At 70.8% G+C, this 54,895-nt stretch carries 57 protein-coding genes (2 of these 57 cut by a window edge); 21 read left to right on the top strand and 36 right to left on the bottom strand.

The features are described from left to right. The 3 genes in view from DJ010_RS06740 to DJ010_RS06730 are tightly spaced (at most 38 nt apart) and all read right to left on the bottom strand, a layout consistent with a single transcriptional unit that may run on beyond the window. Window positions 1-767: the 5' portion of a hypothetical protein gene (locus DJ010_RS06740; RefSeq protein WP_146207273.1), read on the bottom strand. 367 nt of this gene lie to the left of the window's left edge; 767 of the gene's 1,134 nt are visible here — the first part of the coding sequence; the start codon lies at window positions 765-767; its stop codon lies beyond the left edge, outside the window. A 38-nt stretch (window positions 768-805) separates the two neighbouring features. After that, the gene (locus DJ010_RS06735; protein ID WP_109692853.1) at window positions 806-1,687 is read right to left on the bottom strand and encodes an SDR family oxidoreductase; all 882 of its coding nucleotides are present in this window, start codon (window positions 1,685-1,687) and stop codon (window positions 806-808) included. Beyond that, window positions 1,684-2,448 carry an SDR family oxidoreductase gene (locus DJ010_RS06730; RefSeq protein ID WP_109692852.1) on the bottom strand — a complete coding sequence of 255 codons (765 nt, stop codon included), beginning with the start codon at window positions 2,446-2,448 and terminating at the stop codon, window positions 1,684-1,686. Before DJ010_RS06730 ends, DJ010_RS06735 begins: the two co-directional genes overlap by 4 nt. Window positions 2,449-2,488: 40 nt before the next feature. On the opposite strand from DJ010_RS06730, the gene DJ010_RS06725 reads away from it, so the two are divergent. The 4 genes from DJ010_RS06725 to DJ010_RS06710 are packed head-to-tail and all read left to right on the top strand — an operon-like array spanning window position 2,489 to window position 6,007. Beyond that, on the top strand, window positions 2,489-3,250 hold the full coding sequence (locus DJ010_RS06725) for an enoyl-CoA hydratase family protein (protein WP_109692851.1): 762 nt from the start codon (window positions 2,489-2,491) through the stop codon (window positions 3,248-3,250). Further along, entirely contained in the window at window positions 3,247-4,128 is an 882-nt protein-coding gene (locus DJ010_RS06720; protein ID WP_245927296.1) for a CoA transferase subunit A, read from the top strand. The genes DJ010_RS06725 and DJ010_RS06720 overlap by 4 nt, the downstream gene beginning before the upstream one ends. Continuing rightward, window positions 4,125-4,937: a CoA-transferase subunit beta gene (locus DJ010_RS06715; RefSeq protein WP_109692850.1), complete on the top strand. Its 813-nt coding sequence runs from the start codon at window positions 4,125-4,127 to the stop codon at window positions 4,935-4,937. The genes DJ010_RS06720 and DJ010_RS06715 overlap by 4 nt, the downstream gene beginning before the upstream one ends. Beyond that, complete coding sequence (locus DJ010_RS06710) at window positions 4,934-6,007, top strand: NAD(P)H-dependent flavin oxidoreductase (RefSeq protein ID WP_109692849.1); 1,074 nt, start codon at window positions 4,934-4,936, stop codon at window positions 6,005-6,007. Before DJ010_RS06715 ends, DJ010_RS06710 begins: the two co-directional genes overlap by 4 nt. Here the strand turns inward: DJ010_RS06710 and DJ010_RS06705 are convergent. From DJ010_RS06705 to DJ010_RS06695, 3 genes are all read right to left on the bottom strand, one after another. Further along, window positions 6,001-6,378: a DsrE family protein gene (locus DJ010_RS06705; protein WP_109692848.1), complete on the bottom strand. Its 378-nt coding sequence runs from the start codon at window positions 6,376-6,378 to the stop codon at window positions 6,001-6,003. The two genes, DJ010_RS06710 and DJ010_RS06705, sit on opposite strands and share 7 nt — an antisense overlap. A gap of 128 nt (window positions 6,379-6,506) precedes the next feature. Then, a complete protein-coding gene (locus DJ010_RS06700) occupies window positions 6,507-7,559 on the bottom strand; it encodes an alpha/beta fold hydrolase (protein WP_211318678.1) in 1,053 nt (350 codons plus the stop codon). Between the two features lie 40 nt (window positions 7,560-7,599). Next, window positions 7,600-8,586, bottom strand: coding sequence for a GNAT family N-acetyltransferase (locus DJ010_RS06695; protein ID WP_158282956.1), 987 nt, complete (start codon window positions 8,584-8,586; stop codon window positions 7,600-7,602). A gap of 78 nt (window positions 8,587-8,664) precedes the next feature. Between DJ010_RS06695 and DJ010_RS06690 the strand changes: the two genes are divergently transcribed. Then, window positions 8,665-9,018, top strand: coding sequence for a hypothetical protein (locus tag DJ010_RS06690; protein ID WP_146207272.1), 354 nt, complete (start codon window positions 8,665-8,667; stop codon window positions 9,016-9,018). On the opposite strand, the gene DJ010_RS06685 is transcribed toward DJ010_RS06690, so the two are convergent. Then, the gene (locus tag DJ010_RS06685; RefSeq protein ID WP_109692845.1) at window positions 9,005-9,814 is read right to left on the bottom strand and encodes a hypothetical protein; all 810 of its coding nucleotides are present in this window, start codon (window positions 9,812-9,814) and stop codon (window positions 9,005-9,007) included. The genes DJ010_RS06690 and DJ010_RS06685 overlap by 14 nt on opposite strands. 31 nt (window positions 9,815-9,845) lie before the next feature. Continuing rightward, window positions 9,846-10,580, bottom strand: coding sequence for a DUF2278 family protein (locus DJ010_RS06680; RefSeq protein WP_109692844.1), 735 nt, complete (start codon window positions 10,578-10,580; stop codon window positions 9,846-9,848). Between the two features lie 206 nt (window positions 10,581-10,786). Here DJ010_RS06680 and DJ010_RS06675 point away from each other — a divergent pair, with 206 nt between their 5' ends. Beyond that, window positions 10,787-11,248, top strand: a complete 462-nt coding sequence (locus DJ010_RS06675; RefSeq protein WP_109692843.1) for a hypothetical protein — start codon at window positions 10,787-10,789, stop codon at window positions 11,246-11,248. 118 nt (window positions 11,249-11,366) lie between these two features. Next, complete coding sequence (locus tag DJ010_RS06670; RefSeq protein WP_109692842.1) at window positions 11,367-12,404, top strand: DUF6615 family protein; 1,038 nt, start codon at window positions 11,367-11,369, stop codon at window positions 12,402-12,404. A 194-nt stretch (window positions 12,405-12,598) separates the two neighbouring features. On the opposite strand, the gene DJ010_RS06665 is transcribed toward DJ010_RS06670, so the two are convergent. The 5 genes from DJ010_RS06665 to DJ010_RS06645 all read right to left on the bottom strand — a co-directional run bounded on the left by DJ010_RS06665 (window position 12,599) and on the right by DJ010_RS06645 (window position 18,195). Continuing rightward, entirely contained in the window at window positions 12,599-14,056 is a 1,458-nt protein-coding gene (locus DJ010_RS06665; RefSeq protein ID WP_146207270.1) for a P-loop ATPase, Sll1717 family, read from the bottom strand. A gap of 296 nt (window positions 14,057-14,352) precedes the next feature. Next, on the bottom strand, window positions 14,353-15,519 hold the full coding sequence (locus DJ010_RS06660) for an acetyl-CoA C-acetyltransferase (RefSeq protein WP_109692840.1): 1,167 nt from the start codon (window positions 15,517-15,519) through the stop codon (window positions 14,353-14,355). Between the two features lie 51 nt (window positions 15,520-15,570). Then, window positions 15,571-16,200, bottom strand: a complete 630-nt coding sequence (locus tag DJ010_RS06655; RefSeq protein ID WP_109692839.1) for a TetR/AcrR family transcriptional regulator — start codon at window positions 16,198-16,200, stop codon at window positions 15,571-15,573. Continuing rightward, window positions 16,178-16,981 carry an SDR family oxidoreductase gene (locus DJ010_RS06650; RefSeq protein WP_109692838.1) on the bottom strand — a complete coding sequence of 268 codons (804 nt, stop codon included), beginning with the start codon at window positions 16,979-16,981 and terminating at the stop codon, window positions 16,178-16,180. The genes DJ010_RS06655 and DJ010_RS06650 overlap by 23 nt, the downstream gene beginning before the upstream one ends. Next, window positions 16,978-18,195, bottom strand: a complete 1,218-nt coding sequence (locus DJ010_RS06645; protein ID WP_109692837.1) for an acyl-CoA dehydrogenase family protein — start codon at window positions 18,193-18,195, stop codon at window positions 16,978-16,980. Before DJ010_RS06645 ends, DJ010_RS06650 begins: the two co-directional genes overlap by 4 nt. 46 nt (window positions 18,196-18,241) lie before the next feature. Here DJ010_RS06645 and DJ010_RS06640 point away from each other — a divergent pair, with 46 nt between their 5' ends. From DJ010_RS06640 to DJ010_RS06625, 4 genes are read left to right on the top strand one after another with little or no spacing between them, the layout of a single operon-like run. Then, window positions 18,242-19,795, top strand: coding sequence for a FadD3 family acyl-CoA ligase (locus DJ010_RS06640; RefSeq protein WP_109693142.1), 1,554 nt, complete (start codon window positions 18,242-18,244; stop codon window positions 19,793-19,795). 38 nt (window positions 19,796-19,833) lie between these two features. Beyond that, window positions 19,834-21,036 carry an acyl-CoA dehydrogenase family protein gene (locus DJ010_RS06635; protein WP_109692836.1) on the top strand — a complete coding sequence of 401 codons (1,203 nt, stop codon included), beginning with the start codon at window positions 19,834-19,836 and terminating at the stop codon, window positions 21,034-21,036. Continuing rightward, window positions 21,033-21,959 carry an acyl-CoA dehydrogenase family protein gene (locus tag DJ010_RS06630; protein ID WP_109692835.1) on the top strand — a complete coding sequence of 309 codons (927 nt, stop codon included), beginning with the start codon at window positions 21,033-21,035 and terminating at the stop codon, window positions 21,957-21,959. The genes DJ010_RS06635 and DJ010_RS06630 overlap by 4 nt, the downstream gene beginning before the upstream one ends. Continuing rightward, window positions 21,959-22,900, top strand: coding sequence for an acyl-CoA dehydrogenase family protein (locus DJ010_RS06625; protein ID WP_109692834.1), 942 nt, complete (start codon window positions 21,959-21,961; stop codon window positions 22,898-22,900). Before DJ010_RS06630 ends, DJ010_RS06625 begins: the two co-directional genes overlap by 1 nt. A 184-nt stretch (window positions 22,901-23,084) precedes the next feature. Here DJ010_RS06625 and DJ010_RS06620 read toward each other — a convergent pair whose 3' ends face one another. From DJ010_RS06620 to hsaA, 8 genes are all read right to left on the bottom strand, one after another. Further along, window positions 23,085-24,344: an RNA polymerase sigma factor gene (locus DJ010_RS06620; protein WP_109692833.1), complete on the bottom strand. Its 1,260-nt coding sequence runs from the start codon at window positions 24,342-24,344 to the stop codon at window positions 23,085-23,087. Further along, window positions 24,341-24,700 (bottom strand): YciI family protein, encoded by a 360-nt coding sequence (locus DJ010_RS06615; protein ID WP_158282955.1) that lies wholly within the window; start codon window positions 24,698-24,700, stop codon window positions 24,341-24,343. The genes DJ010_RS06620 and DJ010_RS06615 overlap by 4 nt, the downstream gene beginning before the upstream one ends. Before the next feature lie 119 nt (window positions 24,701-24,819). Then, a complete protein-coding gene (locus DJ010_RS06610) occupies window positions 24,820-25,197 on the bottom strand; it encodes a QcrA and Rieske domain-containing protein (RefSeq protein WP_109692831.1) in 378 nt (125 codons plus the stop codon). Window positions 25,198-25,269: 72 nt separating this feature from the next. Further along, complete coding sequence (locus DJ010_RS06605; protein WP_146207269.1) at window positions 25,270-26,262, bottom strand: trypsin-like serine peptidase; 993 nt, start codon at window positions 26,260-26,262, stop codon at window positions 25,270-25,272. Between the two features lie 48 nt (window positions 26,263-26,310). Beyond that, window positions 26,311-26,976: a flavin reductase family protein gene (locus tag DJ010_RS06600; RefSeq protein ID WP_245927294.1), complete on the bottom strand. Its 666-nt coding sequence runs from the start codon at window positions 26,974-26,976 to the stop codon at window positions 26,311-26,313. Window positions 26,977-26,995: 19 nt separating this feature from the next. Next, a complete protein-coding gene (hsaC, locus tag DJ010_RS06595) occupies window positions 26,996-27,892 on the bottom strand; it encodes an iron-dependent extradiol dioxygenase HsaC (protein WP_109692829.1) in 897 nt (298 codons plus the stop codon). Then, window positions 27,889-28,821 carry a 4,5:9,10-diseco-3-hydroxy-5,9,17-trioxoandrosta-1(10),2-diene-4-oate hydrolase gene (gene hsaD / locus DJ010_RS06590; protein WP_211318676.1) on the bottom strand — a complete coding sequence of 311 codons (933 nt, stop codon included), beginning with the start codon at window positions 28,819-28,821 and terminating at the stop codon, window positions 27,889-27,891. The genes hsaC and hsaD overlap by 4 nt, the downstream gene beginning before the upstream one ends. Beyond that, window positions 28,822-30,003: a 3-hydroxy-9,10-secoandrosta-1,3,5(10)-triene-9,17-dione monooxygenase oxygenase subunit gene (gene hsaA / locus DJ010_RS06585; protein WP_109692828.1), complete on the bottom strand. Its 1,182-nt coding sequence runs from the start codon at window positions 30,001-30,003 to the stop codon at window positions 28,822-28,824. A gap of 269 nt (window positions 30,004-30,272) precedes the next feature. Here hsaA and DJ010_RS06580 point away from each other — a divergent pair, with 269 nt between their 5' ends. Then, window positions 30,273-30,923: an SPFH domain-containing protein gene (locus DJ010_RS06580; RefSeq protein WP_109692827.1), complete on the top strand. Its 651-nt coding sequence runs from the start codon at window positions 30,273-30,275 to the stop codon at window positions 30,921-30,923. A 51-nt stretch (window positions 30,924-30,974) separates the two neighbouring features. On the opposite strand, the gene dmpG is transcribed toward DJ010_RS06580, so the two are convergent. The 3 genes from dmpG to DJ010_RS06565 are packed head-to-tail and all read right to left on the bottom strand — an operon-like array spanning window position 30,975 to window position 33,821. Then, entirely contained in the window at window positions 30,975-32,102 is a 1,128-nt protein-coding gene (dmpG, locus tag DJ010_RS06575) for a 4-hydroxy-2-oxovalerate aldolase (RefSeq protein WP_245927292.1), read from the bottom strand. Next, window positions 32,099-33,004, bottom strand: coding sequence for an acetaldehyde dehydrogenase (acetylating) (locus DJ010_RS06570; protein WP_109692826.1), 906 nt, complete (start codon window positions 33,002-33,004; stop codon window positions 32,099-32,101). The genes dmpG and DJ010_RS06570 overlap by 4 nt, the downstream gene beginning before the upstream one ends. Before the next feature lie 10 nt (window positions 33,005-33,014). After that, window positions 33,015-33,821, bottom strand: a complete 807-nt coding sequence (locus tag DJ010_RS06565; RefSeq protein ID WP_109692825.1) for a 2-keto-4-pentenoate hydratase — start codon at window positions 33,819-33,821, stop codon at window positions 33,015-33,017. A 35-nt stretch (window positions 33,822-33,856) separates the two neighbouring features. On the opposite strand from DJ010_RS06565, the gene kstD reads away from it, so the two are divergent. From kstD to DJ010_RS06545, 4 genes are all read left to right on the top strand, one after another. Then, entirely contained in the window at window positions 33,857-35,581 is a 1,725-nt protein-coding gene (gene kstD / locus DJ010_RS06560; RefSeq protein WP_109692824.1) for a 3-oxosteroid 1-dehydrogenase, read from the top strand. Window positions 35,582-35,634: 53 nt separating this feature from the next. Beyond that, window positions 35,635-36,513 (top strand): enoyl-CoA hydratase ChsH3, encoded by an 879-nt coding sequence (chsH3, locus tag DJ010_RS06555; protein WP_109692823.1) that lies wholly within the window; start codon window positions 35,635-35,637, stop codon window positions 36,511-36,513. A 62-nt stretch (window positions 36,514-36,575) separates the two neighbouring features. Beyond that, window positions 36,576-37,286 carry a phosphatase PAP2 family protein gene (locus DJ010_RS06550; protein WP_109692822.1) on the top strand — a complete coding sequence of 237 codons (711 nt, stop codon included), beginning with the start codon at window positions 36,576-36,578 and terminating at the stop codon, window positions 37,284-37,286. A gap of 9 nt (window positions 37,287-37,295) precedes the next feature. Further along, entirely contained in the window at window positions 37,296-38,492 is a 1,197-nt protein-coding gene (locus tag DJ010_RS06545) for a DUF480 domain-containing protein (protein ID WP_109692821.1), read from the top strand. On the opposite strand, the gene DJ010_RS06540 is transcribed toward DJ010_RS06545, so the two are convergent. Then, a complete protein-coding gene (locus DJ010_RS06540; protein ID WP_211318675.1) occupies window positions 38,465-38,917 on the bottom strand; it encodes an MOSC domain-containing protein in 453 nt (150 codons plus the stop codon). The two genes, DJ010_RS06545 and DJ010_RS06540, sit on opposite strands and share 28 nt — an antisense overlap. Continuing rightward, window positions 38,914-39,402, bottom strand: a complete 489-nt coding sequence (locus DJ010_RS06535) for a DinB family protein (RefSeq protein ID WP_109692820.1) — start codon at window positions 39,400-39,402, stop codon at window positions 38,914-38,916. The genes DJ010_RS06540 and DJ010_RS06535 overlap by 4 nt, the downstream gene beginning before the upstream one ends. A gap of 48 nt (window positions 39,403-39,450) precedes the next feature. On the opposite strand from DJ010_RS06535, the gene DJ010_RS06530 reads away from it, so the two are divergent. Beyond that, complete coding sequence (locus DJ010_RS06530; RefSeq protein ID WP_109692819.1) at window positions 39,451-39,948, top strand: cupin domain-containing protein; 498 nt, start codon at window positions 39,451-39,453, stop codon at window positions 39,946-39,948. 11 nt (window positions 39,949-39,959) lie between these two features. Here the strand turns inward: DJ010_RS06530 and DJ010_RS06525 are convergent, their stop codons facing one another. Genes DJ010_RS06525 through DJ010_RS06510 form a run of 5 tightly spaced genes read right to left on the bottom strand, consistent with a single transcriptional unit; the run spans window position 39,960 to window position 44,629 of the window. Next, window positions 39,960-41,126, bottom strand: a complete 1,167-nt coding sequence (locus DJ010_RS06525; protein WP_109692818.1) for a lipid-transfer protein — start codon at window positions 41,124-41,126, stop codon at window positions 39,960-39,962. After that, window positions 41,123-41,521: a MaoC family dehydratase gene (locus tag DJ010_RS06520; RefSeq protein ID WP_109692817.1), complete on the bottom strand. Its 399-nt coding sequence runs from the start codon at window positions 41,519-41,521 to the stop codon at window positions 41,123-41,125. The genes DJ010_RS06525 and DJ010_RS06520 overlap by 4 nt, the downstream gene beginning before the upstream one ends. Beyond that, window positions 41,518-41,907 carry a Zn-ribbon domain-containing OB-fold protein gene (locus tag DJ010_RS22395; protein WP_245927290.1) on the bottom strand — a complete coding sequence of 130 codons (390 nt, stop codon included), beginning with the start codon at window positions 41,905-41,907 and terminating at the stop codon, window positions 41,518-41,520. Before DJ010_RS22395 ends, DJ010_RS06520 begins: the two co-directional genes overlap by 4 nt. Then, on the bottom strand, window positions 41,907-42,431 hold the full coding sequence (locus tag DJ010_RS22390) for an FAS1-like dehydratase domain-containing protein (protein WP_211318674.1): 525 nt from the start codon (window positions 42,429-42,431) through the stop codon (window positions 41,907-41,909). Before DJ010_RS22390 ends, DJ010_RS22395 begins: the two co-directional genes overlap by 1 nt. Next, window positions 42,428-44,629 carry an acyl-CoA dehydrogenase family protein gene (locus DJ010_RS06510; RefSeq protein WP_109693137.1) on the bottom strand — a complete coding sequence of 734 codons (2,202 nt, stop codon included), beginning with the start codon at window positions 44,627-44,629 and terminating at the stop codon, window positions 42,428-42,430. The genes DJ010_RS22390 and DJ010_RS06510 overlap by 4 nt, the downstream gene beginning before the upstream one ends. Before the next feature lie 60 nt (window positions 44,630-44,689). On the opposite strand from DJ010_RS06510, the gene DJ010_RS06505 reads away from it, so the two are divergent. Further along, on the top strand, window positions 44,690-45,562 hold the full coding sequence (locus DJ010_RS06505; protein ID WP_109692816.1) for a GTP-binding protein LepA: 873 nt from the start codon (window positions 44,690-44,692) through the stop codon (window positions 45,560-45,562). Here the strand turns inward: DJ010_RS06505 and DJ010_RS06500 are convergent, their stop codons facing one another. Continuing rightward, window positions 45,563-46,987, bottom strand: coding sequence for a WS/DGAT/MGAT family O-acyltransferase (locus tag DJ010_RS06500; RefSeq protein WP_109692815.1), 1,425 nt, complete (start codon window positions 46,985-46,987; stop codon window positions 45,563-45,565). Between the two features lie 73 nt (window positions 46,988-47,060). Here DJ010_RS06500 and DJ010_RS06495 point away from each other — a divergent pair, with 73 nt between their 5' ends. Further along, window positions 47,061-48,323 carry an alpha/beta hydrolase gene (locus DJ010_RS06495; protein ID WP_109692814.1) on the top strand — a complete coding sequence of 421 codons (1,263 nt, stop codon included), beginning with the start codon at window positions 47,061-47,063 and terminating at the stop codon, window positions 48,321-48,323. Window positions 48,324-48,408: 85 nt separating this feature from the next. On the opposite strand, the gene DJ010_RS06490 is transcribed toward DJ010_RS06495, so the two are convergent. After that, on the bottom strand, window positions 48,409-50,391 hold the full coding sequence (locus DJ010_RS06490) for an acyl-CoA dehydrogenase family protein (RefSeq protein WP_109692813.1): 1,983 nt from the start codon (window positions 50,389-50,391) through the stop codon (window positions 48,409-48,411). A gap of 51 nt (window positions 50,392-50,442) precedes the next feature. On the opposite strand from DJ010_RS06490, the gene DJ010_RS06485 reads away from it, so the two are divergent. Continuing rightward, entirely contained in the window at window positions 50,443-51,105 is a 663-nt protein-coding gene (locus tag DJ010_RS06485) for a class I SAM-dependent methyltransferase (RefSeq protein ID WP_245927288.1), read from the top strand. Here the strand turns inward: DJ010_RS06485 and DJ010_RS06480 are convergent. From DJ010_RS06480 to DJ010_RS06470, 3 genes are read right to left on the bottom strand one after another with little or no spacing between them, the layout of a single operon-like run. Continuing rightward, complete coding sequence (locus tag DJ010_RS06480) at window positions 51,073-52,233, bottom strand: prenyltransferase/squalene oxidase repeat-containing protein (protein WP_109692812.1); 1,161 nt, start codon at window positions 52,231-52,233, stop codon at window positions 51,073-51,075. The two genes, DJ010_RS06485 and DJ010_RS06480, sit on opposite strands and share 33 nt — an antisense overlap. Then, entirely contained in the window at window positions 52,226-52,999 is a 774-nt protein-coding gene (locus DJ010_RS06475; RefSeq protein ID WP_109693135.1) for a class I SAM-dependent methyltransferase, read from the bottom strand. Before DJ010_RS06475 ends, DJ010_RS06480 begins: the two co-directional genes overlap by 8 nt. Further along, window positions 52,986-54,272 carry a glycosyltransferase family 4 protein gene (locus tag DJ010_RS06470; protein WP_109692811.1) on the bottom strand — a complete coding sequence of 429 codons (1,287 nt, stop codon included), beginning with the start codon at window positions 54,270-54,272 and terminating at the stop codon, window positions 52,986-52,988. Before DJ010_RS06470 ends, DJ010_RS06475 begins: the two co-directional genes overlap by 14 nt. Window positions 54,273-54,495: 223 nt before the next feature. Between DJ010_RS06470 and DJ010_RS06465 the strand changes: the two genes are divergently transcribed. After that, on the top strand, window positions 54,496-54,895 hold the 5' portion of the coding sequence (locus DJ010_RS06465) for a TetR family transcriptional regulator (RefSeq protein ID WP_109692810.1). 227 nt of this gene lie beyond the right edge of the window; only the first 400 of its 627 coding nucleotides appear in the window; the start codon lies at window positions 54,496-54,498; the stop codon falls past the right edge of the window.

The following is a 54,895-nucleotide window of genomic DNA, read 5'->3' as shown; positions in this document are numbered from 1 at the left end:
CCGCTCGACAGGTCGCGGACGTGCACCTTGTCGTCGTACCGGTCGTCGGTCCACGCCAGCAGGTCGCCGTGGACGGCGAAGTCGACGGCAGCCAGCTCGCGACGTGGACGCTCGTCGCCGGGTGCGTACGACCACAACACCGCATCCCGCGGCGAGAAGCACTCGCCGTCGCCGCAGGTCTGCTTGCCCGTCTGGAACCAGAGCCGCCCGTCCGCGTCCGGCTGCGGGTAGGAGAGGACCTTGGCCCGGGCCGACAGCGGAGGCGCCGGCATGTCGAACTCCTCGTGGTCTCCGGTGGCGAGGTCGAGGACCATGCTTCGCCTGGTCGAGGCCCCCTGCTCCCGCACGTCCCAGCTGACGAGGAGCCGGGCGTCCTCGAGGACCGTCACCAACGGGTAGGCCTCCGGTTCGTCACGCCACGGTGCGGGCAGCTGCTCCCGATCGCCGGATGCCGCATCAACGAGCTCGAGCACGAAGACGGCGCCGTCGTAGGAGTCGTGGTCCTCGCTGGCGAGCGCGACCAACCGACCATCGGGGAGCACGGCCACGGTGCTCTGGCCTTCCGACGGCGTGAGCTCGTGGACGAGGTCGTAGTCCTCCCCCTCGACGGCATCGACCGCGTCCCGCGGACGGACCACGCCGTACGGCGGCGGCGACGCCGAGCCCCGGTCGGCATCGCTGCTCGGGTCGTCCCCGCCGCAGGCGACCAGCATCGGACCGACCCCGGCGACCAGGACGCCCATCAGGGCGACGGCTCCCCTGCGCACATCTCGATCATGAACGACGACCGGTGGCGCGCCGAGCCTCACGCGCCGTAGACCGGCTCCGGGGTCGGCGCGTCGGCCAGCAGCTTGCGCAGCGACGGGCCGACCTCGGCCGCATCCCAGCGCCCGTCCGCGCTCACGGAGGGGCCGTGGGCCCAGCCGTTCTCGACGGTCAGCTTGGAGCCGTCGATCTCGATGACCCGGCCGGTGACGTCGCCGGACTCCTCGGAGGCGAGCCAGGCGACGATCGGCGAGTTGTCCTCGGGGAGCGCCATGGCGCTGGTGTCGAAGGCGCCTTCGGTCATCCGGGTCTTGGCGACCGGGGCGATCGCGTTGACGGTGACGCCGTAGCGGCCCATCTCCTGCGCCGCCACCAGCGTCAGCCCGGCGATGCCGGCCTTGGCGGCGGAGTACGTCGCCTGGCCGACCGAGCCCTGCAGGCCGGCGCCGGACGAGGTGTTGATGACGCGGGCGACCCGCTGGCGGCCCTCCTTGGACTCGGCCCGCCAGTAGGCGCCGGCGTGGCGCAGCGGGGCGAAGTGACCCTTGAGGTGCACCCGGATGACGGCGTCCCATTCCTCCTCGGAGGTGTTGACGAGCATCCGGTCACGCACGAAGCCCGCGTTGTTGACGAGGATGTCGAGGCCGCCGAAGGTGTCGATCGCCTGGCGCACCATCGCCTCGGCCGCCGCGAAGTCGGCGACGTCGGCGCCGTTGACCACGGCCTCCCCACCCATCGCCTCGATCTCCGCGACGACCTCGTGCGCGGGCGAGTCGCCGGTGTCCTCGCCGGCCAGCGAGACGCCGTAGTCGTTGACGACCACCTTGGCGCCGTGCCGGGCCAGCTCCAGGGCGTGCGCGCGGCCGATGCCGCGTCCGGCGCCGGTCACGATGGCGACCCGACCCTCCAACAGCTTGCTCACTTGCTCTCCTTCTGGGCGATGTAGAGGAAGACCGGCTGCTCGCCGCCACCGTGGCAGGCGACGGTCGCGCCGGAGACGTACGACGCCAGGTCGCTGGCCAGGAACGCCACCACCCGGCCGATCTCGGGCAGGTCGGCCATCCGGCCGAGCGGGATGGTGCGCTCGATCTCGGCGACGGTGTCGTCGCCGCCGTAGTGGTCGGCGCTGTCGGGCGTGCGCACCAGGCCCACGTCGACGGCGTTCACCCGCACCCGCGGACCCCACTCCTGCGCCAGGGAGGTGGTCAGCGCGTCGACACCGGCCTTCGCGGCGCCGTAGGCCGCGGTCCCGGGCGAGGGCCGGTCGGCCGACACCGAGGAGATGTTGACGATCGCGCCGCCGCCGTCCTGGGCCTGCATCACCCGGTTGGCGGCCTGGCTGACCACGAGCGGTGCCATCAGGTTGAGGCCGACGACCTTGTCGTGGAAGCGCGGCGAGGCCGTCGCCGCCTCGGCGTACGGCGCCCCGCCGGCGTTGTTGACGACCAGGTCGAGCCGGCCGTGCTCGGCCACGATCGCGTCAACCAGCGCCGCCACCGACTCGGGCTCGCGCACGTCGCAGAGCCGGTGCGTCGCACCCGCCGGCGGCTCGGCCTCGGACCGACCGCAGGTGACGACGGTGGCACCCGCCTCGAGCAGCACCTCGGTGATGCCACGGCCGATGCCGCGGGCGCCACCGGTGACCAGCGCGACCCGGCCGCCGAGGTCGATCGAGAGTGCCATGCCCACACCCTACCAAGCATTTGCTTGGTATGGTTCGGCCATGACGATCACCAGCGAGCTGCGCGACGACGGGATCCGCGTCGTCACCATGACCGCTCCCCCGGTCAACGCCCTCACCGTCCAGGGTTGGTTCGACGTCGCAGCCGCGCTCGACGCGGCGGACGCCGACAAGGCGACCAAGGTCGTCGTGCTCCGCGCGGAGGGCAAGGGCTTCAACGCCGGCGTCGACATCAAGGAGATGCAGAACACGACCGGTTTCGACGCCCTGCTCGGCGCCAACCGCGGCTGCTACGCGGCGTTCAAGGCCGTCTACGAGTGCGCCGTCCCTGTCGTCGCGGCGGTCAACGGGTTCTGCGTCGGCGGCGGGGTGGGCCTGGTCGGCAACGCCGACTGCATCGTCGCCAGCGACGACGCCTACTTCGGCGTCCCCGAGGTCAACCAGGGTGCGCTCGGCGCCGCGACCCACATGGCCCGGCTGGTCCCGCAGCACATGATGCGGACCCTCTACTTCACCGCACGCACGATCAAGGCCGCCGACCTCGTGCAGTTCGGCTCCGTGCTCGAGGTGGTCCCCCGTGACCAGCTCGACGACGCGGCGCTGAAGGTCGCCGGGGAGATCGCCGCCAAGGACGGCCGGGTGATCCGCGCCGCCAAGGCCGCGCTCAACGGCATCGACCCGATCGACGTCAACAAGAGCTACCGGTTCGAGCAGGGCTTCACCTACGAGCTCAACCTGATGGGCGTCAGCGACGAGCTGCGCGACGAGTTCGCCGGGACGGCGAAGAGCAAGGAGACCACGTGACCCGCAAGCCACGCGACAAGCGGATGTCGATCGAGGAGGTCGTCGGCTCGCTCGAGAGCGGGATGACGATCGGGATCGGCGGGTGGGGGCCGCGCCGCAAGCCGATGGCGCTGGTCCGGGCGCTCTACAACAGCGACCTGACCGACCTCACGATCGTCAGCTGGGGCGGCGCCGACGTCGGCCTGCTCTCCCGGGCGGGCAAGATCCGCAAGCTGGTCTACGCGTTCGTCTCCCTCGACTCGATCCCGCTCGAGCCCAACTTCCAGCGCGCTCGCCAGACCAAGGCGATCCCCGAGGTCGTCGAGCTCGACGAGGGCATGTTCCAGACCGGGCTCCGCGCCGCCGCTCAGCGGCTCCCGTTCCTGCCGATGCGTGCCGGCCTCGGGTCGGACGTGATGGTCAACAACCCCTGGCTGCGCACCGTCACCAGTCCCTACGGCGACGCCGAGGAGCTCGTCGCCGTACCCGCCCTCGAGCTCGACGTCGCGCTGGTCCACCTCAACCGGGCCGACGAGCACGGCAACGCCAGCTACCTCGGGCCGGACCCCTACTTCGACGACCTCTTCTGCATGGCGGCGAAGCAGGCCTACGTCAGCGTCGAGCAGGTCGTCGACACGGCCGGCCTGACGGTCGACTCCCCCGTCCAGCGGCTGCTGCTGAGCCGGATGATGGTCGACGGCGTCGTCGAGACCCCCAACGGGGCGCACTTCACGACCTGCACGCCCGACTACGAGCGGGACGAGAGGTTCCAGAAGGCGTACGCCGCCGCGGCCGGCGGGTCCGAGGAGGACTGGCAGGCCTTCCACGACCGGTTCCTCGCGGGTGACGAGGCGTCGTACCAGGAAGCCGTCCGCGCGTTCCAGGAGGAGCAGGCATGACCGAGGTCTCGACAGGCTCGACCACCGGGGTGACCCGTGCGGACGTCTGCGCCGCGGCGATCGCGGACGCGTTCAAGGACGACGGCGAGATCTTCGCCAGCCCGATGGGCATGCTGCCGATGCTCGGCGTGCGCCTCGCCAAGCTCACGTCCAACCCCGACCTGGTGATCAGCGACGGCGAGTCCCTGTTCCTCGCCGGGGTGCCCCCGCTGTTCGCGAAGGGCGACGTAGTGGAGGGGTGGATCCCGTTCCGCAAGGTGTTCGACGTCGTCGCCTACGGCAAGCGCCACGTGATGATGGGCGCCACCCAGGTCGACCGCCACGGCAACCAAAACATCTCCGCAATCGGCGACTTCGCCCAGCCCAAGCGCCAGCTGCTCGGCTCCCGCGGCGCCCCCGGCAACACCGTCAACAACCGCACCTCCTACTGGGTGCCGCGGCACTCGACCCGGGTCTTCGTCGAGCAGGTCGACATCGTCTCCGGCGTCGGTCCGCAGCGCGCGAAGGCCGCCGGGCCGGCGGCCGCGCGGTTCAACGACATCCACCGCATCGTCAGCAACCTCGGCGTGCTCGACGTGGGCGGGCCGGACGACACGGTACGGCTGCTCAGCGTGCACCCGGGCGTCACGGTCGAGGAGGTCGTGGAGCAGACCGGGTTCGAGCTCGACGTGCCCGCCGAGGTCCCGACGACCCGCGAGCCCACCAGCGAGGAGACGGTCCTGATCCGGGAGATGCTCGACCCCAAGGGGCTGCGGTTCAAGGAGGTTCCGCAGGAGGGCCTTCGACAGGCACAGGAACCGACGCGATGATCGAGCAGCTGATCCGGACCCCGCTGACCGACCTGGTCGGCGTCCGCCACCCGGTCGTCCAGACCGGGATGGGCTGGGTCTCCGGGCCCCGCTTGGTGTCGGCGACGGCCAACGCCGGCGGCCTCGGCATCCTCGCCTCGGCGACGATGACGTTCGAGGAGCTGGAGAAGGCGATCCTCGAGGTGAAGGGCCGCACCGACCAGCCGTTCGGGGTCAACCTGCGCGCCGACGCCGGCGACGCCCCCGCGCGGTGCGACCTGCTCATCGAGCACGGCGTGAAGGTCGCCTCGTTCGCGCTGGCGCCCAAGCCGGAGCTGATCGCGAAGCTCAAGGAGCACGACGTGGTGGTCATGCCGTCGATCGGCGCGGCCAAGCACGCCAAGAAGGTGGCGGGCTGGGGTGCCGACGCGGTGATGGTGCAGGGCGGCGAGGGCGGCGGCCACACCGGACCGGTGCCCACCACGCTGCTGCTGCCGACCGTGCTCGACGCGGTCGACATTCCGGTGGTCGCGGCCGGCGGCTTCTTCGACGGACGCGGGCTGGCCGCGGCGCTGTCGTACGGCGCCACCGGGGTCGGCATGGGCACCCGGTTCCTGCTGACGTCCGACTCGGCCGTCCCCGACGCGGTGAAGCAGCTCTACCTCGAGCGCGGGCTCACCGACACCGTCGTCACCGCCAAGGTCGACGGCATGCCGCACCGGATGCTGCGCACCGCGCTCGTCGAGGAGCTCGAGGGGACCAGCGCCGTCAAGCGGCTCGGACCGACGATGCGCCGCACCCTGGAGTTCAAGCGCGACTCCGGGATGAGCTGGTGGGAGCTGGCGAAGGACGGCCGCGCGATGAAGAAGCAGCAGGGCCGCACCCTCGGGCAGATGGCGCTCGCGGCGAACACGCCGACGATGCTCAAGGCGGGGCTGGTCGAGGGCGACACCTCGGCGGGCGTGCTCGCCAGCGGCCAGGTGGTGGGGGTGATCGACGACCTGCCCTCGTGCGAGGAGCTGGTCGACCGGATCGTCACCCGGGCCGCCGACGAGCTGCGCCGCGCCTCGTCGTGCGTGGTGGCTCAGTAGCTGAACGCGGTCGCGCCCTCGTCGCCGCTGTCGCCTCCGATCCAGTTCCACATCGGGATCGTGCCGCCGAGCTCGGCGCCCTTGATGAGGTTCTCCTGGTCGAGTGCCCGGGCGTTGAAGCACAGCGGGCAGACCAGGAAGCTGCCGCCGGCGGCGACGTAGCGCTCAATGAGCTCGGGGAGCGGCGGGCACCCGTCGCACGCCGTACCGACGGCGACGCCGGGCACCGCGAGGCGCACGGCCTCCTTGGTGAGGAACATCAGGGTCGGTCGGCCCTGCTCGGCGGCGCCGACCGCGACCAGGAACGCGACGGTGACCTTCTCGGGGTCCTCGAGACCGGTGGTGAGGCTGACAACTGCCTTGTTGGACATCTGGGTCTTCCCTTCGTGTTGGTGAGGTGACACGAAGGTAGGAATCGGGAGGGGTCGCGCTCTTCCGCGCCGACGCGTAGCTTCTCGCCGTCCGCGGAGGGCCGGTTGGCGGTCGACGCGTACGCGTGTCAGGCCAGGACGCGGGCGACGGCCGCGGCACGCGCGGTCCGTCCGGACAGCCCGAGCTTGAGGTAGACGTTCTGGAAGTGCCGCTCGACGGTGCGCACGCTGAGGGTGAGCCGGTCCGCGATGGCCGTGTTGTCCAGGCCCTCCGCCGCGAGCAGCAGGATCTCCCGTTCGCGACCGGACAGGTGGTCGATCGGCACGGCGACCCGTTCCGGCTCGAGGAAGTCGGCCACCTCGCGGCGGAACACGTCCCAGGCGGGCTCGTCCGACAGCAGGATGTGGTTGCGGGAGCGCAGCATCACCAGCCGGGCGTCGGGAATCGAGGCGGCCAGCTGGACGCCGCTCTCGGGAACGACCCGGTCGTCGTCGGCGTGCAGCACGAGGGTGGGTACGGCGATCTCGGGCAGCAGGCGCGTCACGTCGGTCCGGTGTCGGGCCTCCCTGCTGCACACCGCGATGTCGGCGTTGGTCGAGGTGCGCTGGAGCTCGTCCATCCACTGCATCTGCTGCTCGGTCGCGTCGGGGATGAACATGTTGGTGAACACCCGTCGGAACAACGGGTCGGGTCGCGCCCAGCCGGCGCGGATCATCGCCAGGAAGGCGGTCTCCTCCTCCGACTCCTCCGCGGTCGGACCACCGGCCGCCATCGCGCCGTAGAGCACCAGGCGGTTCACCCGCTCCGGGTGCCGGTGGGCGTAGGCGAGCGCGACCGGCGCCCCGCCGGACATCCCGAGCACGGAGAAGCGGCTCAGCCCCGCGGCCTCGACGAGCGTCTCGAGGTCGGCGAGCCGGCGCTCGAGGGAGAGGTCGTCGGACGACCAGTCCGAGAGCCCGAACCCGCGCTCGTCGTACCGCACCACGGTGGCGATGTCCCCGAGGTCGTCGAGGAAGTGCCGCCACACCGGGCTCTGCCAGTCGTGCTGGAGGTGGCTGAGCCAGCAAGAGACGATGAGCAGCGGCGGTCCGGACCCGTGCCGGGCCCACGCCAGCCGCACCCCGTCGTCGGCGCGGCAGAAGCGCACCTCCTGGTTCACGCTCGGCCGGACGTCGGACACGCGAGCAGGCTACTTCTCCGGTAGCTCCTGCGGCGCCAACTCAGAGCGACTTCTGGAACGCGAGCTCGCGACCCATCACCCGGTAGCCGAGGAGCTCGTTGACGCCGATCATGTGGTCGTTGGACTCCGCGTTGAACGTGTCGATCTCCTCCAGCTGCGGCTCGTCCTCCGCCAGCCAGATCAGCATCTCCGCCTTGAGCAGCAGACCGAGCCGGTGCCCGCGGTGGGAGCCGACGACCGACGTGTCGTGCTGGTCGCCCACGGTCGGGTTGTTGGAGTCGACGACGACCACGGTCTGGCCGGCCAGCTGGCCCGACGGGACGTGCCGGGCGACGACCCGGTAGGCCCGCTCCTGGCGGAAGGCGATGGCGTCCTCGTAGGCCTTCATCCGCTCGGCGGTGAACACCTCGTCCTCGATGTCGAGGTCGTCGGTGGGCGCGTCGTTGATGGCCGAGGCCATCTCGGCGAGATCGGCGAGCTCCTCCCCCGGCGTCGGGAGCGTACGACGCTCCAGCACGTAGTCGGTCGCGTGCGCGAGCGCCTCGTCGTACCGCCTCTGCAGCTCCGCGCGGTCGACGTCGGCGAGGTACTGCCGCCGGTTGATCGCCTGGTGCGCCTTCTCGTAGCCGTGCCGGGCGGCGAACCCGACCACCGCGTCGGACTCCCATCCGCCCATGCCGACGGTCGTGCGACCGAGCCGGCGGGCCTCGTCCTCGAGGAAGGCGAGGACCGAGCTGCCGTGACCCTGGCGGCGGTGGTCGGGGTGGACGGCGAGGCCGAGCCAGGCGAGGTGGAGGTTGTCGTACTCGCTGGTCGAGATGTTCCCGCTGGCGACGACCCTGCCGTCGACGCGAGCGAGGAACGGCACCGCGGGCTCACCGTCCCAGCCGTGCCGGAACCTGGCCTCTGAGCGGAGCACCGTCTGCTCGTGCTCCCACGGAGCGTCGACCTTGTTGGCGGCGTTGTGGAGGTCGGTCCACTCCTTCACGGCGGCCACGTCGTCGGGGCCGAACCTGGTGATGTCCATGACACGCAAGCATTCATCGTCCCCGGCCGCTTCGCCACGCATTTCCGGGAGCCGAGGCCGGCTCGATACCCTGGGACCGTGAGCCAGCAGTCGTCGCCTCCTCGTCGTCGACACCTGATGGACCCCAGCGCCCCGCGCAAAGCCGCGGACCCGAAGGACCTCGAGCGGCTCCACACAGTGCAGCGGCGGGTGGTCTCGGCGCTGATCATCACCACGCTGATCCACCTCACCGTCGGGCTGATCCTGGCCGCCGACGCCGTCAGCGACGACCGGCTCGACGCCCAGCTCGCGCTGATCCTGCTGGGGGCGGCGTTCCACGTCCTCGGCATCGCCGCCGTGCGGGCGATCAACCGGACCTCGCTGATGACCTGGTGGATGCTGACCGGGCTGATCCCGGTCGCCGCCGGCGTGTGGTGGGTCATCCTGCGCTGAGCACGACCCGCTCGCGCACCGCCCGGTAGCCGAGGGCCGCGAGCCGGTCCACGCTCTCGCGGTCGTCGCGTGCCGCGAGCACCAGCACGTCACCGGCCACCGCCGCCGCTCCGGCCGTCGCCGCGGCGAGCACCGCGGTCTCGAGCCGCGGGTCACCGGACGGCGCGAAGACGGCCCCGACCCGCGTCATGCCGGACAGCACCCGGGTCCGACCCGCCACCGCGACCGGCTCGCCGTCGACCTCCCACAAGGTGATCCGACCATCGGCCAGCGGGTCGTCGACGACGTACGCGCGGTCGCTCGGGTCGCCCGGGTTGGCCGCCATCAGCCGGTCGAACCAGTCGTCGAGCAGGGCGTGGTCCTGCGGCCCCGCCACCCGCGCGGCACCCGGGACCGGCACGGTCGGCGGCGGCACGTCGAGGCGGTGGATCACCAGCCGGTGCCGTGGGACGAGCGGGATCCCGACCCGCTCCGACGCCGCCAGGACCGCGTCGACCATGGTCACGTCACAACCGACGCCGGCACCGAACGGCAGCACCTCCACCAGCTCCCCCACCGCTGCCTCAGGAAGCGGGGTCAGGATCGGCAGGTGCCGCGGCGCACGGAGGAACGCCCCCGCGACCCGGCCGGTGTCGTCGGTCCACCAGCCGTAGGACTGGTCGGCACCGGGCTGCGGGCGCCGGCGCAGGTAGTCGGCCTCGGTGAGCAGCGGAGCGTGCTCAACCGGGCGGGACGAGAGGAACGCGCCGGCGGCCACCACGAACTCACCGATGTCGACGGTGGACGACCAGGGCATGCCTGATCCTCCCAGCCCAGCCACTGGTCGGTCAGAGCGGCAGGCCGTCGTCACCGGTGTGGAGCGACTGGGTGTTGAACTTGACCTGCCAGACAGCGACCGAGCCGTCGGCCCGCTCCACCAGCACCGCGCCGTCCTGCCAGATCGCGTTCTCGGCCTGGTGCGGCCCCGGCGGGTCGCCCTGGTTCTGGTGCACGTTGTGCACGCCGAGCCCGGTCGCGAACGGCTCACCGAAGATGTGGATGCGCGCCGCCGTCGGCAGCAGCGTCTCGAGCACGTCCAGCGCGTTGTCGCCATCACTGCTGACCCACGGGAAGGATCGCCAGCGCCAGAGCCGCATCCAGCCGAACCATCGGTGAAGTCGACCGACGGCGAGATCGAGGGGGCTCGGCGCCCACACCTCGATGCGCCACCGCGACGTGAGCCCGACGACCGGCCTCCGCAGCCGGCGGACCACCCAGCCATCGCGGAGGATCTCGCTCCGCACGTAGTCGAGCGCACCGGACGTCGGCGTACTCGCCAGCGGCGTGAAGCCGTTGGGCAGCGCCGCGAGGACCGGGATGTCCTCGGTCGTCAGGTCGTCGACCACGCGATAGCTCACGCCCACTCCGCTGGGCGTGTCGACATCGAGAGCCGCCTCGTACTGTCCCGCGGGAGTGTCGATGCGGAGCTTTCCGTGGTACCAGGTCCCGAAGTCACTGGGGTCCTCGCGGGTGAACGATGCGAACGTGCCGATCGCGACGCCGTACCCATGATCCAGTGGCATGTCCTCACCTTTCAGCCTCTGCACCGAGGAGCGCTTCCCGAGGTCCTCTGGTACCACCGGGGCCTGCCGATTCTCGCGTTTGCTCCTCAGCGCAGCAGTCATCGAAGCTGGCTGGGTGTCCGGTTCGCGGCGCAATGACCTTCGCCGGACTTTGCGGGGAATCAACCTCAGCCGCCCGGAACTGACATCAACTAGGTTGTCTGCTCGTGGAGACCTTCACCTCGATAGCGTCCTTCGTCTTCGCGTCGGCAGCACTCACGCTGAGTCCCGTCACCTACCGGCAGCGATCCGAACAGGACCGAAGGGACCTGTTTCTGACCATGCACGAGCGGCTTATCGCCTCTGACGTCCAGCGCGGTCGCAGACTTCTCCACGAGGTCGGTTCGGAGCATGAGGCCGCGCTCCTCAGAACCAACGATCCGGAGCGCTACCAGGAGGTCAATCGCGCCATAGCGATGCTCGATGTGTTCGCGATGTACATCCAGCGCGGATACATCAACCGCGAGACGGCGCTTGAAGAGTGGGGACACGCGTTTGCGAGGGCCTACGAGAAGGCTACATTTGTAATCGACGACCGGGCCGCGAACCAGACCTGGGTTCCGTGGCCGCATCTTCGGGCGTTTGGCCCTGAAGCAGTGCGGTGGCACGAGGCGCAGTTGCGGTCATAGCACTGTGAATGGTGGCGGCGGATAGGCGGCTTGGGTTGTGTTATCCGAGGCACCGCCTCGACAGCGACGTTGACTCGAAGCCTTTCCGGAACCTAGCCGGCGCTGGGAGGATTGCGTGATGACGGATGGTTTCGGGACGACCCTGCTCCAGCCCACGCAGCTCAACCTTGAATACACCGAGCATCTCGCAATCGCCCATGACCTGGACCGAGATCCCGCCGAACTCGGCGGGGCTCTCGCTCAGGTGTCGGTTGCCACTGGCACCTGGCTCGCGGATCGCGTCAATAAGGCTCAGCCGCTGCGCGAGACGACAGTGACTGACAATTTGTTGACGGCGTTGGAGCAACTGGTCCCGACCTTCACATATGTGGACCTAGGGGGACTCGCCGCAGAGACCCGCACAGGGGCCGACCTGGAGTGGTGGATCGAAGGCCGAACGCGGTGGTTCGATTTCTGGGTTCAGGCAAAGCGTGCCTTCTATACACGACCCATGCCGTACTACGACCTCGCCTACCGCGTGGGAGGGGGCTCTGAGCTTCAGTCTACGCGCCTGATATCGGCTTCAAGACGCGCCGGGGTTCCAGCCATTCATGCACTCTTCAACGCGACGGGGATCGGGTTCGTCTACACGGCCGATGCGTGCGAATCGCCGGGCCTCTGTGACCTGCCGCCTGCGGCGGAAGGCGTTACCGCGATTTCCGCGAGAGAGGCAGAACGACTTGGCATTGAGGCCGCCCAACGTGGAGGGACCGTAACTGAGGTCGATCTAGCGGAGGTCATCGACGTCGCCATGCCGCTGACATGTCTGGTCGGTTGTCCATCATCGTTGCCCGATCGAAGGCATCCGCCCACCGGTCGCCACTTGGCTACTCAGACAGTTTGGGAGCAGCTCGGCTTCGGCGGCGCGTTAGACCCAACCGATCCGGCGTTTGTCGCTGCAGTCGCGACGCTCGGCCTTTACGCGCACGACGAGACCACGACGTTCGAAGAAGCCCTCGCAATCGTGGGCGAGGGAGTGCGATCTGATCCCGCCGACTATGTTCTCGACCCATCGGAGGAGACCATTGAAGCGTGGCTTGCCAGGAGCGACCTGCCGAGGTCGGAGTGGCCACGTCGCGTGGCGGTCACTAGGCGCGAGGGCGATCAGCGACGCTGATCTTATGTCCCCGGGCGCAACGTGGTGCCTATTCGGTTGGCGGCGCAATGGGCCAGTGCGAGATGGGATCCGTGAGCGGCGAAGTGCGCTCACCTGATAGGGGCGGCTTTACGGGTGCGTCGGTCGAGGGCCGGTGTCCGCGGCGTATGCCGAGTTGTCATCAGTTCTTGGAGGGCGCCGGTAGGGATCGCGGGTCATCGCGTGAGCCCGAGAACCTCTTTGAATCCGGGATGGACTCGAAACGAATCGATATTTGAGTCAAACCGCGCCCGCGGGTCCTTGTAGCGCCATACGTACTCAGATCCCCCGCCGCGACCGCCCGGTCTCAGATAACTGATGACTGAGAATGCGAACAACTCAGCCAAGGCGTCCATTGGGCTATGTCCTGCCAACTCTTCACGTTGGTCAAAAACGTCCGCGAAAGCCGTGAACTCAAACTTCTCTGATCCAACTATCTTTAGCACCTCTAGGTAGTCCTTATACATCGGGACGTGCTTCGCGATCTCATCATCGATCTCGTTCAATAAGTAGTCCGAGTAGGGGTCCCGTGCGGCGTGAATCGCGGGGTTGCCAAAGAGTGGAGACCCATCCTCGTCTCGTCGATGCTCTTTCAAAATCTCGTTGCAGAACTTGATCATGTCTCGCGGCCGCAGAAGAGTGCGATCGCAGATGTGCTGGTACTTCGACTGCCTGCCGGGCATGCGGGTCTCGGGTGACTCGTCGAAAACCTGCTCCCAAGTAACCGCCGTGCCATTTCCGAGTACTTCTGTGAAGCGACGTTCCATGAGTTGCTTCAGCGTTAGACCTGGACCCTCTACCTCCCAGTGCAGGCGAGTTGAGTAGTTCTCGGTGATCTTGTTCTTGTCCTCAAACTGAAGATCCTGGTAGATGTCGTCGCGAAGAAAGATGACTGGGTTGAACCTTTTGCCGGCCTCCTTGGCTGCGACAAAGAGGTCGCGCGCCGCGATCAGGAGGCCCGTCAGGCGTTGCCCATACTTCTCATCGACCGTCGAGAAGCCAAGATCGAGTTGGTCGAAGCAAATGTAGTAGTTGTTGTTCGGGTTGAGTGCAGCGAGCACGTGATCTTGAACCGCACGGTTGATGGCCTGAATATGCACCGGCAGATCCTCAATCGACACGCGCTCCGCTTGGATCTGCGCGAACTTCAGGTTCAGCCCACCCTTGAAGCGGAGTTCCTTTCCCGGGCTGAAGAGTTGTGAGTAGTCGGGGTCACGAGATCCATAGGAGTCGACGACGAAGTTCTCGAGTGCGCCAATGGAGTCCATGACGGACACGGACCAGGGTTGGCTTTGGTCGTAGTTGAGGAGGATCTTCGACAGGCCCATCAGAATCAGGTACTTCCAACTGTGGATGTACCGACGCTCTTCCGGTACGCCCACTTCTGCCTGGAGGTCGTGGTGATGCCACGGATAGTCGTCGAAGCTGTAACCGTACGAGAAGGTGTCTGGCTCGTTCGTCAGTATCAGCTGCTTGTAAATCGCCGTCTTGCCAGCGCCCTTACGTCCGAGCACTAAGAACTTGCTCATGTCCCTTGCAGAGACGTAGGACTCGTGGTTCGTGAAGCAGGCTCGCAAGAGCGCGTCGCCGTCGGCGTCGATGCCGCCGAAGTTGTCGATTGCGTCCAGTGACATTCTGATGCTCAAGTCGTTCCCCCGAGTGCGAGTGAGGCTGGGCAGACGGACTGTAACCGCTAGGTCACGATTCCACTGGCCGATCGTGAAGAACATTTGAGGCGTCCAGTTCGAATGGCACCTTTGGACCGGAGGCCACTGGGTGCGCGGCGCCAAACCCGCGGCTCAGTGCACGCGCGTCCTTCGTCATAGTAGGCGCCATGGGCGTCCTCTCGCCGGACAGGCCCATCGCGTCGACACGCCGCCAGCCCGTCCCGTCGGGAGCCGCCGCCACCGAGACAGCAGCGGCCGATGGCTCAGCCCAGGCGCTCGACGATCGTGACGTTGGCCTGGCCGCCGCCCTCGCACATCGTCTGCAGGCCGTAGCGGCCGCCGGTGCGCTCGAGCTCGTTGAGGAGCGTGGTCATCAACCGGGTGCCGGTGGCGCCGATCGGGTGGCCGAGGGCGATGCCGCCGCCGTTGACGTTGACCTTGTCGTGGGGGGCACCGGTCTCCTTCATCCACGCGAGCACGACGGACGCGAACGCCTCGTTGCACTCGAAGAGGTCGATGTCGTCGATGCTCAGGCCGGTCTTCTCCAGCGCGTGGCGGGTCGCGCGGATGGGGCCGGTCAGCATCCAGACCGGGTCGTCGCCGCGGACCGAGAGGTGGTGGATGCGGGCGCGCGGGGTGAGCCCGTGCTCCTGGACCGCGGCCTCGGAGGCGATGAGCACGGCTGAGGAGGCGTCACAGATCTGCGAGGCCACGGCGGCGGTGATCCGACCACCCGGCGCGAGCGGCTCGAGACCCGCCATCTTCTCCAGCGAGGTCTCCCGCGGGCACTGGTCGGTCGTGAAGACGGTGCCGTCCTCCAGCGAGAACGGCACCACCTCGTTGTCGAACCGGCCCTCGGCGATCGCGGTCCGGGCCCGCTCGTGCGAGGCGAGGGCGTAGCCCTCCATCTCCTCCCGCGAGATGTCCCACTTCTCCGCGATCATCTCGGCCGACCGGAACTGGCTGACCTCCTGGTCGCCGTACCGCTTCAGCCAGCCGGGCGACTCGGCGAACGGCGTGGAGAAGCCGTACTGCTGGCCGACCAGCATGGCTGCGGAGATCGGGATCGCGCTCATGTTCTGCACGCCGCCGGCGACGACGAGGTCCTGGGTGCCGGACATGACGCCCTGCGCCGCGAAGTGCACCGCCTGCTGCGAGGAGCCGCACTGCCGGTCGATGGTCACCCCGGGGACGTGGTCGGGCAGCCCGGCGACCAGCCACGCCGTGCGGGCGATGTCTCCGGCCTGCGAGCCGATGGTGTCGCAGCAGCCGAGGATGACGTCGTCGACCGCGCCCGGGTCGACGCCGGTGCGGTCCATCAGCGCGGCGATGGTGTGGGCGGCGAGGTCGGCGGAGTGCACGGCGGCGAGGGCGCCGCCCCGCTTGCCGACCGGCGTGCGGACGGCGTCGACGATGAATGCTTCGGTCATGTTGGTTCCTTCGGTTGGGGCGTCTCGATACGCCGCCTCGCTCCTCGGCGGCTACTCGACGACCGACGAGGCGGAGATCCCGTCGAGGAGGATGCGGACGTACTGGTCGGCGACCTCGGTGTGGGTGTGCCTGCCGCCGGGGCGGTACCACCGGACGGCGACCCACACGGTGTCGCGGATGAAGCGGTAGGTGAGGGTGACGTCGAGGTCGGCGCGGAGCACACCGGTGCGCACGCCCTCCTCGAGGAGGGTGACCCAAACCTGCCGGGACTGGGCGTTGCGGTCGGCGAGGTAGCCGAACCGCTCGAAGGTGACGAGGTGGTCGGCGTCGTTCTGGAAGATCGCCACCTCGGGGCCGTGCTGCTCGATGGCCTCGAAGGAGACGCGCACCGCCCGCTCGAGCTTGGTGCGCGCGTCGTCGTCGCTGGCGAGGATCTCGTCGTACTGCGCGAAGAGCGCCTCCTGGAAGGTCGAGAGGATCTCGTCGACCATCGACTCCTTGGAGTCGAAGTGGTGGTAGAGGCTGCCGGACAGGATGCCCGCGGCGTCCGCGATGTCGCGGACCGTCGTGTTCTTGAAGCCCTTCTCGGCGAACAGACGGGCCGCGATCGCGAGCAGCTCGGCTCTTCTGGTGGTCGAGCCTGTCGAGACCCCGCCCTCAGGCGTGCTGGCTGCTGACACTGATCACCTCACCGGTCAGGTACGACGAGTATCCGCTCGCGAGCATGACCATCACGTTGGCGACCTCCCAGGGGGCGGCCGCCCGGCCGAAGGCCTCGCGCTGCTTGAGCTCCTCCAGCAGCTCCGGCGAGGTCACCTTCTCCAGGAACGGGTGCATGGCGAGGCTGGGAGCGACCGCATTGACCCGGATGCCGTGCGGCGCCAGGTCGATCGCGGAGCACCGCGTCAGCGCCATCACGCCGGCCTTCGCGGCCGCGTAGTGCGCCTGGCCCTCCTGCGCCCGCCAGCCGATCACCGAGGCATTGTTGACGATCACGCCCTGCTTCCCGGCAGCAACCATCCGCTGCCCGGCCGCGCGGACGCAACGGAAGGTGCCGGTGAGGGTGATGTCGAGGACCTTGGACCACTGCTCGTCGGTCATCTCGAGCACGCTCGCGGTGCCGCCGAGCCCCGCGTTGTTGACCATGACGTCCACCCCGCCGAGCTCGTCGGCCGCGTCGAGCAGCGCCTGCACCTGCGCCTCGTCGGTCACGTCGCAGACCAGCTGCCGCACCCGGTCGGCGCCGAACTCCGCCGCGAGCTTCTCCTCGGCCTCCTGGAGCCGGCGCTCGTGGGTGTCGCTGAAGACGACCGCCTTCGCGTCCTCCTCCAGCGCGCGTCGTACGACGGCCGCGCCGATGCCGGCGCCGGCGGCCGCGGTCACGACGACCACCCGGTCGCGCAGCAGGCCGTGCCCCGGCACGTAGTCGGGGGTCGGCTGCTCAGCCCTCGTCGTCGTCATCCCTTCGGCTCCCTCGGTAGGCCGAGCACCCGCTCGGCGAGGATGTTCTTCTGGACCTCGTCGCTGCCGCCGTAGATGGTGTCCGAGCGCGAGAACAGGAAGAGCCGCTGGTGCTCGTCCAGGTCGTAGGGCACCTCGGTGCCACGCGTCAGCAGCCCGGAGGCACCGGCGACGTCCATCGCCACCTCGCCGAGCCGGCGGTGCCAGCCGGCCCACGCCAGCTTGAAGATCGAGCCCGCTCCCCCGCCCGCGGCGGAGTCCTGGCCTCCCTCGACGAGGGCGAGCGCCCGCAGCGCGAAGCTGCGGATCGCGCTGAGCTCGACCTTCAGCTGCGCCAGCCGGTCGCGCACGACCGGGTCGTCGATGCTGCCGTTGTCCTTCGCCCGGGCCACGACGTCGTCGAGCTCGCGCGCGAAGCCGACGGTCTGGCCGAGCGTCGAGACACCGCGCTCGAAGCCGAGTAGTCCCATCGCGACGCCCCAGCCCTGGCCGGCCTCACCGACGACGAGGTCGGCGGCAGTGCGGGCACCGGTGAAGAAGACCTCGTTGAACTCCGAGCCGCTCGTCAGCTGCTCGATCGGCCTGATCTCGACACCGTCCTGCCGGAGCGGCACGAGCAGGAACGACAGGCCGTGGTGGCGGGTCGACCCGGGCTCGGTGCGGCAGACGACGAAGCACCAGTCGCTCTGGTGGGCGTTGGAGGTCCACACCTTCTGGCCGTCGACGACCCATTCCTGCTCGGTGGTCGAGCTTGTCGAGACCAGGCTGGCCTTGGTCTGCACGTTGGCCAGGTCGGAGCCGGCGTTCGGCTCGGAGTAGCCCTGCGCCCAGAGCTCCTCGACCGCGCGGATCGGCGGGAGGAACCGCTCCTTCTGCGCGTCGGTGCCGAACGCGATGAGGGTCGGCCCGAGCAGCGTCTCGCCGAGGTGGTTGACACCGTGCGGCGCGTCGGCCCGGGCGTACTCCTCGTGGAAGATCACCTGCTGCCACAACGACAGCCCGCGGCCGCCGTACGCCTCGGGCCAGCCGACGCAGGTCCAGCCGTGCTCGGCCAGCAACCGGTTCCAGGCCAGCCGCTCCTCGAACGCCTCGTGGTCGCGGCCGGGCCCGCCCAGGCCTCGCAGGTCGCGCCACTCGCCGACCAGGTGGTCACCCAGCCAGGACCGCACCTCCTCGCGGAAGGCGGCGTCCTCGGCGCTCTCGGTCAGGTCCACACCGGCACCATACCAAGCAAATGCTTGGTAGGCTGTGGTCGTGGACATGATTCCGGCGATCCTCCGCGCCGCGGCCGAGACGTACGGCGACAAGCCGGCCTACGTCGAGGGCGGGCGGACGCTCACCTTCGCCGAGCTGCTCGAGCGCGTCCGCGAGCTGGCGCGGCGCTACGTCGCCCACGGGCTGGCCCCCGGCGAGCGGGTCGTGGTGTGGGGCCCCAACAGCATCGAGTGGGCGGTCGCGGCCCTGGCGACGACGTACGCCGGCGGCACCCTGGTGCCCGCAAACTCCCGCTACACCGGGCACGAGGTGGCCGACCTCATCGACCGCACCGGGGCTACGACGGTGCTGGTGGCGGACGGGTTCCTCGGCCGCAGCCAGATCGCCGAGCTGCGGGCCGCCAGCGACATCGTCAGCGTCCGCGCCCTCGGACTGCTCCCCCAGCTCTCGCTCGACCATCGCGGCGAGGAGCGGCAGGTCCGCGAGGTGGACCCGGCCGAGGTCGAGGCCCGGGCCGACGCGGTCACGCCCGACGACGTCGCCGACATCCTGTTCACCTCCGGCACCACCGGCCGGGCCAAGGGCGCGATGAGCGCGCACCGGCAGACCATCGGCGTGGCCCGGGCCTGGGCCGAGCTCGGCGGCGTCGATGCCGAGGACCGCTACCTGGTGGTCAACCCGTTCTTCCACTCCTTCGGCTACAAGATCGGCATCGTCGTCGGCCTGCTGACCGGCGCGACGCTCTACCCGGTGGCGACGTTCGACGTCACCGCGACCATGCGCCTGATCCAGGACGAGCGGATCACACTGTTCCCCGGCGCGCCCACGCTCTACCAGTCGATCCTCGCCGCGCCCGACCGCGGCGACTTCGACCTCTCCTCGCTGCGGCTGGCGGTGACCGGTGCGGCCGTCGTGCCGGTCGTGCTCATCGAGCGCATGCGCGACGAACTGCGGATCGACCACGTCGTGACCGCGTTCGGGATGACCGAGGCCGTCGTGGTCACCATGTGCCGCGAGGGCGACTCCGCCGAGGTCGTGGCCACCACGTGCGGTCGCGCGATCCCCGGCATGGAGACCCGCATCGACGCTCCCGAGGGCGAGGCCGGCGAGCTCCTCGTGCGCGGCGACTACGTGATGCTCGGCTACCTCGACGACCCCGCGGCCACGGCCGAGGCGATCGACGAGGACGGCTGGCTGCACACCGGCGACGTCGGGACCCTCGACGAGCACGGCAACCTGCAGATCACCGACCGACTCAAGGACATGTACATCTCGGGCGGGTTCAACGTGTATCCCGCCGAGATTGAGCAGACGCTGATGCGGATGGACGGCGTCCAGGACGTCGCCGTGGTCGGCGTGCCCGACGAGCGGCTGGGCGAGGTCGGCAAGGCCTACGTCGTGGTCTCGACAAGCTCGACCACCGAAGTGAGCGCCGACCAGGTGATCGCGTTCGCCAAGGAGCGCCTCGCCAACTTCAAGGTGCCGCGCGTGGTGGAGACCGTGGAGTCCCTCCCCCGCAACCTGTCCGGCAAGGTGCTCAAGACAGAGCTGAGGGGTCTCGATACATCTTCGCTCGTCCCTCGCGACAGATCGCGCTAGCGCGCTCGGACTACACGACCACCGATCATGGAGAACTGATGGAACTTGAACTCTCTCCGAGCGAGCTCGCCTTCCGTGACGAGGCACGTGCCTGGCTGGCCGCCAACGTGCCGGCCGAGCCGTTGCCGTCGATGGACACCGAGGAGGGCTGGCGCCTCCACCAGGAGTGGGAGGCCCGGCTCACCGCCGACCGCTGGTCGGTGGTGTCCTGGCCGCGCGAGTACTACGGGCGCGAGGCGTCGCTCGTCGAGTGGGTGATCTTCGAGGAGGAGTACTACCGCGCCGGCGCACCCGGCCGGGTCTCCCAGAACGGCATCTTCCTGCTCGCGCCGATCATCTTCGAGCACGGCACCCAGGAGCAGCAGGACCGGTTCCTGCCGACGATGGCGTCCGGCGAGCGGATCTGGGCACAGTGCTGGTCGGAGCCCGAGGCCGGCTCCGACCTCGCGTCGCTGAAGTCGACCGCTCGTCGGGTCTCGGCAGGCTCGACCACCGGGGAGAGCGGCTGGGTGCTCAACGGCCAGAAGACGTGGTCGTCCCGCGCGACGTTCGCCCACTGGGGATTTGGCCTGTTCCGCTCCGACCCCGAGGCCGCCCGGCACAACGGGCTCACCTACTTCCTCTTCCCGCTCGACGCCGAGGGCGTCACGGTGCGGCCGATCGCCCAGCTCGACGGCGAGGCCGGCTTCGCCGAGGTGTTCTTCGACGAGGTGTTCGTGCCCGACGCCGACGTGCTCGGCGCGCCGGGCGACGGCTGGCGGGTCGCGATGAGCACGGCCGGCAACGAGCGCGGGCTCTCGCTGCGCTCCCCCGGCCGCTTCTGCGCCGCCGCCGACCGACTGGTCGAGCTGTACAAGGAACGGCGTCTCGATACGTCCTCGCCCAGCGGCTCGGACTACTCGACGACCGAAGACCTCGGCAAACGGGTGGTCGATGCCTGGCTCAAGGCCGAGGCCTACCGGCTCTACACGTGGGGCACGGTCACCCGGCTCGCCGACGGAGGCGAGATGGGCGCGGCCGGGTCGGTCAACAAGGTGTGGTGGAGCGAGCTCGACATCGCCCTGCACGAGACCGCCCTCGACCTGCTCGGACCGGAGGCCGAGGTCGACTCGCGGTGGCTCGACGGCTACACGTTCGCGCTCTCGGGACCCATCTACGCCGGCACCAACGAGATCCAACGGAACATCGTTGCGGAGAGGATCCTCGGCCTGCCGCGCGAGCCCAAGGGGGCCCAGAAGTGAAGTTCGAGCTCACCACCGACCAGCGTGACTTCGCCGCGTCGCTCGACTCCCTGCTGGCGTCGGCCGACACGGTGGGCGCCGCCCGCTCCTGGGCGGCCGGCGACCACGCCCCCGGGCTCAAGCTCTGGGAGCGGCTCGCCGAGCAGGGCCTCACCATGCTCGCCACCGAGGCCTCTCCGGTCGAGGTCGTCATCGCGTTCGAGGCGCTCGGACGGCACGCCGTGCCCGGCCCGTGGGTCGAGTCGGCGGCCTACCTGCCCGTCGCCCTCGGCCACGAGGTCGAGGGGATTGCGACGGTCGCGGTGCCCCCGCACGCGCCGTGGGCCCTCGACGCCGACGTCGCCGACACGGTCCACCTCGCCACTCCCGACGGCCTGCGCGAGTCCGCGGCCGGCGAGCGCCGCCACTCGGTGGACCGCACCCGCCACCTGTTCGAGGTCGCGTCGGCGGGCGACGCCCCGACGGACCGCGCGTTCGACCTCGCCGTCCTCGCCACCGCGGCCCAGCTGCTCGGGCTCGGCGAGCGGGTGCTGGCCGACACGGTGACCTACGCGAAACAGCGGCGTCAGTTCGGCCGCGAGATCGGCTCCTACCAGGCGATCAAGCACCAGCTGGCCGACGTGCGGATCGCGCTCGACTTCGCCCGGCCGCTCGTCCACGGTGCAGCACTGGTCTCGACAGGCTCGACCGGCGACGCCGCGCGCGCGGTCTCGGCCGCGAAGGTGCAGTGCGCGGACGCGGCGTACCTCGCCGCGCGCACCGGGCTCCAGGTCCACGGCGCGATCGGCTACACCAGCGAGTTCGACCTCAGCATCTGGATCACCAAGATCCGCGCCCTCGTCACCGCCTGGGGCACCCCGGCGTTCCACCGGTCCCGGATCCTCGACTCGCTCGTGACCCCCACAGGCTCAGGGAGCGCGTGATGGAGTTCGCACTGAGCGAGGAGCAGGCGGAGCTCGCCTCGACCGTCCGCGCCGTGCTGGCCAAGCAGGACGACCCCGACGTCGCCTGGGCGACGCTGTGCGACCAGATCGGTGTGCCGGCGCTCGCGCTCCCCGAGGAGTACGACGGCGCCGGGGCGACCTTCTTCGAGACCGCGGTCGTGCTGGAGGAGCTCGGGCGTGCGATCGCGCCCGCTCCCCTGCTCGCGACGGTCCTCGCGACCGAGGCGCTCCTCGCGGGCGGCTCCGAGGACGCGAAGGCGCGACTGCTCCCGCGGATCGCCGCCGGCGAGGTCGCCACGCTCGTCCTCGACGACGGCCCGGTGCTCGACGGTGACCGCGCCGCGATCGTCCTCGCGATCGACGGCGACGACCTGGTGGAGCTGACCGGGGCCACCGCGACGTGGGCGGAGTCGATGGACCAGACGATCCGGCTCGCCCGGCTCGACCGGTCGTCGGCGACGGCCACGGTGATCGGCGACGGTGCAGCCGCCCGGGCGCGGGCCGAGCTGGTCGGTCCCGCCGCGGCCGCCGTCCTTGCGGTCGGTCTCTGCGACCGCGCGCTGCGGATGACGGTCGACTACAGCAAGGAGCGGGTGCAGTTCGGGCGACCGATCGGGTCGTTCCAGGCGCTCAAGCACCGGATGGCCGACATGCTGGCCCGCCTCGAGATCGGGCGCTCGGCCTCCTGGGCGGCCTCCTACGCACTGGCCACCGGCGCCGCCGACGCCGAGGAGCTGACCCGCACGGCGGCGTCGTACTGCCTCGAGGCGGCGAGCCACCTCGCCGGCGAGTGCATTCAGCTGCACGGCGGCATCGCGATCACCTGGGAGCACGACGCGCACGTCGTCTTCAAGCGCGCGCACGCCCTCAACCAGCTGTTCGGCGCGCCCCACCAGCACCGGGCCGCGCTGGCGCTCTGAGGCGAGGAGCTACGCGACGCCCTGCCAGGCGGGCGGTGGGCTCGTCGGCTCGAGCTCGGGCCGGTGCACGCCGAGCTCGTGGTAGTCGGGGTGGCAGTCACAGGTCTGCGTGGTGCGCATTGCTTGCTCCGTCCGAGTGGAGGTCACCCGACAGGTACCCCACTCCTCCGACGTTACGCGCTGTTCATCTCCCTGTTCCTCCGCGGCGGCTCCTCGCCTCCAGCGCGGTCCGCTCCGCGGCGTTCTCGGTGAGCTCGATCGCGCGCCGGTAGGCAGCCGCCGCGCCGTCGTGGTCCCCGGCCCGGGCCAGCAGCTCGGCCCGGGTCGCGTGCAGGGGCTGGTACCGCTCCAGCCGGTCGTCGACCACGAGACCGTCGAGCACGGCGAGACCGACGTGCGGGCCGTCGGCCATCGCCACCGCTGCCGCCCGGTTGATCGTGACGACGGGCGAGGGCACCAGGCGGGCGAGCTCGCCGTAGAGGGCGGCGATCTGGGGCCAGTCGGTGGCGTCCCAGTGCGGCGCCTCGGCGTGCAGGGCGGCGATCGCGGCCTGCACCTGGAACTGTCCGGGCGACCGGTGACCAAGGGCGCGACCGAGGACCTCGGTGCCCTCGGCGATGAGCTCGGCGTCCCACCGACCCCGGTCCTGGTCCTCGAGCGAGACCGGAACACCCTCGGCGTCGGTGCGAGCCGCGCGGCGGGCGTCGGTCAGCAGCAGGAACGCCAGCAGCCCCAGCGCCTCGGCGTCGTCCCGCAGCAGCTCGGCGACCAGCCGCCCCAGCCGGAGCGCCTCTCTGCAGAGGTCGACCCGCACCAGGTCGTCCCCGGCGCTGGCCACGTGCCCCTCGTTGTAGACGAGGTGGATGACGTGGAGCACGCCGTGCACCCGGTCGGAGAGCTCGGGAGCAGCGGGCACCCGGTAGGGGATCCGGGCCGCCTTGATCTTCTTCTTCGCCCGTCCGAGCCGTTGGTACATCGTGGTCTCGGCGGTGAGCAGCGCCCGGGCCACACCGGCCACCTCCAGGCCGGCCACGACCCGCAGGGTCAGCGCGACCCGGGCCTCGAGAGCGAGGGCCGGGTGGCAGCACGTGAACAGCAGGCGCAGCCGGTCGTCGTCGATGCCGCTGCGATCGGGCGGCTCGGGCGCATCGGCGGTCGTGTCGTCGTCCCTCATCAGGGTCTCCAGGCGGTCGAGAGCGGCCGACCGGGTGGCTTCGCGGCGCAGCCGGTCGATCGCGCGGCGGCGGGCGACCGTCGTGAGCCACGCCCCCGGTCTCGCCGGGACGCCCCGGGCCGGCCATTCGACGACCGCGGCCGCGAACGCGTCGGCCACGGTCTCCTCGGCCAGCCCGACGTCACCGCCGAGCTGGCCGGCGAGCACCGCGACGAGCGTGGTCCACTCGTCGCGGTAGGCCCGCTCGAGAGCCTCGGTCGCCTCGCTCAAGCGTCCTGCTCGTGGGCGGACAGCGGACGGACCTCGACCGAGCCGTAGGTGACGTTCGGCATCTTCTTCGCCCAGCCCAGCGCGGTGTCGAGGTCCGGCACGTCGATGATGATGTAGCTGAAGAACGACTCCTTGGTCTCGGCGAACGGCCCGTCGGTGACGAGCGCCTCGTCGTCCCGGACCCGCACCGTGGTGGCGGTCGCCTCGGTGTCGAGGCCGTGCGCAGCGATCATCGAGCCGGTCTGGGCGAGCTCGCCCATGACCTCTCCCCACTTCGCCATCTCGGCGTCGAACTCGGGGGTGCCCTCCGCCGGACCGGCGTCGAGCTCGAAACGGAGCAGCAGCATGTACTTCATGGGAGCCTCCTGGGGCATCGGGTGGAGTTGCTTTCACCCGGACGTCGCAGCGTTCTCCCCGATTCGACACCATCGGCCGAAAAACTTCGAAAAAAGTTTCGTCGCCGCGTGTTGGACGCTCAGGTGAGGAAGATCCGCCCCCGGCGTACGACGAACGCGCGGCGCGGCAACGGGCGCGGCGCCGGCCCGGCGACCACCGCGCCGTCGGTGATCGCGTACCTGCTGCCGTGGCAGGGGCAAACGATCCGGCGGTCGGCGACGTGCGAGACCGTGCACCCCTGGTGGGTGCAGATCGCCGAGAACACCCGGAACCGGCCGGCCCGCGGCTGGGTCACGACCACTCGCCGGTTGCGGATCACCACCCCGCCGCCGACCGGCACCTGATTGGTGCGGATGAGCGCCCTGCTGCCGGCCTCCGCGTCGTCGACGACGAGCAGTGGGCCGGTCACCCCGACCGAGGCCGCGCTGATCAGTCCGCGGCGTGAGAGACAGTCCATGGCGCCATGGTGGGCGCTCCGGCCGGTCGGCGCCAGGGGAACGCCCGGACTCCGACCGATCGGTCAATTCTCTCAGCGGTTGGCGGTGCGGATCATCTGCCGGATCTGGCGCGGGAGCGGCCGCGCGAGCAGCACCGGGGTATCGAGCACCCTGCGGGAGGTGATGGCCCAGATCCGGCCGGAGTGCCGGGTGCGGCCCTGCGGGAGGAACCACGGACCGCCGCTCGCCCCGCCGTTGAGGTCGCACCGGTGCATGGCCGCGTCGGCGCCGTCCTCGAAGCGTGTGGTGCGACCGGTGCAGGTGCGGGCGACCTCACCGTCGTACGGCGCCTCGGCGGGCCAGCCCCAGATCGTCGTGCCCCACTGCCGCTGGTCCTTGCCCCACACGACCTCGTTGCCGCCGACCGCGTCGACCAGGCGGCGGCCCCGGTGGCGCTTGAAGGTGATGATCGCCTGGTCGTAGCGGAAGGCCTCGTCCTCGATCCAGCCGTTGAACGCGAACGCGTTCCGGCCGACCCAGCGCCCGTACGGCGCCTTCCCGTCGCGGTAGCGCGGCACGAAGACCCAGTCGCTGAAGAAGCGCGGCTGCTGGAGCAGGCCGACGTTGGGGCCGGTGTGCACGCAGTGGCCGGCGGTGATGACCTGGTTGCGGCGCTTGGTCCGGATCGCCGACGCCGAGCAGACGAAGTCGGAGGACCCGTCGCGGAAGAAGAGCTTGCCGGTGGTCCGGGGAGCCCGCTTCCACCTGACCGGGCGCTCGGAGGTGGTCGTGCCGCGGTCGGTGCGCGCACCGGTGGTGTCGGCCGCCGGGAGCAGCAGGCCGGGCAGCACGTCCTCGATCGGCAGCGCCGCCCGCATCCGCTCCGGCGTCCAGTAGCGGCGGGTCTCCCGCGCGTCCCGTCGCGTCGCCTGCGCAGCCGGTGCGGCCACGACGTGCGCGTCCCGGGCGGCACCGGTCCGCCGGTCCGGGGCGGGTGCTCCCGCCGAGCCCGGTGCGACTGCCGTCAGCAGCGCCGCGGCCACCGTGCCGGCGAGCACCGCTCCAACACCTCGTACGACCCCCATGCGGGCTCACTGTACCCGCGACGGGGTGCCGCGGTAGGCCGCTCGACCTCAGCCGTCGGTCGTGCGGTAGCGGCCCCGGAAGTAGAGCAGCGGCTCGGTCACCGCGTTCGCGGGGTCGGAGACCTCGAGGTGCTCCACCCGGCCGATGACGACGTAGTGGTCACCGCCCTCGTGGACGGCGTGGATCGTGCAGTCGAGGTGCGCCAGCGAGCCCTCCACCACCGGCGAGCCGGTCACCTCCGAGGGGTGCCAGCCGATCCCGGCGAACTTGTCCGCGCCCTTCGACGCCATCTGCGCCGAGACGTGCTCCTGGTCGGCGGCCAGGACGTTGACGCAGAACCGGCCGGTCCGCTGGATCACCGGCCACGCGCGCGACGAGCGCGCCGGCACAAAGAGGACCAGCGGCGGGTCGAGGGAGACGCTCGAGAACGACTGGCAGGTCATGCCGACCGGCACGCCGTTGCTGGTGGTGGTGATGACGGTGATGCCGGAGGCGAAGGTGCCGAGCACGTCGCGGAACTTCCGGGCGGCGGCACGGGCCTCCGGGTCGTCCTGGACGGCGACGTCCTCGCCCGGGCGCAGCTCGAAGTCGATCTCCGCGTCGCCGAGCCAGGAGTCGATGAGCGCCGGGTGCGGCCAGGTCTCGCGGGCGTCGGGGCTCATCCCGTCGGGGATGTCTCCGTCCGGCACGTGGTGCGAGGACTCCCGGGACATGCTGGTCACGGTATCGATCTCAGCTTCCGCCGCCGAAGTCGTGGCCCCAGTACGAGACGGCCGTCGACTCCCGGGCCACCCAGCGCTCGTCGTCGACGCGGAGGCCCTCGGTGCCGAACTCGACGTCGAACCCGCTCGGCGACCGCACGTAGAACGAGATCATCTCGTCGTTCATGTGCCGCCCGAGCGTCGCCGACAGCTTGGCGCCGTGCTTGCGGACCCGCTCGAGCGCGCGGCCCACGTGGTCGAGCTCGTCGACCTCGAACATGATGTGGACGCACTTGGCGGGGTTCGGCATCGGCAGGAACGCCAGCGAGTGGTGGCGGGGGTTCACGCCGAGGAACCGCAGCCACACCTTGCTGCCGGGCTCCTTGCCGACGAACTCCCCCGGCATGCTCATCGAGTCGCGCAGCCGGAAGCCGAGCACCTCGGTGTAGAAGCGGAGCGCCTCGACGTCGTCGAGGACGGGGACGACGAGGTGGCCCATCCCCTGGTCGCCGGTCACGAACTTCGCGGCGTACGGCGTCACGACCGGTCGCGACTCGTAGGTGATGCCGTGGAACAGCTCGAAGACGTTGTCCCAGGGGTCGCGGAACCGGACCAGCTCCTGGACCCGCCGCTCGTCGAGCTCCTCCTTGGTGCCCTCCTCGAACTCGACGCCCGCCTTCTGCAGGTGCTCCCGTGCGGCCTGGAGCGCCTGGTGGTCGGCCACCTCCCAGCCCGAGCACTCGAGCCCGTCGACGTCGGACGGCACGACGACCACCCGCGCGGAGACCTCGTCGATCCGCCAGTACTGGTGGTCGGGGTTCGGCCCGCGGCCCTCGGCGAGGCCGAGCACCTTCCCGGCGAAGGTCCGCCAGGCGTCCAGGTCGGTGCTGGCGACCCGGACGTAGCCCATGGACTTGATGTCGATCATGCGGAGCCTCCGGTGGTCGAGCTTGTCGAGACCCTCTCGACGTGACCGGCGAGGAAGGTCGTGCACACGCGTGCGAACTCCTCGGCGGCCTCGATCTGGGCCCAGTGCCCGCAGTTGGGGAACACATGCAGCTGGGCCCGCGGGATCTGCTTGAGCGCGACCAGGGCGCCGTCGAGCGGGTTCACCCGGTCCTCGCGGCCCCAGGTCAGCAGGGTCGGCTTGCGGATGGCGTGCACCTCGCGCCAGAGCATCCCGTCCTCGGCCCACTCCGGGTTCCAGAAGGACGCGCCCATCGAGCGCATCGCCTCCAGCGAGCCGGGCGCGGTCGCGTCGGCGAACCGCTCCTCGACCAGCTCGTCGGTGACCAGGCTCTGGTCGACCACCATCGTCGAGATGAACGCCCGCAGCCGCTCCCGCGAGGGATCCATGCTGAAGTCCATGAGCCGCTGCACGCCCTCGGTCGGGTCGGCGTGGAACAGGTTGAGCGACAGCCCGCCCGGCCCCATCAGGACCAGCCGGCCCACCCGGTCGGGGTAGGACAGCGCGAACCGGGTCGCCGTGCCGCCGCCGAGGGAGTTGCCGAGCAGGTGCACCTTCTCGATCTGCAGCTCGTCGAGGAACTTCACCAGGTAGTCCGAGGCGTGCCGGAAGTAGTTGGCCTTCACCTCGGGCTTGTCGGACTGGCCGAAGCCGGGCTGGTCGACGAGCAGGGTGCGGAAGCTCTCGGCGAACCTCGGGAGCGCGGACCCGAAGTTGCTCCACGCCGACGCACCGGGGCCTCCGCCGTGCAGCAGCACGAACGGCAGGCCGCCGCCGACCGGTTCACCGGTGGTCGAGCTCGTCGAGACCCCCGCCTCGTAGTAGTTGAGGGTGATGTCGCCGGCTTTCGCCGACCTCCGGACGCTCTCCTTGTCGAGCACGGCGACCACTCAGTACATCCCCGGGTCGACCTTGTGACCGAACTGCTGCGCGCCGTACATCTGCAGCGCCCGCTCGGGGTCGTTGGCCGCGTGCACCCGGCCGGCGTGCGCGTCGCGCCACGCCCGCTGGAGGTAGGTGCCCTCGGCGAGCGCCCGGCCACCCGACGCCTCGAAGAGGGTGTCGATCGCCTCGATCGCGCGGGCGGTGCCGAGCACTTGGTCCCGGCGCACCCGCAGGCGGAGCTCGAGCGGGATGGTCTCGCCCTTGGCGACCAGCTCCTGCTCCTCGCGGATGTTGGCCATCAGCAGCGCCCAGGCCGCGTCGATCTCCGAGGAGCTGCGGGCGATCCGGACCGCGGCGAACGGGTCGAGCGACGCCTTCTCGCCGAGGTAGGCCGCGCGCACCCGCTTCTGCTGCATCTCGACGTGCTCGGCGTAGGCGCCCTTCGCCATGCCGATGATCGGGGTGGCGATGGTGCTGGTGAAGATCGAGTGGAACGGCAGCTTGTAGAGGTCGCTGTCGTTGACCGCCTGGCCGGGGCCCTTGCACTGGCCGGTCTCCCCCATCGAGAGCGTGAACGCCTCGGGAATGAAGGTCTCCTCGACCACGATGTCGTTGGAGCCGGTGCCGCGCAGGCCGACGACGTTCCAGACGTCGACGACCTGGTACTTCTCCCGCGGGACCATGAACGTCCGGAAGTCGACGACCTGGCCCTCCTCGTTGAAGACCAGCCCGCCGAGCAGCACCCAGCTGCAGTGGTCGCAGCCGGAGGAGAAGCTCCACTTGCCGGAGAGCGTGAAGCCGCCCTCGGTGAGGACCGCCTTCCCGGTGGGGGCGTACGACGAGCTCAGCCTCGCGTTCGGGTCGTCACCCCACACGGCCTGCTGTGCCTCGTCGGCGAACAGCGCGACCTGCCAGGGGTGGACGCCGACCACGCTGGAGACCCACCCGGTCGACCCGTCGGCCGAGGCGATGTCGCGCACGGCGGTGTAGAAGTCGACGGGGTCGGCCTCGAGGCCGCCGTACCGCTTCGGCTGCAGCAGCCGGAAGAAGCCGGTCTCCTCCAGCTCCTTGATCGAGGCCTCGGGGACGACGCGCAGCCGCTCACCCTCGTCGGCACGGTCGCGGAACGTCGGGAGCAGATCGTTCACGCCGTCGAGGACGGCCTGGACCTCCGTGGATCGGTTCATGGAGCAATACTAGAACACGTTCTCGTTTTGGAGAAGCGCACGCGCGAGTTCTCGGATCCGGGAAGGTTGCTGACCGTTGGACGCCGAGTTTTACCCGGACCCCGGAGTGAGCCGTCGACCCGCGGTTACCATCGCCAGAACGCGTGGAGACACGGCCACCGCGCGGACGGGGAAGCTCGGAGGACCAGGTTCGCTCCAAGGACCGGGTCCTCGCTGACGTGCGTTCCCGGACCACGGCCACGAGCCTCGAGCGTCCGACAGGGGGACCGATGGAGCACTGGGAGATCTTGTTCGGCAGGAGCGGCAGCCAGCCCGACGAAGAGGACCGGCCGGGCGCCGACGCCGATCACGACGTCAACCACGACGACTGGGCCGAGAAGGAGCCGCCCGCCGCCACGGTCACCCCGTCGCGGGTGACGCCACCGACGGCCGCCGAGGTGGAGGCGCGCGCGACCGAGGCGCTGGGCGAGTTCCGGACCATGCTCGGCACCAGGCGCGAGGCCGAGGAGCTGCTGGGCTCGGCGATCGAGGCCCGCCAGCGCGCCCTCGCCGAGGCCGAGCAGATCGTCCGGCACGCCGAGGCGCTGGCCCGGGAGATCGAGGCGCAGGCGCGGGTCCAGTCCGAGCGGATGGTCGCGGAGGCCCAGGAGCTGCGCGACCGGGCGCGCAGCGAGGCCGAGGCGCAGGCCGGCCGCACCATCCTCCGCCTCGAGACCCTCGCCGACGACCTCGAGCTCGCCCTCGAGCGCGCCAAGGACGACCTGGTCGAGACCATGATCCCGTTGGCGGAGCTGCGCAGCTCGATCACGATCGACCCAGCCGCGCTCGCCGACGAGCGGGACCAGACGGAGCCGAAGGGCAACGGAGGGCTCGAGAGCCAGATCAGCCAGCGGCTGCGCCGGCGTCCGCGTCCTGCTTAGCCCGGTTTCGACGCGGCTTGCGCGACCTCGCAGGCTCGGTCGCGGCCTTGCTCAACCTGCGCGCGAGACGCCGACCTCTCGTCCCTCGAGGTCGGCTTCGCGCTTCAGCATCAGCGCGATGTCGATGAGCTGGTCCTCCTGGCCGCCGATCAGCTTGCGGTTGCCGGCCTCGAGGAGGATCTGGGCGCCGGAGACGCCGTAGCGGTCGGCCGCGTTGCCGGCGTGCTTGAGGAAGCTCGAGTACACGCCGGCGTACCCCATCATCAGGGTCATCCGGTCGAGCTGGCACTCCTCGGGCATCGCGGGCTTGATGACGTCCTCGGAGGCGTCGACGATCTTGAGGAAGTCGACACCGGTGGTCCAGCCGAGCTTGTCGCAGACCCCGATGAACGCCTCGAGCGGCGTGTTGCCCGCGCCCGCGCCGAAGCGGCGCACCGAGCCGTCGATCTGGGTGGCCCCGGCACGGGCGGCGATGACGGTGTTGGCGACGCCCAGCCCGAGGTTCTCGTGGCCGTGGAAGCCCACGTCGGCCTGGTCGCCGATCTCGGCGACGACGGCGGAGACGCGGTCGGCGGTCTGCTCCATGATGAGCGCGCCGGCGGAGTCGACGACGTAGACGCACTGGCAGCCGGCGTCGACCATAGTCCGCGCCTGCTTGGCCAGCACCTCCGGGGGCTGGGTGTGGCTCATCATGAGGAACCCGACCGTCTCCAGGCCCAGCTCGCGCGCGAGCCCGAAGTGCTGGATCGACACGTCGGCCTCGGTGCAGTGGGTGGCGATCCGGCAGATCTGCCCGCCGTTGTCCTGGGCGGCGCGGATGTCGTCCTTGGTGCCGACGCCGGGCAGCATCAGGAACGCGATCCTCGCGCGCTTCGCGGTCTCGGCTGCGATCCTGATCAGCTCCTGCTCGGGGGTGCGCGAGAAGCCGTAGTTGAAGCTGCTTCCGCCGAGCCCGTCGCCGTGGGTGACCTCGATGACCGGGATGCCGGAGGTGTCGAGGGCCTCGACGATGTCGTGCACCTCCTGGGCGGTGAACTGGTGCCGCTTGTGGTGCGACCCGTCGCGCAGGCAGGTGTCGGTCAGCCGCAGGTCGAGCTTGCCGAACGGCTCGTCGCCGTGGATCCCCGACCAGGTGCGCTCGAGGGTGTTGATGTCGGTGTTGCCGGGGTTCGCGGTCACGCCAGGCTCCTCGTCGCCATCGATCGGGCAATGTTCTCGCCGACGCGCGCGGCGGCGGCGGTCATGATGTCGAGGTTGCCGGAGTACGGCGGCAGGTAGTCGCCCGCGCCCTCGACCTCGACGAAGACCGAGACCCGCCGCATCCCTTTCGTGAAGTCCGAAGGCCCGTCGAACTGCGGCTCCTGCAGCAGCCGGTAGCCCGGCACGTACTCCTGCACCGCCCGCTCCATCTCGTGGACGGACTCGGCGATCGCGTCGGTGTCGGCGTCGGGGTCGACCGCGCAGAAGATCGTGTCGCGCATGATCATCGGCGGCTCGGCCGGGTTGAGGATGATGATCGCCTTGCCCTTCTCGGCACCGCCGATCGTCTCCACACCCGCAGCCGTCGTGCGGGTGAACTCGTCGATGTTGGCGCGGGTGCCCGGGCCGGCGCTCACGCTGGAGACCGAGGCGACGATCTCGGCGTACGACACCGGGGTGACCCGGGAGACGGCCGCCACCATCGGGATCGTCGCCTGGCCGCCGCAGGTGATCATGTTGACGTTGGGCGCGGCCACGTGCTCCTCGCCGTTGACCGGGGGGATGACCGCCGGACCGACCGCGGCGGGCGTCAGGTCGATCGCCCGGATGCCGGCGTCCGCGTAGCGCGGCGCGTACTCCTTGTGCACGTAGGCCGAGGTGGCCTCGAACAGCAGGTCCGGCAGCTCGTCCTGCTTGAGGAGCCAGTCGACGCCCTCGTGGGTGGAGACCAGGCCGCGGTCGGCCGCGAGCCTGAGGCCCTCGCTGGCCGGGTCCACCCCGATCATCCACCGCGGCTCGATCACCTCCGAGCGCAGCAGCTTGTACATGAGGTCGGTCCCGATGTTGCCGGGACCGACGATCGCCGCCGTCAGCTTGCTCACGACTCTCTCCCTACTCCTCGAAATCCACGGTCAGCGGCGCGAAGCCGCTGATGGAGGCGACCACCCTGTCGCCCGGGGCGAACGGCACGAACGGGCCCAGCGCGCCGGACAGCACGACCTGGCCGGCCCGCAGCGGGTCGCCGAAGCGGTGCGCCTGCACGGCGAGCCACCGCAGCGCCTCGAGCGGGTCGCCGAGGCACGCGGCCCCGGTGCCGGCCGACCGCTCCTCGCCGTTGATGGTCAGCGACATCACCACGTCGCGCGGCTCGAGGTCGGCCAGCGGCCGCCCGTCCTCCCCCACGACGAAGAGCCCGCTGGAGGCGTTGTCGGCCACGGTGTCGGTGAAGCCGATCTGCCAGTCGGCGATGCGGGAGTCGACGATCTCCAGGGCCGGCAGCGCGACGTCGACCGCGGCGCGGACCGCCTCGATCGTGATGTCGGCCTCGTCGGTGGGCGCGACGTCCGCGCCGAGCCGGAAGGCCACCTCGGCCTCGACCCGCGGTTGCACGAGCGTGCGCATCGACACCGGAGTCCCGTGGGCGCCGTGGCTGACGTCCATGTCGCTCAGCAGGTAGCCGAAGTCGGGCTGGTCCACGCCGAGTTGCTGCTGCACGGCCTCCGAGGTGGCACCGATCTTGCGGCCCACCACGCTCACCCCGGCGGCGACCCGGCGCTGCACCAGCCCCTGCTGGACGGCGTACGCCGCGGGCAGGTCGTCGGTGCCGATCAGGTCCCGCACCGGGGCGCACGGCACCCGGGTCTCCTGGGCGACGGCAAGGCGCTCGACGGCGGCCGAGATCGCGTCCTGGGAGGTCACAGGTCAGATACTAGAACCTGTTACAGTTTTGTGCCATGACGGGGTCTCGACAGGCGCGACCAGAGGGTGGCGCCAGCTCTTCGCTGCCGGCCGAGGTCGACGTGGTGGTGGTGGGCGCCGGCGGCGCCGGCATGAGTGCGGCGCTGGCGGCCGGGCGGCGGGGCCTGGACACCATCCTGGTCGAGAAGAGTCCCTACTTCGGCGGGTCCACCGCGCGCAGCGGTGGCGGCGTCTGGATCCCCGGCAACTACGCGCTCAAGGCGGCTGGCGAGGACGACGACCTCGCCAGCTCGAAGCAGTACCTCGACTCGATCGTCGGCGACGCCGTCTCCAAGGTCCGCCGCGACACCTACATCGACCGCGGCGCCGAGGTGATGGACTTCCTCCGCGAGAACACCCCGGTGCGGTTCACCTGGGTGCCGGAGTACGCCGACTACCACCCCGAGGCGCCCGGTGGCCGACCCCGTGGCCGCACCGTGGAGCCGGTGCCGATCGACGCGCGGTTCCTCGGCGAGGAGCTCGAGCGGCTGCACCCGCCGTACACCAAGGCTCCCGCCAACCTGATCGTCACCCAGGCGATGTACCGGAAGATCAGCCTCGGGCTGCGGACCGTCAAGGGCCCGCTGACGATGATCATGGTGCTGTTCCGGCGGCTGGTGAGCATGATGCTGGGCCGCAAGATGTTCGCGATGGGCAACGCGATCGCGATCGGTCTTCGCAAGGGTCTGATCGACGCCGGCGTGCCGGTCCACTACGAGCACGAGCTGACCGACCTGCTCCTCGAGAACGGCCGCGTGGTCGGCGTCGTGGTCTCGACAAGCTCGACCACCGGGGAGACCCAGCGGCACGAGATCCGCGCCCGCCGCGGCGTGGTCCTCGGCAGCGGCGGCTTCGAGCGCAACCCCGAGCTCCGCGCGAAGTTCCTCCCCCAGCCCACCTCCGAGGAGTGGACCACCGGCTCGGCGTTCAACACCGGCGCTGGGCTCGAGGCCGGCATCGCTGCCGGCGCGGCGACCGACATCATGGACGACGCCTGGTGGGGGCCGACCATCCCGCTGCCGAACGGCCCGTGGTTCTGCCTCGCCGAGCGCAACCTGCCGGGCTCGATCATGGTCAACCAGGCGGGGCAGCGTTACATGAACGAGGCGCTCCCCTACGTCGAGGCCGTGCAGGCGATGTACCGCGGCGAGCAGACCGGCGTCGGCCACGTGCCGAGCTGGATGATCATCGACCAGCGCTACCGCAACCGCTACCTCTTCGCCGGTCTCAGCCCGCGGCAGCCGTTCCCCGGGCGTTGGTACAAGAACGGCACCATCAAGAAGGCCGCGACGCTGGCCGAGCTGGCCGCGGAGATCGCCGTCCCGGCCGACGCGCTCGTCGCGACCGTCGAGCGCTTCAACGGCTTCGCCCGCACCGGCGTCGACGAGGACTTCCACCGCGGCGAGTCGGCCTACGACAAGTACTACTCCGACCCGACCGTGAAGCCGAACCCGTCGCTGCACACGATCGACCAGGGTCCGTTCTACGCCGTCAAGATCGTGCCGGGCGACCTCGGCACCAAGGGCGGCCTGCTCACCGACGAGCGGGCCCGGGTGGTGCGCGCGGACGGCTCGGTCATCCCCGGCCTGTACGCCGCCGGCAACGTGTCGGCCGCCGTCATGGGCTACACCTACGCCGGCCCCGGCGCCACCATCGGACCCGCCCTCGTCTTCGGCTACCTGGCCGTGGAGGACATCGTGAAGGAATCGGTGGTCGAGTAGCCCGAGCCCCCGGGCGAGGGCGTATCGAGACCCCGCAAGACGAAAGGAAACGCATGCCGATCGACCCGTCCGTCGCGATCGGGGCCGACGTCGGCTCCACGTCGTTCTCGTGGACCGAGAGCGACGTGCTGCTCTACCACCTCGGCATCGGCGCGGGCTCCCGCGACGGTGACAACCTCTCCCCCTCCGCGCTCCGCTACACGCTGGACGGGCCCGGCCTGCAGGTGCTGCCGTCGTTCGGCGTCGTCGTCCCGACCTTCCACGAGACCGACCCGCCGCCGCTCGACCTGCCGGGCTGCGACATCAACCTCGCGCAGGTCGTGCACGGCTCGCAGTCGATCTCCGTGTCCGGTCCGCTGCCCACGTCGGGCTCGGCGACCGTGACCACGACGCTCACCGACGTCTGGGACAAGGGCAAGGCGGCCGTCATCTGGCAGGAGGGCGTCGCCCGCTCCGAGAGTGGTGAGGAGCTGTGGCGCACCCGCTCGTCGATCTTCGTGAAGGGCGAGGGCGGCTGGGGCGGCGACCGCGGCGGGTCGGAGCCGGTGGTCGTCCCCGAGCGCGAGCCCGACCTGGTGGCGTCGTACGACGTGACGCCGCAGCAGGCGCTGCTCTACCGCCTGTGCGGTGACCGCAACCCGCTGCACGCCGACCCCGACTTCGCGAAGACCGCCGGCTTCCCGGCACCGATCCTGCACGGTCTCTGCTCCTACGGGATCGTGCTCCGCGAGCTCACCGACGGGCTGCTCGGCAGCGACGCCGGCCGGGTCTCCGGGTTCACGGCCCGGTTCGCCGGGGTGGTGTTCCCGGGCGAGACGATCCGGGTCGCCGGCTGGCGTGAGGACGGGCGGATCGTCGCCGCCGCGACCATCGCCGGCGGCGAGCGGGACGGCTCCCCGGTCCTCGCCGACTGCGTCGTCAGCGCCGACTGAGCGACCGGGATCTCCCGGTCCTGTCCCGAAACCCGGCGTCCGCCCCTAGACTCCTCGCGACCATGGGGGATCGCGGACGGCAGCTAGCCGGACTCAGATGGGGCGCCGGCTTCACCACCGGCGTCATCACGGTCGCGCTCGCCAACGCGATCGCCCTCGCCATCGGCTTCGTCGCCAAGGCCCTCCAGGGCCCGGTCGACGAGCCGATCTTCGAGCGCATCGACCGCGCCGGCAACACCGACTGGACCGACGTCCTCGAGACGCTCACCCAGATGGGCAACGTCCGGCAGACGCAGATCCTCGGCGCGGTGCTCGCGATCGTCTTCGCGATCTGGTTCGCCACCCGCGGCTGGCGCTGGTGGGTGCCGATCGCCCTGTTCCCCGCCGCCTGGTGGATCGCCCGGCTGTGCCAGCTCACGATCGCTGCCATCGTCGACCGCGACCGCGACCTGATCAGCCTGGTCGGCACCAGGATCGGCGCGTTCCCGTCCGGGGGCTGCGCGCGGATCATCCTGATCTCGGGCACGGCGGTTGTGCTGGCGTCGTACTACGGCGCGCTGTCCAGGCGCACCACCCGGTGGCTCTACGGCATCCCGCTCGTGCTCGGTCTCGCCGAGGCCTACTTCCGGACCCGGCTCAACCAGCACTGGTTCACCGACGTGGTGGCCGGGGTGATCTACGGGTTCCTGTTGCTCGCGGCGCTGGACCGCACCCTGCGGGCCTTCGACCCAGATCCCGCGGAAAGAGGCCTGGCGCGCAGGAGGACTGCCTAGGCTCGACCCGTGGCCGATCTCCCTGTCCTGAGCGACGTCGACCAGCGGATCCTCGGGTGCCTGCTCGAGAAGCAGCGCACGGTCCCCGACTCCTACCCGTTGTCCCTCAACGCGCTGCGCACCGCCTGCAACCAGACCTCGAGCCGGGACCCGGTGGTGGCCTACGACGAGGCCCTCGTCGAGAGCGCCTGCCGTGACCTCAAGGACCGCGGCCTGCTGCGGATCGTGTGGGCCGATCGCGGCCCCCGGACCCTGAAGTACCACCAGGTGCTCAGCGAGCTTCTCGACCTCGCCGAGGACGAGCGGGCGCTGCTCACCGTGCTGCTGCTGCGCGGTCCGCAGGCCGCCGGGCTGCTCCGCACCCGCACCGAGCGACTGCACGCGTTCACCGACCGCAGCGACGTCGAGGCCACGCTCGAGCGGATGGCGGGCGCACCGACGCCGCTGGTGCGGGTGCTGCCCCGCAAGGCCGGAGAGCGGGACCCACGCTGGGTGCACCTCCTGGGCGACCAGCCCGCCGACGACACCGCCGCTCCCCCGGCACCGGCCGCCCAGATCGACCTGGCCACCCGCGACGAGCGGGTGCGGTCGTCGTACGACGCGGTGGCGAGCGGGTACGCCGACGCGCTGACCGACGAGCTCGAGCACCTGCCGTTCGAGCGCTGGCTGCTGGAACGGGTGGTCGAGCTGGCCGGTTACGCGCCCCTGGTCGAGGTCGGCTGCGGGCCGGGTCACGTCACGGCGTTCCTGACCGAGTGCGGCGCAGCCGCCACCGGGCTCGACCTCTCCCCCGCCATGGTGGAGCAGGCTCGCGGGCGCTACCCCGATGCGACGTACGAGGTCGGCGACCTGCGCCGGCTGATGCGCCCGACGACGGCGGACGGCTGGGGAGCTGTGCTGGCGTGGTACTCGCTCGTCCACACCACGCCGGCCGAGATGCCCGACGCGCTCGCGGCCCTGGTGCGGCCGTTGCGACCGGGCGGCTGGCTGGTCTACGCCGGGCACGCCGGCACCGGCCACGTCCACCGCGACGACTGGTTCGACGCGGCGGTCGACCTCGACTTCGTGCTGCAGGAGCCGGCTGCCGTCGCCGCCCTCTTCGAGAAGGCCGGCCTGGTCGACGTCGAGTGGTACCGGCGGGCGCCGGTCGCCGCACGTGGCGAGACGACCGAGCGGGCCTACGTGATCGGCAGGAGGTCCGGCTGAAGCACGGGGTCGCCCACCGCGATCGAGCCGCCCTCGAGCACGCGGAACACGGTCCCCGCCCGGCGGCGCAGTGCCTCCTGGGCACCCGCGCCGATCGTGTCGTCGAGCAGCTTGCACGGTGCCGCGACCCGCACCGCCTCGAGCAGCACGTCGCCGATGCGGAGCAGGGCGCCGGGATCACGGGGCACCGGGCCGTGGCTGATCGTGATGTTGCGCCGGGTGAGCTCCGAGAGGACCTCGCGGCCGAAGATCTCCGCGGCCTGGTCGAGGCTCTCCCGGCTCTGCACCGAGACGTGCCGGTGCTTCGCGCCGTGGTAGCGGTCGCCGACGATGCCCTTCCCCGCCTCGACCTCGACGCGGTCCTTGGCCTGCATCGGGAGCCGGCGCCCTTTGGCGATGTGGATCGCGACGACGGTGGGCGTCACGATCGCGCCGCGAGGACCTGCTCGCGCAGGATGTCGCCGTGGCCGGCGTGCCGGGCCAGCTCCTCGATCATGTGCACGTAGCTCCACCGCAGGGCGACCGGCCCGCGCCGGGCATGGGTCGCGGTGTCGTCGAGGTCGTGGTCGAACGCCACGCGATCGGACTCGGCGCACACGCGACGGAAGTTGTCGCTGATCGAGGCGATGGTGTCGTCGGGGGTGAGGGTGAAGCTCTCGTCGACCGTCTCAGGCACGCCGAGCTCGGCCCGTGTCCGGCCGGCCAGCGTGACGTGGAACCACACCTGCTCGGCGAAGGCGGCGTGCTTCACCAGCCCGAGCAGGGTGGTGAGCGAGGGCACCAGGCTGCGCCGCGCCTCCTCCTCGGTGAGCCCGTCGAGCAGGGCCAGGACCTCGGCGCGGTTCGCGGCGAGCGTGTCGACGAGGGTCTTGCGCTCGGATGCGGTGTAGTCGGGCTTCTCGCTGCTCACCCGGGAAGGCTACGCGGCCAGGCCCCGCGGTCGTCGTACGGTGAGCGCATGTCCTACCCTCCCCCGCTCTACGACGGTCCCGCCGGCGAGGTCTCCGCGACCATCAAGGCGGGTGCGGACGCCCCCGACCTGGTCTACCCGAACGGCAACCGGGTCACCTACCTCGCCCGCGGGGAGGGCACCGGCGGGCTGTTCGGGCTGTACAAGTGGGAGTTCTCCGAAGCGGTCAGCGGCCCGGACGCCCACTTCCACCGCACCATCTCGGAGTCCTTCTACATCCTCACCGGCGAGGTGAGGATCTACGACGGGCGGGCGTGGGTGACCGCCCGGCCGGGCGACTTCGCCCACGTCCCGCCCGGCGGGCTGCACGGCTTCCGCAACGAGTCCGGCGCGCCTGCCTCGATGCTGCTCCACTTCGCGCCGGGTGCGCCGCGGGAGGGCTACTTCGAGGGGCTCGACCGGCTCGCCCGTGGCGAGCAGTGGACCCAGGACGAGCGCGACGCCTTCATGGCCGCGCACGACAACCACTGGACTGAGTCAGACTGAGTCGGCTGGCGCTACCGGCTGAGCACCAGCCCGCTCGTCGGGACCCCGGTGCCGGCGGTGACCAGCACGTGGTGGGCGTCGTCGACCTGGTTGACCGAGGTGCCGCGGACCTGGCGGACGCCCTCGGCGATGCCGTTCATGCCGTGGATGTAGGCCTCGCCGAGCTGCCCGCCGTGGGTGTTGAGCGGCAGCCGGCCGCCGATCTCGATGGCGCCGTCCTTGACGAAGTCGGGAGCCTCGCCGCGACCGCAGAAGCCGAGCTCCTCCAGCTGCATGAGGACGTACGGCGTGAAGTGGTCGTAGAGCACCGCCATCGGCATCTCGTCCGGGGTCAGCCCCGACTGGCGCCACAGCTCCCGGCCGACCACGCCCATCTCCGGGATGCCGATGTCGTCGCGGTAGTACGACGTCATCACGAACTGGTCGCGTCCGCTCCCCTGGGCCGCCGCAACGACGTGCGCCGGCGGCTGGGCCAGGTCGCGGGCCCGCTCGGCGGAGGTGACGACGAGCGCGACGGCACCGTCGCTCTCCTGGCAGCAGTCGAGCAGGTGCAGCGGGTCGACGATCATCCGCGAGGCCTGGTGGTCCTCCAGCGTGATCGGCTTGCCGTGGAAGAACGCGTTGGGGTTGGTCGCCGCGTGGCGGCGGTCGGCGACCGCGACGCGGCCGAAGTCCTCGGAGGTGGCGCCGTACTCGTGCATGTAGCGGCGGGCCTGCATCGCCACCGTCGCGGCGGGGGTGCCGAGACCCATCGGGTAGGTCCAGGCGTTGTCGAGGCCGTTGGTGTTGACCTGGGTCGCCGCAGCGATCGAGACCTGGCCGAAGCGGGACTCCGAGCGCTCGTTGAAGCCGCGGTAGCAGACGACGACGTCGGCGACGCCGGTCGCCACCGCCATCGCGGCCTGCTGGACCGTCGCGCACGCCGCCCCGCCGCCGTAGTTGATGCGGCTGAAGAACCTCAGCTCGGGCAGCCCGAGCTCGCGGGCGACGGCGATCTCCGAGGACGTGTCCATGGTGAACGTCGTCAGCCCGTCGATGTCCGAGGTGGCGAGGCCGGCGTCGGCGACGGCGGCGCGGACCGCCTCGACGGAGAGCTGGAGCTCGGACCGGCCGGACTCCTTGGAGAACTCGGTCGCGCCGATGCCGACGATCGCCGCCTTCCCGCTGAGCCCGCTCACGAAGCGGTCTCCACGGCGACCTTCACGGTGCCGGTGACGTGGACTCCGAGGGAGACGTTGCCGACGACGTCGATGCTGGCCACCCCGTCGGCGACCTCGGTGACGGTGCCGCTGAACGTCAGCGTGTCGTAGGGGTGGGCGGGCGCGCCGAGCCGGATCGCGATGCCCTTGAGGTCGCAGTCGTGCCCGACCCAGTCGACGACGAACTTCTCGACCAGCCCGTTGGTGGTCAGGATGTTCATGAAGATGTCCTTCGACCCGGCCGCTTGGGCGACGTCGCGGTCGTGGTGCACGTCCTGCCAGTCGCGGGTCGCGATCGCTGTGCTGACGATCGTCGTCGGGGTCAGCGGCAGGCTCCACTCGGGGATCTGCAGCCCGGCCTCCAGGGTCCTCATACTCTCCTCCAGACGGGCAGGGTCAGCTCGTCGTCGACCTTGGTGAAGTCGACGCGCAGCCGCATCCCGATCTCGATCTCGTCGTCGGCCACGTCGGCCACCTCGCCCACCATCCGCACGCCCTCGTCGAGGTCGATGAGGGCGATCACGATCGGTAGCTCCTTGCCGGGCACCGGCGGGTGCCGGTGGACCACGTAGGAGAAGACGGTGCCGGTGCCGACCGCGACCTGGTGGCCGCGGTCGTAGGCGTCGCACTCCTGGCAGGCGGGACCGGGCGGGAACCGCTTCGCGCCGCAGGCGTTGCACGTCTGGATCCGCAGCTCGCCGACCTGGGTGCCCTCCCAGAAGAACCGGGAGTCGCGGTTGATCATCGGCCGGATGGCCATCAACGCTCCTTCGGGACGAACTTGAGCACGCGGAAGAGCATGGTCGCAACGAGCTCGTCCCCGACGTACCAGCGGTTGCGGGACGTCACGAAGTAGCCGACGCCCATCGCGGTGTTCTTCGGCCCGGCCACGGAGTCGAGCGCGGTGGTCACCCGGACCAGCTCGCCGACCCGCAGGTAGCGCTCGTAGGTCTGCTCGGTGTTGGTGCCGAGCACCGCGGTGTAGCCCTCGGCGGTGAGCAGCTCCATCATCGAGTGCAGCGGGTCGTCGGCCGCACGCTTGCGGCCGAGACCGGGCATCGTCCAGACCTGTGCCATCGACGGCGGCGCCTCCCCCTGGAGGAAGCGCTCGTTCTCGTAACCCATCGCGTCGAGCCAGGTGCCGATCGTCGGCTGGTTGACCTCCCACCGCGCCACGGTCTCGGATGCCTCCCCGAGCGCCTTGATGCGCTCCGCCTCGGCCATGATCCGCTCGTGGCGCTCGCGGGTCTCGACAGGCTCGACCACCGGTTCCGGCGTGCTCATCGCGGCACCCGGGGCAGCTTGAGTCCGAACATCGCGATCAGCTCGCGCTGCACCTCCTGGACACCACCGCCGAAGGTGAGCACCAGGTTGCGCTTGGCCTGCGCGTCCAGGTAGTCCAGCAGCTCCCGGGTCTCCGGGTCACCGGCGTCGCCGTGCCGGTGCACCGCGGCGATCAGGTCGGCCAGCAGGTGCTGCACATGGTCGGAGGCGAACACCTTCGTGGCGGAGGCGTCGGCGACGTTGATCTCGCCGGCGGCGGCCGCCCGCGCGACCTCCCAGTTGAGCAGCTCGTTCACCCGGAAGACCGCCGTCGCCTCGCCGAGCAGCGCGACCAGGTCGGGCTCCTGCCGGACGCCGGCCGCGTCCGCCCAGCGGACGATCCGGTCGCGCAGGCCCTCGATCCGCCCGGCCGGTCCGAGCATGACCCGCTCGTGGTTGAGCTGGGTCGTGATCAGCTTCCAGCCCTGGTTCTCCTCGCCCACGAGCATGTCGACGGGCACCCGGACGTCGTTGAAGTAGGTCGCGTTGACGTGGTGCGAGCCGTCGGCGGTGATGATCGGCGTCCAGCTGTAGCCGGGGTCCCTGGTGTCGACGATGAGGATCGAGATGCCCTTGTGCTTCGGGGCGTGGGGGTCGGTGCGGACGGCCAGCCACAGGTAGTCGGCCTGGTGGCCACCGGTGGTCCACAGCTTCTGCCCGTTGACGACGTAGTGGTCACCGTCGCGGCGCGCGGTGGTGCGCAGCGACGCCAGGTCGGTGCCGGCGTCCGGCTCGCTGTAGCCGATCGCGAAGTGGACGTCGCCGCTGAGGATCCTCGGCAGGAACAACTGCTTCTGCTTCTCGGTCCCGTAGCGGATCAGCGTCGGGCCGACGGTCTGCAGCGTCACCGCCGGCAGGTGCACGTCGTGGTACTGCGCCTCGTTGGCGAAGATCGTCTGCTCGACCTCACCGAGCCCGTGCCCGCCGTACTCCTTCGGCCAGCCGACGCCCATCCAGCCGTCGGCCCCCATCCGCTTGATCAGCTTCTGGTACGACGGACCGTGGCGGTCCCAAGCGCCCTCGACCGCGCCGGGGTCGTCGGGGTGCCCGTACTCGGCCGCGAGGCCGGCGAACCACGCGCGCAGCTCGGCCTTGAGAGCCCGCTGCTCCTCGCTCAGCTCGAGGTTCTTGCTCTCCGGCGCCTCGACCGGCACGTCGCCGGGCAGCGTGTCGAGGGCGTGGGTGAGGTCGGTGCCCCAGCTCGTGTAGCCGATCAGCGGGTAGGTGACGTCGACGCCCATGCCGCCGTGGAGGTGGTGGCAGGTGCGGAAGGCGGCGGGCGCGACCCGGCTCACCCAGTAGCCGGCGACCGCGAGGTCGTCGGCGGCCGGGAGGCCCTGCGCGACCCGCCACACGGCGTTGTCGGCGGCGAGGTCCAGGGTGCGGCTGGCGACGTAGACGTCGGCCATCTGCAGCGCGACCGCCTGGAACTCCGCCAGCACCCGGCCGAACTGCTCGCGACCCTTCACGTAGCCGGCGGTCAGGTCGCGGGCGCCGGCGAGCACCCCGGCGGCGGTCACGGCGAGACCGGCGGTCGCGACGTCGCGGAGGTACGCCGCCGCCCCGCTCTCCAGCGGCTCGGCGGGCGCGTCCTCGAGCACGACCGTGAAGGTCGGCGTCGGCGTGGAGGCGCTGGCGGGCAGCAGCGTGACCCCTGGGCCCTGCGGGTCGACGAGCACGACGGTCCCGCCGGTGTCGCCGCCGTCCTCGGCGACCACGAGCAGGGCGGTCGCGGTGTCCGCGTAGGTGACCGCGGTCTTGCGACCGGTCACCCGGCCGCCGGCGTACGACGTCACCGTGCTGGTCGAGCCCGTCGAGACCTCCCGCAGCGCGGGCGTGACCACGGCGCCCTCGGCGATCGCGGGCAGGTGCTCCTTGCGCTGGGCCTCGGTGCCGAAGCGGGCCAGCGTGAGCGCGCCGCAGCACAGGCTCTCCCAGGCGGGCACCCGCTGCGCGGAGCGGCCGGACTCGCGCAGCAGCACCGCCACCGCCTCCAGACCGAGGCCGTCACCGCCGTGCTCCTCCGGGACCGGGAGCGCGGTCAGGCCGGCGGCCTGCCAGGCTGCCCAGTCCCCGGCACCGTCCGAGCGCCCGAGCACCTCGGTGACGACCGCGCGTACCGCACTGATCTCTTCGCCATCACTAGGAGCACCTGTCACGGGCAGAACTGTAACGTGTTCTAGTTCGCGGCGCACGGAGGAGTCCGCCACAATGTGCGCGTGCCGCGCGTGACACGAGGACTCGAGCGCCGCCTCGCCGACCACGTCGCCCGCCTCGCCGACGAGCACCCGCCGCTGCGCCTCGACGACGTCGACTTCACCGTCGTCGACCCGGTCGCTCTCGGCCGGCGCTACGGCCACGTCCTCGACTACATGGCGCGGGTCGAGCTGGAGGTCGACCGCAACGTCCTCGAGCTCACGACCCTGCTCCCGGACCCGCCCGAGGTCGACCGCTGGTTCTACGCCGACGTGTGGCAACCGCAGGAGATCCAGCACGGCCGGATCCTCGACCAGCTGCAGGTCGAGCTCGGCCGGTCGCCGACGACGCCGGACACCGACACCGTCAGCCTCAAGCTGCGGCTGCTGGGCGCGCTCGCCCACCTGCCCGCCTTCCAGGACGTGTGCCGGATGCTCTACTACCTCACCGGGATGTCGACCGAGCGGCAGGCGGTGCTGGCCTACAACAAGCTCCACGACGGCACCGCCGCCATGGGCGAGCGGGCGGTCGCGCAGACCGTGGTCGCACCGATCAAGCGCCAGGAGCCCGGCCACTTCGTCTTCTACCAGCTGTCCGCGCGCGGGCTGTGGGAGCAGCTCGCCGGCTGGCAGCGCTGGCTGGTCCGGCGGATGCGCACGATCTCCTACGGCCCGGTCGGTGCGAGCTCCGACGAGCAGCGCGCCGACTTCGGCGACGTGATGATCACGCTCGGCATGACGGCCGACGAGGAGATGGCCGCCAAGGCGGTGCGGGTCGAGCGCGAGCTGCTCTGGGCGCACCGGCAGGGCATGGACGTGCCGCCGTACGTCCTCAAGGCTTTCCACCGTGCCGTCGACCTGGCCCGGCAGCGCGCTGAGCGGAGCGTCCCGGACTGATCAGTCCTTCGCTGCGACCGCCTTTCGGAGCCGCTCGAGCTCACCCGGGAAGTGCTGCACGAGCGCGTCCGGGTCCGGCATCGACTCGCGGCAGGCGAGGGCGCCGACGTGGATCCGGCCGGCGTTGGACATCACCGTGAGGTTGAGCCCGGCGCCGTGGAAGACCGGACCGAGCGGGTAGAGCGCCTCGATCTGCGCGCCCATGAAGTAGAGCGGCACCGGCGGTCCCGGGACGTTCGAGATGACCAGGTTGTGGACGACCGGGTGCTTCTCGGCGAGGCGCAGGTTGGCGTAGGTGCGGACCGCGAGGCCGAACGTGCGTGGCGCGGCGAACTCCGCCCAGTCCTGCAGGGCGTCCGCGCTGATCGCTTTGTGGTGGTCCTTCGCGTGCCGGTTGCGCTCGGCCATCATCCCGAGCCGCTCGAGCGGGTCGGCGATGTCGGTGCCGAGCTTGGTGAACAACGCGGAGACCTTGTTGGCGCCCTCGGCGCGCCGGGAGGTCTCCCGCACACTCACCGGGACGGTCGCCAGGAGCGACGTGGCCGGGAGCTCGCCGCGCTCGTCGAGGTAGGAGCGCAGGGCGCCGCCGGCCAGCGTCAGCACCACGTCGTTGACGGTGGTGCCGGTCGCCTTCTTGATCTCGCGGACGTCGTCGAGCCGCAGGTCGGCCAGCCCGATCGAGCGGTGCCCGGTGATGGTGCCGTTGAACGAGGTCCGCGGGGCCGAGAACGGCGCCGCCATCGCCGTACCCTCCCGGGCGCGACCGATCGTCTTGGTGATCAGCTGCGCGGACGGCCGCAGCACCCGGGCCAGGGTGACGGGCCTGGTCGCGGTCCCCATCACGGCGCGGCCGAGCAGCTCGCCGCGGCTCGGGTCGCGGCCGTGGCTCTGCTCGTCGACCAGCGCGAGCGGAGCGCTGTCGGGCTCCAGCGAGCACAGGTGGGAGATCAGGTTGGAGCCGGAGACGCCGTCGACGGTGGCGTGGTGCATCTTCGAGAAGACGACGATCCGCTCGTCGCCCGGCTGCCCCTCGGCATCCTCGGGGCGGTAGCCCTCGATCACCCACATCTCCCACAGCGGGCGGGACCGGTCCAGCGGCAGCGCGGCGAGGTGGGAGCAGAGGTCGATCAGCTCCCGGTAGCCGCCCGGGCTCGGCACCGCGAGCCGGTGCACGTGGCGCTCGATGTCGAACTGCTGGTCGCGCACCCAGATCGGGTGGTCCAACCCCAGCGGCACGCCGCGGATCTTGCGGGTGAACGCCGGGACGTCGTGGACGCTGTCGTCGATGCCGGCCATCAGGTCGTCGAAGGTGTACGGCGTCGGCATGGTGCTCTGGTCGAGGACCATCACCGCACACACGTGCATCAGCTGGGCAGGCGTCTCGAGGTAGAGAAAGCTCGCATCGAGCCCGGACAAGCGCTGCATCCCGTCGCTCCCATCAGCACGGAAAGTAGAACGAGTTCTCATTCTGCACCACCCGGCGGCTAATCTCCTCATCATGGTCTCCGGCTTCGTCGCCCGCCAGGCTGTCAACGCAGCGCTCACCGCCAACGCCGTCCAGCCGGTCCCCGGCTATCGGGCGGGCGTCCCTGCCTTCGCCGCGGGCTGGCTCACCAGCGAGCTGGCACCGCAGGTCCTCGCCGCGACGGTGGTGGACACCGCCGCCCACCTCGCCCGCGGCCGCCGCGACCGGCTCGGCCTCGCCCTGGCCGCGGTCAGCGCAGCAGGGCTCGGCTACCTCGTCGGCCAGAGCCGCCGCGCCGTCCAGATCGCGGAGGACGCACTCGTCGAGGGCCTCGGCGTCGACTACGTCGAGCAGCTGGACCAAGCACCCTCCCCCGCCGACCTCGCCACGCCCTGGCGGCGGGTCGCCAACCCGTTCGCGTTCGGCCGCGAGCGCCGCCGCGCCGGGGTCGAGGTGAAGCGCGACGTCCCGTTCGCGCCGTACGGCAAGCGCGGGATGCTCGACATCTACACCTCCACCACCACGCCCGAGTCCGGGGCGCCGGTCCTCCTCCACGTCCACGGCGGTGCCTGGACCATCGGCACCAAGGAGCAGCAGGGTCTCGCGCTGATGGAGCACCTCGCGGCCAAGGGGTGGGTCTGCGTGTCGGTCAACTATCGGCTCGCGCCGCGAGACCGCTGGCCGGCGCAGATCGTCGACGTCAAGCAGGCCATCGCGTGGATCAAGGACAACATCGCCGACTACGGCGGGGACCCGGAGTACCTCGCGATCACCGGCGGCTCCGCCGGCGGGCACCTGTCGTCACTGGCGGCGCTGACCCCCAACGATCCCCAGTTCCAGCCCGGGTTCGAGGAGAAGGACACCACCGTCCAGGTCGCGGTGCCGCACTACGGCGTCTACGACATGGCCGGCGTCGGGGGCAACCGCAAGGTCGAGATGATGCGCGACCTGTTCCTGGCGAAGCGGGTGTTCCCGCAGTCGTACGCCGAGGCGCCCGAGGCCTACGAGGCCGCGACCCCGCTGCTGCGGGTCACCCCCGACGCGCCGGACTTCTTCGTGCTCCACGGCCGCAACGACACGCTGGTCGGCGTCGACCAGGCGCGGCAGCTCGTCGAGCGGCTGCGGGAGACGTCGAAGCGCACCGTGGTCTACGCCGAGCTCCCCCGTGCCCAGCACGCCTTCGACGTGATCCCGTCGATCCGCGGGCTCCACATCGTGCGCGCCATCGACCGCTACCTGCACTGGCACTGGAACACCTGGCGCCGCGAGCGCGAGCCGGCGCAAACTCACGCCTGAGACTCGCCGACCCGGCGCAAACTCACGCCTGAGACCCGCCGACCCGGCGCAAACTCACGCCTGAGACCCGCCGACCCGGCGCAAACTAACGCGGCAGGCCGAGGATCCGCTCGCCGACCACGTTGCGGAGGATCTGGGTGGTGCCGCCCGCGATCGACAGGCAGCGGGTGTTGAGCATCTCCCAGACGTCGGCAGCGACCCCGTCGGCGTCGCGCTCGATCGTGCCGATCGCCGCCAGCGCGTCGCCCTGGAGCTCGACGACCAGCTCCGAGGACGACTGACGGCTGCGGACGCCGAGCAGCTTGGCGACGCTCGACTCCGCGCCGGGACCGTGGCCGCCGATCGCACGGAGCGTCGTGCGGACGCCGAGCAGACCGCAGACGGTCGCCAGTGCAACGGCGTGGCCGATCCTGGCCTGGTCGACCGGACCGACCCCGGCCGCCGCCAGGGTGACGGCGCGCTCGACGCTCTTGCCGAGCCGGGCGCTGGCCATCGCCACCCGCTCGTTGGCGAGCGTCGTGCGGGCCAGCCGCCAGCCGTCGCCGGGCTCGGCGACGACGCACTCGTCGGGGACGAACACCTCGTCGAGGAAGACCTCGTTGAAGAGCGCCTCACCCGTGATCTCACGCAGCGGGCGCACCTCGATGCCGGGCGACTTCATGTCGACGAGGAAGTAGGTGATGCCCTTGTGCTGCGGGGCGTCCTGGTCGGTGCGGGCCAGGCAGATGCCCCAGTCGGCCCGCTCGGCGACCGACGTCCACACCTTCTGGCCGGTCAGCTTCCAGCCGTTGTCGACCCGCGTCGCCTTCGTCCGCAACGACGCGAGGTCGGAGCCGGAGCCGGGCTCGGAGAACAGCTGGCACCAGACCAGCTCACCGAGCAGCGAGGGCCGGACGAAGCGCTCGCGCTGCTCGTCGGTGCCGTGCTGCAGGATCGTCGGCACCGCCCAACCGGCGATCACGAGGTCCGGTCGGGTGACCCCGGCCCGGCCGAGCTCCTGGTCGATCACGACCTGGGTCACCGGGTCGGCGGCCAGGCCGTACGGCTCGGGCCAGTGCGGCGTCAGGTAGCCGGTCTCGACCAGCGCGGCGCGCCGGTCGGCCTCCGGAAGGGCGGCGATCCGCTCGGCGGTCGCCCGCGCCTCCGGGCGGACCTCCTCGTCGAGACCGCCGAGGTCCAGGTCCACGCGTCGTCGTACGCCCTCGACGGCGGCGGCTGTCAGCCGGGTCGCCGCCTCGTCGGCCGGACCCACGAGCGCGCGCAGCGACACCGCGCGCCGCAGGTAGAGATGGGCGTCGTGCTCGTAGGTGAAGCCGATGCCGCCGAGCACCTGGACGCAGGACTTCGCGACCTCGACGGCGCCGTCGAAGCAGATCGCCTGGGCGACGTCGACGGCGAAGGACCATTGCTCCTCGGCACCGTCAGCGGCGCACGCCGCGTCCCACGCCGCCGCGGTCACCGCCTCCGCGGTCTCGAGCATCTCCGAGCAGAGGTGCTTGATCGCCTGGAAGGACCCGATCGGCTTGCCGAACTGCTCGCGCACCTTGGCGTAGGCCACCGCGGTGTCGAGGCACCAGCGCGCGACGCCGGAGGCCTCCGCGGCCGCGAACGTCACGGCGGTACGACGCAGCCGCTCGTCGATCTCGCCTCCGTCGGTGGCCGCACCGTGCCGGGCGCTGAGGTCGATGCCGTCCAGCGGCGGCGCGGTGCCGGCCGTGCCGCCGTCCCACACGATCCCGCCCGGCCGCACCTGCACGCCGTGCCGACCCGGCTTCCCGGTCACCGTCGCACCGACGGCCGCGCCGAGCAGCCCGCCCGGCACCAGCTCGTAGGCGCAGGCCTCGAGCGCGACCGCCTGGTCGAGGACCGTGCCGCCCCCGCCGCCGGCGGACTCGGGGACCGCGATCGCCGTCACGCCCATCTCCTCGACGGCGCCCCACACGTCGTCGAAGGTCTCCTCAAGGCGCCCCTCGGCGGCCCGAACGGCCTCGAGCGCGCCGAGGCTGGCGGCCCACTTGCGCAGGCTGGTCGCGAGCTCGTCATGCTCGTCGGTGATCCCGATGGACATGGCACCCCTGTCGAAAACTAGAACTTGTTCTAAGACTACTAGAGTCGACCCATGACCGACACGATGCCGCCGGACCTGCTCGAGCACGCGCTCGCGGCCAAGGGGTTCATGCCGCCCGAGGAGGGCGCGCTCCTCCACCGGGTCGCGCGCGAGCGACTGCCGCACGGGCCGGCGCTCGAGGTCGGCACCTACTGCGGCAAGTCGGCGGTCTACCTCGGTGCGGCCGCGCGCGAGGTGGGCGGCACGGTGTTCACCGTCGACCACCACCGCGGCTCGGAGGAGAACCAGGCGGGTTGGGAGCACCACGACCCGACCGTGGTCGACCGCGAGCTCGGGGTGATGGATACGCTGCCGACCTTCCGGCGCACGATCGCGCGGGCCGGCCTCGAGGACGAGGTCGTCGCCGTCGTCGGCCGGTCGACGACCGTCGCCGCGCACTGGCGCGCGCCGCTGTCCTTGCTGTTCATCGACGGCGGGCACGGCGAGCAGCCGGCCCGCGACGACTTCGAGTCCTGGGCGCACTGGGTGATGCCGGACGGGCTGTTCGCCATCCACGACGTGTTCGAGGACCCCGCGGACGGCGGGCGGCCGCCGTACGAGCAGATCTACCTGCCGGCCCTCGCCAGCGGCGCGTTCGCGGAGGTCGACGCCGTCGGCTCGATGCGCGTCCTCCGGCGGACGTCAGGTACGGCGGGCGACGCGCTCGGAGGTTGACGTGCACTCGCACTCGAGGGCGATCTCCTCGAAGTGCGGCGCCAGCGACGTGCCGCGCATGATGCCGGAGCCGGGGCTGCTGTGGCCGAAGGTCTCCCCCAGCGCGTCCGCGGCCAGGATCACCGCGGCGGCCGTGTAGGTCGTGCGCTCGTCGGGCCAGTGCACGTTGCGCGGCTCGACCTCGCCGGCCTCGTTGGTGACCGCGACCTCGGCAGCGTTGTCGCCGTACACCCAACCAGTCCAGTACTCCCCGCGCTCACCGCGCAGGTGCTGCATCTCGGTGAAGAGGGTGAGCGCGCGACGGTGGTCGCCGAGCCCGTCGAGGGCCATCGCCAGCTCGCAGGTCTCCGCACCGGTGACCCACGGGTTGGTGTCGACGCAGCGGATGCCGAGCCCGGGCACGACGAAGTCGTCCCAGCGGGACTCGATGAGCTCGAACGCGTCCCGACCGCGCACCGCGCCGCCGAGGACCGGGTAGTACCAGTCCATCGAGAACGTGCTCTTGTCGGCGAACAGGTCGCGGTGCACGCGCACCGCGTGGCCGAGGCGACCGCCCGCGAGCTCCCACTCCGGCTGCGGGTCGTCCATCAGGTCGGCGAGCGCGACGCCGGCCCGCAGCGAGTGGTAGATCGACGAGCTGCCGGTGAGCAGGCAGAAGTCGTCGACCGGGGTCCAGCGGATGCCGCCGAACGGCTCCTGCAGCGACACCACCCAGTCGAGGGCCGCGCGGACCGTGGGCCAGTAGCGCTCGACGAACCGGATGTCGCGGCGGACCAGCCAGTGGTGCCAGAGACCGACGGCGAAGTACGCCGACATGTTGACCTCGCCGCGCTCGTCGTCGGGCTGGCCGTCGACGATCTTCATGGGGAACGAGCCGTCCGCACGCTGCATCGTCGGGATCCACGCGTAGGCGCGCTCCGCGGCGGCCACCTGGCCACCGACGAGCATCGCCATCGCGCCCTCGACGTGGTTCCAGATGTCGACGTGCTCGCCCGGCGTCCACGGGATCGCGCCCCACGGCTCCTGCATGGCCGCGATCGACGCCGCCGTCTCCGCGATGTCGACGGCGCTCAGCACGCCGTCGACGTACGGCAGGCGCGCGAGGGGTACCTCGGAGACCTCAGGCACGCGCCGCGCCCTCCTGGCTGTCGGCGTCGGGCTTGCGGAAGTAGAGCACCATGCTCTTCCCGATCACCGGGTCGAGCACCTTGGCGGCCAGCTGGAGAGCCTTCGGCTGCTTCATGATCTCCCACACGAGCAGCTTGTGGTACGCCTTCGCGAGCGGGTGGTCGTCGTTCTCGACGCCGACCGCGCACTTGATCCACCAGTACGGCGAGTGCAGGCCGTGCGCGTAGTCCTTGCCCTCGAAGATCATCGCCTCGCCCGGCGTGCCGTCGTTGGGACGGCCGGCCTTGGTGACCTTGTCGACCAGCTCGTGGTCGGTGTAGATGCGGATGTGGCCGCCCTCGGCGTTGTGGTAGTCGTCAGACAGCTTCCAGTTGACGACCTCCGGCAGCCAGCGCGGCACCGAGATCGCCAGCGTGCCGCCGGGGCGCAACACGCGCACCAGCTCCTTGATCGCGGTGACGTCCTCCCAGATGTGCTCGAGGACCTCGGCCGCGACGATCCGGTCGAACTCGCCGTCGGCGAACGGCAGCGCCAGCGCGTCGCCCTGCTTGACGTCCGCCTCGGCGCCCTCGGGCACCTCGCCGGCCTCCTTCATGGCGACGAAGAGGTTGCGGACGTTCTCGAGCTCCTCGGCGTCCATGTCGAACGCGACGACGTCCGCGCCGCGGCGGTACATCTCGAAGCTGTGGCGGCCGGCACCGGCGCCCATGTCGAGGACGCGGTCACCCGGCCCGAGGCCGAGCCGGTCGAAGTCAACGGTCAGCATCTGCTTGCTCCTCCTGGTACTGCGCGATCACGTCCTCGAGCACCTCGGCGGTCTTCACCGCCACGGCGCTCCAGCTGAAGAGGTCCTTGACCCGCTGGCGACCGGCGGCGCCCATCCGTGCCCGGCGCTCCGGGTCGTCGAGCAGGGCGGCGACCGCTGCGGTCAGCGCACCCACGTCGCCGGGCTCGACGACGTCCGCGCACAGGCCGTCCGGCCCGACGACCTCGGGGATCGCGCCCGCGCGCGAGACGACGAGCGGGGTCTCGCACGCCATCAGCTCGGCCGTCGGCAGCGAGAAGCCCTCGTAGAGGGAGGGGACGCAGGCGAGCTCGGCGGAGCCCATCAACGCGACCAGCTCGTCGTCGGTCAGGCCGTTGGCGAAGCTCACGCTGTCGGCGATGCCGAGCTTGTCGATGAGCTTCTCGGTGACGCCGCCCTCCTTGGGCTTGGTCACCAGGACCAGCTCGACGTCGCGCTCGGTGCGCAGCTTCGCGAACGCCTCGAGCAGGATGTGGATGCCCTTGAGCGGCGCGTCGGCGCTCGCCATCGCGAGGATCCGGCCCGGGATCCGGGGCTCGGTGGGGGCGCGGAACCGGTCGTCGACGCCGAGCAGGATGGTCTCGATGCGCGCGGGGTCGACGTCGAACTCGCGCGCGACGTCGCGCTTCGAGGACTCCGACGGCACCAGGACCTGTCGCAGGCGGGGTGCGGTGCGCTTCTGCTCGTTGAGGAAGGAGTACCAGCGCCAGACCCCGATCTTGGGGAACTCCACCCGCCACTTGGAGCCGGCCTTGCGTCGTACCCAGGGCGCGACCTCGAGCTCGATCGCGCGGTCCATCGTGATCGGGTGGTGGATGGTGGATGCCAGCGGCAAGCCGAACTTCTCGACCTCGAGGATCGGCGTGGCGAGCGTCTGGTTGTCGAAGACGATGTCGAACTCGTCGCGGCGGGCGCGCAGCAGCTTCACCACGCGCTTGGCGAAGGTGATCGGCTCCGGGAAGGCCCCGCTGCGCATCCGGACCCACTCCTCGACGTCGATCCGGTCGCGGAACTCGCGCGGGTGCGGGTTGCGGAACTCGTCGCCGGGTCGGTAGAGGTCGAGGCTCGGGACCTTGGTGAGGACGACGCCCTCGTCGAGCTCGGGATAGGGCTGACCGGAGAAGACCTCGACGGTGTGCCCGAGCGCGACCAGCTCCCGGCTCAGCCGCCGGATGTAGATGCCCTGCCCGCCCACGTGGGGCTTGCTGCGGTACGACAGCATCGCGATCCGCATGCCGACTCCTCTTCCTCGATCCGGCACAGCAGCTCGGTGGAGCGGGGCCGACCCAAACGTAGAACGTGTTCCTATTATGGGCTACGTACCAGTAGCCTATCTTCGAGCGTCCACCCGGGAAGCATCGCGGACGGGCGCACAGATCTGAACATTCCGGCTCGGGTGCGCCATTCCAGTGACGTGAGGCACACACCGGGCGCGCCGACGTCGCAGGGAGACCGTCGTGACCACCGCCAACTCAGTGACCGACGAGCGTTCGGACACCGCAGGCAACGCCGGCAGCGCTGCCCAGCGCGACCGGCGCAAGCGGATCCTCGACGCGACCTACGACCTGGCCAAGCAGGGCGGCTTCGACGCCGTCCAGATGCGCGCGGTGGCCGAGCAGGCCGACGTCGCCCTCGGCACGCTCTACCGCTACTTCCCCTCGAAGATCCACCTTCTGGTCTCCGCGCTCGACCGGCAGTTCGAGGACGCCCAGGAGCGCCTCCAGCTCCGCGAGATCCCCGGCGACACGCCGGCCGACCGCGTCCTCTACGTGCTCAAGCGGTTGACCCGCGGCATGCAGGGCGACCCGAAGCTGACCGAGGCGCTGACCCGGGCCTTCATGTTCGCCGACGCGAGCG

It is taken from the genome of Nocardioides silvaticus, assembly GCF_003160695.1.
In the GTDB taxonomy this organism is placed as follows: Bacteria; Actinomycetota; Actinomycetes; order Propionibacteriales; family Nocardioidaceae; genus Nocardioides; species Nocardioides silvaticus.
Note: the sequence above shows the minus strand (reverse complement) of the source record. Positions and strands in the feature narration are given on the sequence as shown.

What these genes read in the sequence shown, in the direction of transcription:
- DJ010_RS06730 (WP_109692852.1), bottom strand. Translation starts at nt 2,448, where the DNA reads ATGGCACTCTCGATCGACCTCGGCGGCCGGGTCGCGCTGGTCACCGGT.
- DJ010_RS06725 (WP_109692851.1), top strand. Translation starts at nt 2,489, where the DNA reads ATGACGATCACCAGCGAGCTGCGCGACGACGGGATCCGCGTCGTCACC.
- DJ010_RS06715 (WP_109692850.1), top strand. Translation starts at nt 4,125, where the DNA reads ATGACCGAGGTCTCGACAGGCTCGACCACCGGGGTGACCCGTGCGGAC.
- DJ010_RS06710 (WP_109692849.1), top strand. Translation starts at nt 4,934, where the DNA reads ATGATCGAGCAGCTGATCCGGACCCCGCTGACCGACCTGGTCGGCGTC.
- DJ010_RS06705 (WP_109692848.1), bottom strand. Translation starts at nt 6,378, where the DNA reads ATGTCCAACAAGGCAGTTGTCAGCCTCACCACCGGTCTCGAGGACCCC.
- DJ010_RS06695 (WP_158282956.1), bottom strand. Translation starts at nt 8,586, where the DNA reads ATGGACATCACCAGGTTCGGCCCCGACGACGTGGCCGCCGTGAAGGAG.
- DJ010_RS06685 (WP_109692845.1), bottom strand. Translation starts at nt 9,814, where the DNA reads ATGCCCTGGTCGTCCACCGTCGACATCGGTGAGTTCGTGGTGGCCGCC.
- DJ010_RS06680 (WP_109692844.1), bottom strand. Translation starts at nt 10,580, where the DNA reads ATGCCACTGGATCATGGGTACGGCGTCGCGATCGGCACGTTCGCATCG.
- DJ010_RS06670 (WP_109692842.1), top strand. Translation starts at nt 11,367, where the DNA reads ATGACGGATGGTTTCGGGACGACCCTGCTCCAGCCCACGCAGCTCAAC.
- DJ010_RS06665 (WP_146207270.1), bottom strand. Translation starts at nt 14,056, where the DNA reads ATGTCACTGGACGCAATCGACAACTTCGGCGGCATCGACGCCGACGGC.
- DJ010_RS06660 (WP_109692840.1), bottom strand. Translation starts at nt 15,519, where the DNA reads ATGACCGAAGCATTCATCGTCGACGCCGTCCGCACGCCGGTCGGCAAG.
- DJ010_RS06650 (WP_109692838.1), bottom strand. Translation starts at nt 16,981, where the DNA reads ATGACGACGACGAGGGCTGAGCAGCCGACCCCCGACTACGTGCCGGGG.
- DJ010_RS06640 (WP_109693142.1), top strand. Translation starts at nt 18,242, where the DNA reads ATGATTCCGGCGATCCTCCGCGCCGCGGCCGAGACGTACGGCGACAAG.
- DJ010_RS06635 (WP_109692836.1), top strand. Translation starts at nt 19,834, where the DNA reads ATGGAACTTGAACTCTCTCCGAGCGAGCTCGCCTTCCGTGACGAGGCA.
- DJ010_RS06625 (WP_109692834.1), top strand. Translation starts at nt 21,959, where the DNA reads ATGGAGTTCGCACTGAGCGAGGAGCAGGCGGAGCTCGCCTCGACCGTC.
- DJ010_RS06615 (WP_158282955.1), bottom strand. Translation starts at nt 24,700, where the DNA reads ATGAAGTACATGCTGCTGCTCCGTTTCGAGCTCGACGCCGGTCCGGCG.
- DJ010_RS06610 (WP_109692831.1), bottom strand. Translation starts at nt 25,197, where the DNA reads ATGGACTGTCTCTCACGCCGCGGACTGATCAGCGCGGCCTCGGTCGGG.
- DJ010_RS06605 (WP_146207269.1), bottom strand. Translation starts at nt 26,262, where the DNA reads ATGGGGGTCGTACGAGGTGTTGGAGCGGTGCTCGCCGGCACGGTGGCC.
- DJ010_RS06600 (WP_245927294.1), bottom strand. Translation starts at nt 26,976, where the DNA reads ATGTCCCGGGAGTCCTCGCACCACGTGCCGGACGGAGACATCCCCGAC.
- hsaC (WP_109692829.1), bottom strand. Translation starts at nt 27,892, where the DNA reads ATGATCGACATCAAGTCCATGGGCTACGTCCGGGTCGCCAGCACCGAC.
- hsaA (WP_109692828.1), bottom strand. Translation starts at nt 30,003, where the DNA reads ATGAACCGATCCACGGAGGTCCAGGCCGTCCTCGACGGCGTGAACGAT.
- DJ010_RS06580 (WP_109692827.1), top strand. Translation starts at nt 30,273, where the DNA reads ATGGAGCACTGGGAGATCTTGTTCGGCAGGAGCGGCAGCCAGCCCGAC.
- kstD (WP_109692824.1), top strand. Translation starts at nt 33,857, where the DNA reads ATGACGGGGTCTCGACAGGCGCGACCAGAGGGTGGCGCCAGCTCTTCG.
- chsH3 (WP_109692823.1), top strand. Translation starts at nt 35,635, where the DNA reads ATGCCGATCGACCCGTCCGTCGCGATCGGGGCCGACGTCGGCTCCACG.
- DJ010_RS06550 (WP_109692822.1), top strand. Translation starts at nt 36,576, where the DNA reads ATGGGGGATCGCGGACGGCAGCTAGCCGGACTCAGATGGGGCGCCGGC.
- DJ010_RS06530 (WP_109692819.1), top strand. Translation starts at nt 39,451, where the DNA reads ATGTCCTACCCTCCCCCGCTCTACGACGGTCCCGCCGGCGAGGTCTCC.
- DJ010_RS06520 (WP_109692817.1), bottom strand. Translation starts at nt 41,521, where the DNA reads ATGAGGACCCTGGAGGCCGGGCTGCAGATCCCCGAGTGGAGCCTGCCG.
- DJ010_RS22395 (WP_245927290.1), bottom strand. Translation starts at nt 41,907, where the DNA reads ATGGCCATCCGGCCGATGATCAACCGCGACTCCCGGTTCTTCTGGGAG.
- DJ010_RS22390 (WP_211318674.1), bottom strand. Translation starts at nt 42,431, where the DNA reads ATGAGCACGCCGGAACCGGTGGTCGAGCCTGTCGAGACCCGCGAGCGC.
- DJ010_RS06500 (WP_109692815.1), bottom strand. Translation starts at nt 46,987, where the DNA reads ATGCAGCGCTTGTCCGGGCTCGATGCGAGCTTTCTCTACCTCGAGACG.
- DJ010_RS06495 (WP_109692814.1), top strand. Translation starts at nt 47,061, where the DNA reads ATGGTCTCCGGCTTCGTCGCCCGCCAGGCTGTCAACGCAGCGCTCACC.
- DJ010_RS06490 (WP_109692813.1), bottom strand. Translation starts at nt 50,391, where the DNA reads ATGTCCATCGGGATCACCGACGAGCATGACGAGCTCGCGACCAGCCTG.
- DJ010_RS06485 (WP_245927288.1), top strand. Translation starts at nt 50,443, where the DNA reads ATGACCGACACGATGCCGCCGGACCTGCTCGAGCACGCGCTCGCGGCC.
- DJ010_RS06475 (WP_109693135.1), bottom strand. Translation starts at nt 52,999, where the DNA reads ATGCTGACCGTTGACTTCGACCGGCTCGGCCTCGGGCCGGGTGACCGC.
- DJ010_RS06470 (WP_109692811.1), bottom strand. Translation starts at nt 54,272, where the DNA reads ATGCGGATCGCGATGCTGTCGTACCGCAGCAAGCCCCACGTGGGCGGG.